49 protein-coding genes, 1 tRNA gene and 1 riboswitch are annotated in these 56,512 nt (G+C 72.9%); of the genes, 15 read left to right on the forward strand and 35 right to left on the reverse strand.

Translation table 11 applies throughout. The features are described 5' to 3' along the window. Positions 1-223: 223 nt before the first annotated feature. The gene (locus tag ABTY20_RS10720; RefSeq protein ID WP_351996622.1) at positions 224-730 is read right to left on the reverse strand and encodes a CGNR zinc finger domain-containing protein; all 507 of its coding nucleotides are present in this window, start codon (positions 728-730) and stop codon (positions 224-226) included. 109 nt (positions 731-839) lie between these two features. Between ABTY20_RS10720 and ABTY20_RS10725 the strand changes: the two genes are divergently transcribed. Both ABTY20_RS10725 and ABTY20_RS10730 read left to right on the forward strand, forming a co-directional pair. Then, positions 840-1,199: a VOC family protein gene (locus tag ABTY20_RS10725; protein ID WP_351996623.1), complete on the forward strand. Its 360-nt coding sequence runs from the start codon at positions 840-842 to the stop codon at positions 1,197-1,199. A 22-nt stretch (positions 1,200-1,221) separates the two neighbouring features. Further along, complete coding sequence (locus ABTY20_RS10730; protein WP_351996624.1) at positions 1,222-1,614, forward strand: VOC family protein; 393 nt, start codon at positions 1,222-1,224, stop codon at positions 1,612-1,614. Between the two features lie 322 nt (positions 1,615-1,936). On the opposite strand, the gene ABTY20_RS10735 is transcribed toward ABTY20_RS10730, so the two are convergent. Genes ABTY20_RS10735 through ABTY20_RS10745 form a run of 3 tightly spaced genes read right to left on the reverse strand, consistent with a single transcriptional unit; the run spans position 1,937 to position 4,790 of the window. Then, positions 1,937-3,115: a dipeptidase gene (locus ABTY20_RS10735; RefSeq protein WP_351996625.1), complete on the reverse strand. Its 1,179-nt coding sequence runs from the start codon at positions 3,113-3,115 to the stop codon at positions 1,937-1,939. Positions 3,116-3,129: 14 nt separating this feature from the next. Further along, a complete protein-coding gene (gene purE, locus ABTY20_RS10740; protein ID WP_351996626.1) occupies positions 3,130-3,654 on the reverse strand; it encodes a 5-(carboxyamino)imidazole ribonucleotide mutase in 525 nt (174 codons plus the stop codon). After that, complete coding sequence (locus tag ABTY20_RS10745) at positions 3,651-4,790, reverse strand: 5-(carboxyamino)imidazole ribonucleotide synthase (RefSeq protein ID WP_351996627.1); 1,140 nt, start codon at positions 4,788-4,790, stop codon at positions 3,651-3,653. The genes purE and ABTY20_RS10745 overlap by 4 nt, the downstream gene beginning before the upstream one ends. 153 nt (positions 4,791-4,943) lie before the next feature. On the opposite strand from ABTY20_RS10745, the gene ABTY20_RS10750 reads away from it, so the two are divergent. Further along, the gene (locus ABTY20_RS10750; protein WP_351996688.1) at positions 4,944-5,432 is read left to right on the forward strand and encodes a GtrA family protein; all 489 of its coding nucleotides are present in this window, start codon (positions 4,944-4,946) and stop codon (positions 5,430-5,432) included. A gap of 12 nt (positions 5,433-5,444) precedes the next feature. On the opposite strand, the gene ABTY20_RS10755 is transcribed toward ABTY20_RS10750, so the two are convergent. Beyond that, positions 5,445-6,719: a sensor histidine kinase gene (locus ABTY20_RS10755; protein ID WP_351996628.1), complete on the reverse strand. Its 1,275-nt coding sequence runs from the start codon at positions 6,717-6,719 to the stop codon at positions 5,445-5,447. 32 nt (positions 6,720-6,751) lie between these two features. Beyond that, positions 6,752-7,429, reverse strand: a complete 678-nt coding sequence (locus ABTY20_RS10760; protein ID WP_351996629.1) for a response regulator transcription factor — start codon at positions 7,427-7,429, stop codon at positions 6,752-6,754. A gap of 511 nt (positions 7,430-7,940) precedes the next feature. On the opposite strand from ABTY20_RS10760, the gene ABTY20_RS10765 reads away from it, so the two are divergent. Further along, positions 7,941-9,437 (forward strand): oligopeptide:H+ symporter, encoded by a 1,497-nt coding sequence (locus ABTY20_RS10765; RefSeq protein ID WP_351996630.1) that lies wholly within the window; start codon positions 7,941-7,943, stop codon positions 9,435-9,437. An 84-nt stretch (positions 9,438-9,521) separates the two neighbouring features. Here the strand turns inward: ABTY20_RS10765 and ABTY20_RS10770 are convergent, their stop codons facing one another. After that, positions 9,522-10,070, reverse strand: a complete 549-nt coding sequence (locus ABTY20_RS10770) for an ATP-binding protein (RefSeq protein WP_351996631.1) — start codon at positions 10,068-10,070, stop codon at positions 9,522-9,524. Positions 10,071-10,309: 239 nt separating this feature from the next. After that, a complete protein-coding gene (locus tag ABTY20_RS10775) occupies positions 10,310-10,687 on the reverse strand; it encodes an STAS domain-containing protein (RefSeq protein WP_030821652.1) in 378 nt (125 codons plus the stop codon). A gap of 251 nt (positions 10,688-10,938) precedes the next feature. On the opposite strand from ABTY20_RS10775, the gene ABTY20_RS10780 reads away from it, so the two are divergent. After that, complete coding sequence (locus ABTY20_RS10780; protein WP_351996689.1) at positions 10,939-11,853, forward strand: RNA polymerase sigma factor SigF; 915 nt, start codon at positions 10,939-10,941, stop codon at positions 11,851-11,853. A gap of 35 nt (positions 11,854-11,888) precedes the next feature. Here ABTY20_RS10780 and hutI read toward each other — a convergent pair whose 3' ends face one another. From hutI to hutU, 4 genes are all read right to left on the reverse strand, one after another. Then, positions 11,889-13,061 carry an imidazolonepropionase gene (hutI, locus tag ABTY20_RS10785; RefSeq protein ID WP_351996632.1) on the reverse strand — a complete coding sequence of 391 codons (1,173 nt, stop codon included), beginning with the start codon at positions 13,059-13,061 and terminating at the stop codon, positions 11,889-11,891. A 20-nt stretch (positions 13,062-13,081) separates the two neighbouring features. Next, entirely contained in the window at positions 13,082-14,464 is a 1,383-nt protein-coding gene (locus ABTY20_RS10790; protein WP_502991789.1) for a formimidoylglutamate deiminase, read from the reverse strand. Further along, entirely contained in the window at positions 14,461-15,663 is a 1,203-nt protein-coding gene (locus ABTY20_RS10795) for an allantoate amidohydrolase (RefSeq protein ID WP_351996633.1), read from the reverse strand. Before ABTY20_RS10795 ends, ABTY20_RS10790 begins: the two co-directional genes overlap by 4 nt. A gap of 137 nt (positions 15,664-15,800) precedes the next feature. Next, positions 15,801-17,465, reverse strand: a complete 1,665-nt coding sequence (gene hutU / locus ABTY20_RS10800; protein WP_351996634.1) for a urocanate hydratase — start codon at positions 17,463-17,465, stop codon at positions 15,801-15,803. A gap of 162 nt (positions 17,466-17,627) precedes the next feature. Between hutU and ABTY20_RS10805 the strand changes: the two genes are divergently transcribed. Further along, a complete protein-coding gene (locus ABTY20_RS10805) occupies positions 17,628-19,007 on the forward strand; it encodes a type III PLP-dependent enzyme domain-containing protein (RefSeq protein WP_351996635.1) in 1,380 nt (459 codons plus the stop codon). 93 nt (positions 19,008-19,100) lie between these two features. Here ABTY20_RS10805 and ABTY20_RS10810 read toward each other — a convergent pair whose 3' ends face one another. Then, entirely contained in the window at positions 19,101-19,685 is a 585-nt protein-coding gene (locus ABTY20_RS10810; protein ID WP_351996636.1) for a hypothetical protein, read from the reverse strand. A 131-nt stretch (positions 19,686-19,816) separates the two neighbouring features. Next, on the reverse strand, positions 19,817-20,659 hold the full coding sequence (locus ABTY20_RS10815; protein WP_351996637.1) for a MurR/RpiR family transcriptional regulator: 843 nt from the start codon (positions 20,657-20,659) through the stop codon (positions 19,817-19,819). Between the two features lie 367 nt (positions 20,660-21,026). On the opposite strand from ABTY20_RS10815, the gene ABTY20_RS10820 reads away from it, so the two are divergent. After that, positions 21,027-21,449, forward strand: coding sequence for a hypothetical protein (locus ABTY20_RS10820; protein WP_351996691.1), 423 nt, complete (start codon positions 21,027-21,029; stop codon positions 21,447-21,449). 369 nt (positions 21,450-21,818) lie between these two features. Here ABTY20_RS10820 and ABTY20_RS10825 read toward each other — a convergent pair whose 3' ends face one another. Beyond that, positions 21,819-23,207 carry a cystathionine beta-synthase gene (locus ABTY20_RS10825; protein ID WP_351996638.1) on the reverse strand — a complete coding sequence of 463 codons (1,389 nt, stop codon included), beginning with the start codon at positions 23,205-23,207 and terminating at the stop codon, positions 21,819-21,821. A gap of 163 nt (positions 23,208-23,370) precedes the next feature. Between ABTY20_RS10825 and ABTY20_RS10830 the strand changes: the two genes are divergently transcribed. From ABTY20_RS10830 to ABTY20_RS10840, 3 genes are all read left to right on the forward strand, one after another. Then, positions 23,371-24,396 (forward strand): SGNH/GDSL hydrolase family protein, encoded by a 1,026-nt coding sequence (locus ABTY20_RS10830; protein ID WP_351996639.1) that lies wholly within the window; start codon positions 23,371-23,373, stop codon positions 24,394-24,396. 262 nt (positions 24,397-24,658) lie between these two features. Further along, positions 24,659-25,879 carry an acetyl-CoA C-acetyltransferase gene (locus tag ABTY20_RS10835; protein WP_351996640.1) on the forward strand — a complete coding sequence of 407 codons (1,221 nt, stop codon included), beginning with the start codon at positions 24,659-24,661 and terminating at the stop codon, positions 25,877-25,879. Positions 25,880-26,175: 296 nt separating this feature from the next. Continuing rightward, the gene (locus ABTY20_RS10840; protein WP_351996641.1) at positions 26,176-26,955 is read left to right on the forward strand and encodes a hypothetical protein; all 780 of its coding nucleotides are present in this window, start codon (positions 26,176-26,178) and stop codon (positions 26,953-26,955) included. Between the two features lie 12 nt (positions 26,956-26,967). Here ABTY20_RS10840 and ABTY20_RS10845 read toward each other — a convergent pair whose 3' ends face one another. Then, positions 26,968-27,279, reverse strand: coding sequence for a hypothetical protein (locus ABTY20_RS10845; RefSeq protein WP_351996642.1), 312 nt, complete (start codon positions 27,277-27,279; stop codon positions 26,968-26,970). A 101-nt stretch (positions 27,280-27,380) separates the two neighbouring features. On the opposite strand from ABTY20_RS10845, the gene ABTY20_RS10850 reads away from it, so the two are divergent. Further along, positions 27,381-27,611, forward strand: a complete 231-nt coding sequence (locus ABTY20_RS10850; protein WP_030821685.1) for a DUF4287 domain-containing protein — start codon at positions 27,381-27,383, stop codon at positions 27,609-27,611. Positions 27,612-27,678: 67 nt separating this feature from the next. Here the strand turns inward: ABTY20_RS10850 and ABTY20_RS10855 are convergent, their stop codons facing one another. Together ABTY20_RS10855 and ABTY20_RS10860 are read right to left on the reverse strand one after the other, a co-directional pair. After that, positions 27,679-28,572: a Bax inhibitor-1/YccA family protein gene (locus tag ABTY20_RS10855; RefSeq protein WP_351996643.1), complete on the reverse strand. Its 894-nt coding sequence runs from the start codon at positions 28,570-28,572 to the stop codon at positions 27,679-27,681. 387 nt (positions 28,573-28,959) lie between these two features. Then, a tRNA-Leu gene (locus ABTY20_RS10860) sits at positions 28,960-29,043 on the reverse strand. Between the two features lie 391 nt (positions 29,044-29,434). On the opposite strand from ABTY20_RS10860, the gene ABTY20_RS10865 reads away from it, so the two are divergent. Further along, entirely contained in the window at positions 29,435-30,205 is a 771-nt protein-coding gene (locus tag ABTY20_RS10865) for an ABC transporter ATP-binding protein (protein WP_351996644.1), read from the forward strand. A 57-nt stretch (positions 30,206-30,262) separates the two neighbouring features. Further along, positions 30,263-32,791, forward strand: coding sequence for an ABC transporter permease (locus tag ABTY20_RS10870; RefSeq protein WP_351996645.1), 2,529 nt, complete (start codon positions 30,263-30,265; stop codon positions 32,789-32,791). A 63-nt stretch (positions 32,792-32,854) separates the two neighbouring features. Here ABTY20_RS10870 and ABTY20_RS10875 read toward each other — a convergent pair whose 3' ends face one another. The 14 genes from ABTY20_RS10875 to ABTY20_RS10940 form a co-directional block, all read right to left on the reverse strand. Next, positions 32,855-34,159, reverse strand: a complete 1,305-nt coding sequence (locus tag ABTY20_RS10875; RefSeq protein ID WP_351996646.1) for a class I SAM-dependent methyltransferase — start codon at positions 34,157-34,159, stop codon at positions 32,855-32,857. A gap of 239 nt (positions 34,160-34,398) precedes the next feature. After that, complete coding sequence (locus tag ABTY20_RS10880; RefSeq protein WP_351996647.1) at positions 34,399-35,790, reverse strand: NAD(P)/FAD-dependent oxidoreductase; 1,392 nt, start codon at positions 35,788-35,790, stop codon at positions 34,399-34,401. 442 nt (positions 35,791-36,232) lie between these two features. After that, positions 36,233-37,174 carry a Ppx/GppA phosphatase family protein gene (locus tag ABTY20_RS10885; RefSeq protein ID WP_351996648.1) on the reverse strand — a complete coding sequence of 314 codons (942 nt, stop codon included), beginning with the start codon at positions 37,172-37,174 and terminating at the stop codon, positions 36,233-36,235. Beyond that, entirely contained in the window at positions 37,171-37,716 is a 546-nt protein-coding gene (locus ABTY20_RS10890; protein ID WP_351996649.1) for a DUF501 domain-containing protein, read from the reverse strand. Before ABTY20_RS10890 ends, ABTY20_RS10885 begins: the two co-directional genes overlap by 4 nt. Before the next feature lie 30 nt (positions 37,717-37,746). Beyond that, complete coding sequence (locus ABTY20_RS10895) at positions 37,747-38,220, reverse strand: FtsB family cell division protein (protein WP_351996650.1); 474 nt, start codon at positions 38,218-38,220, stop codon at positions 37,747-37,749. Positions 38,221-38,413: 193 nt separating this feature from the next. Next, positions 38,414-39,703, reverse strand: a complete 1,290-nt coding sequence (gene eno / locus ABTY20_RS10900) for a phosphopyruvate hydratase (RefSeq protein ID WP_351996692.1) — start codon at positions 39,701-39,703, stop codon at positions 38,414-38,416. Between the two features lie 233 nt (positions 39,704-39,936). Continuing rightward, the gene (locus ABTY20_RS10905) at positions 39,937-40,659 is read right to left on the reverse strand and encodes a transglycosylase family protein (protein WP_351996651.1); all 723 of its coding nucleotides are present in this window, start codon (positions 40,657-40,659) and stop codon (positions 39,937-39,939) included. 4 nt (positions 40,660-40,663) lie between these two features. Next, a riboswitch (cyclic di-AMP (ydaO/yuaA leader) is annotated at positions 40,664-40,832 on the reverse strand. A 205-nt stretch (positions 40,833-41,037) separates the two neighbouring features. Beyond that, positions 41,038-42,069 carry a LysM peptidoglycan-binding domain-containing protein gene (locus tag ABTY20_RS10910; RefSeq protein ID WP_351996652.1) on the reverse strand — a complete coding sequence of 344 codons (1,032 nt, stop codon included), beginning with the start codon at positions 42,067-42,069 and terminating at the stop codon, positions 41,038-41,040. Between the two features lie 198 nt (positions 42,070-42,267). Next, the gene (locus ABTY20_RS10915) at positions 42,268-43,563 is read right to left on the reverse strand and encodes a cytochrome P450 family protein (protein WP_351996653.1); all 1,296 of its coding nucleotides are present in this window, start codon (positions 43,561-43,563) and stop codon (positions 42,268-42,270) included. Between the two features lie 131 nt (positions 43,564-43,694). Next, positions 43,695-44,693 (reverse strand): nucleoside triphosphate pyrophosphohydrolase, encoded by a 999-nt coding sequence (locus ABTY20_RS10920; RefSeq protein WP_351996654.1) that lies wholly within the window; start codon positions 44,691-44,693, stop codon positions 43,695-43,697. A gap of 103 nt (positions 44,694-44,796) precedes the next feature. Continuing rightward, positions 44,797-45,444 carry a SurA N-terminal domain-containing protein gene (locus ABTY20_RS10925; protein WP_351996655.1) on the reverse strand — a complete coding sequence of 216 codons (648 nt, stop codon included), beginning with the start codon at positions 45,442-45,444 and terminating at the stop codon, positions 44,797-44,799. A gap of 176 nt (positions 45,445-45,620) precedes the next feature. Beyond that, on the reverse strand, positions 45,621-47,117 hold the full coding sequence (locus ABTY20_RS10930; protein WP_351996693.1) for a protein kinase domain-containing protein: 1,497 nt from the start codon (positions 47,115-47,117) through the stop codon (positions 45,621-45,623). Between the two features lie 38 nt (positions 47,118-47,155). Continuing rightward, complete coding sequence (locus ABTY20_RS10935) at positions 47,156-47,782, reverse strand: hypothetical protein (protein ID WP_351996656.1); 627 nt, start codon at positions 47,780-47,782, stop codon at positions 47,156-47,158. Between the two features lie 141 nt (positions 47,783-47,923). Then, a complete protein-coding gene (locus ABTY20_RS10940; RefSeq protein ID WP_351996657.1) occupies positions 47,924-50,023 on the reverse strand; it encodes an N-6 DNA methylase in 2,100 nt (699 codons plus the stop codon). Positions 50,024-50,218: 195 nt separating this feature from the next. Here ABTY20_RS10940 and ABTY20_RS10945 point away from each other — a divergent pair, with 195 nt between their 5' ends. Beyond that, the gene (locus tag ABTY20_RS10945; protein ID WP_351996658.1) at positions 50,219-50,698 is read left to right on the forward strand and encodes a hypothetical protein; all 480 of its coding nucleotides are present in this window, start codon (positions 50,219-50,221) and stop codon (positions 50,696-50,698) included. A gap of 160 nt (positions 50,699-50,858) precedes the next feature. Here ABTY20_RS10945 and ABTY20_RS10950 read toward each other — a convergent pair whose 3' ends face one another. After that, entirely contained in the window at positions 50,859-51,602 is a 744-nt protein-coding gene (locus ABTY20_RS10950) for a GNAT family N-acetyltransferase (protein WP_351996659.1), read from the reverse strand. Positions 51,603-51,663: 61 nt separating this feature from the next. Then, the gene (locus tag ABTY20_RS10955) at positions 51,664-52,380 is read right to left on the reverse strand and encodes an HNH endonuclease family protein (RefSeq protein WP_351996694.1); all 717 of its coding nucleotides are present in this window, start codon (positions 52,378-52,380) and stop codon (positions 51,664-51,666) included. 226 nt (positions 52,381-52,606) lie between these two features. On the opposite strand from ABTY20_RS10955, the gene ABTY20_RS10960 reads away from it, so the two are divergent. Next, positions 52,607-52,792, forward strand: a complete 186-nt coding sequence (locus ABTY20_RS10960) for an antitoxin (RefSeq protein WP_351996660.1) — start codon at positions 52,607-52,609, stop codon at positions 52,790-52,792. Between the two features lie 72 nt (positions 52,793-52,864). On the opposite strand, the gene mfd is transcribed toward ABTY20_RS10960, so the two are convergent. Beyond that, positions 52,865-56,428 carry a transcription-repair coupling factor gene (gene mfd / locus ABTY20_RS10965; RefSeq protein ID WP_351996661.1) on the reverse strand — a complete coding sequence of 1,188 codons (3,564 nt, stop codon included), beginning with the start codon at positions 56,426-56,428 and terminating at the stop codon, positions 52,865-52,867. Positions 56,429-56,512: the final 84 nt, after the last annotated feature.

A 56,512-nucleotide genomic window follows, 5' to 3' on the forward strand; every position in this document is an offset into this window, starting at 1 on the left:
ACTCCCTATCACCCCGCCTAGCCGGTACGGGGGGCCGCGGGTTGGGCCGCGGCTCTGCCGGCCCACCCGGCGTCCCGCTGCATTCTGCCCCACCGGGCGCGGGCGCGGCACGGCTGTGCCCCGAAGGGGCGCGGGACCGTACCGGCGGGCGGCCGCCGCCGCGTGGGCGCGGCCGGCCACGACGGCGCGGCGGACGACCGGCGAGGTGCCTGCGGCGGAGCGCTCAGGCGCCCTTCGCCCGGTAGCGGCGCATCTTCGCGCGGGCCCCGCACACCTGCATGGAGCACCAGCGGCCGCGTCCGGCCGGGCTGCGGTCGTAGTACGCCCAGTGGCAGTCGGCGGCCTCGCAGGCCTTCAGCCGGTTCCAGGTGCCCGCCGTGACCGCTTCGGCGACGGCGGCGGCCGTGCGGGAGAGCAGGGAGCCCTCGTCGACGGGGGCGAGGGCGGCGGAGCCGTCCGCCGGGTCGACCGTCACCACCAGGGGCGCCCGGGCGAGCAGCTCGCCGAGCGGGGTGACCGCGCGGTGGGGCGGGTGCCCGGCGTGGGCGAGGAGCGTGGCGCGCAGGGACTCGCGCAGTTCGCGGGCGGGGGCGACGGCGTCCTCGGTGAGCCCGAAGGGCGCGCGGCCGTCCGCCGTGTCCAGCGCGTCGGCGCCCGACTCGAGGTCCAGCGTGTTGACCAGGTCCTGGACCAGGGCCAGCCGCCCGGGCGGGGCCGCTCTCTCGCTCATGCCTGGACCGTACCTCCTGATTTCCCCTTGCGAGGTTACCCCCTATGGGGAAGCATGCAGTAACGGATACCGGTTGAATCGATCTACCGGTAACGACGAGGAGGTAGTCATGCCGCTTGCCAAGGTGGGCGCCGTCGTCCTGGACTGTCCCGACCCCCGCGCGCTGGCCGGTTTCTACGCCGGGCTGGTGGGCGGCACGGTGGAGGGCGAGGGCGAGTGGGTCGACCTCGAGGTGCCCGGCGGCCCGGCCATCGCCTTCCAGGCGTCCCCCGGGTACGTGCCGCCGCGGTGGCCGTCGGACGACGGCTCGCAGCAGTTCCACCTGGACCTGACGGTCGAGGACCTGGACGCGGCCGAGAAGGAGGTGCTGGCGCTGGGCGCGCGGCCGCTGGACACCGGGGACCGCTCGCGGACCTTCCGGGTTTACGCCGATCCGGCCGGGCACCCGTTCTGCCTGTGTGCCTGCTGACCCGCTGACTCCGGGAGGACCCATGGCCCCTGCGGCCCGTTTCCGTTCCGTCGTTCTCGACTGCCCCGACCCGGGCGAACTGGCCGTCTTCTACGCGGCCGTGGCCGGCGGCACGCCCGTCGAGGAGGACCCGGACTGGGTGGTGCTGCAGCTCCCCTCCGGTCCCCGGCTCGCCTTCCAGCGGGCGCCGGGGCACACCCCGCCGAAGTGGCCGAGCGCCGACCACGACTCCCAGCAGTTCCACCTCGACTTCGACGCCGGGGGGACCTGGGAGGAGGTCGACGCGGCCGAGGAGAAGGTGCTGGCGCTGGGGGCGCGGGTGCTGGACCGGGAGGACGACGAGCGCAAGGACTTCCGGGTGTACGCCGATCCGGCGGGGCACCCGTTCTGCCTCTGCCGGATCGAACAGCCCTGACCGCCCGGCCGTCCGGGTCGGCGGCGGTCGCCGTCGACGGGGGACGGCGCTGCCGGGCCGCGTGGGCGGCGAGGACGGCCCGGGCGCGGGCCGGGGGCCCGGCGTCCGGGTCGCGGACGGGTGCGCACGCCTCCGGCGCGACCACGACCGCCTCCCGCGGGTACGGCTCGTCGACGCGGCCGGCCTCGGCGGCGGGGCGCAGGCCGTCCTGGTGACCGGCCGTCACGGGGTCCGTCCGCCGTGACCTCGGCGGTACGGTCACCGTCGCACGGAGCCCCGCCGGCTTCCTGGTGGACGCGGCGTCCGGGGGTACGGCCGCCCCTCAGCCGTCGAGCGCCTCCAGGGTGGCGTTGGACGGTCCCCGGGTGGCCCGCAGCCCCCGCGCCACGTCCTCCGCGGCGCCCAGCACCCGTACCGCGTTCTTCCAGGTGAGCTTGGCCAGGTCGGCCCTGGACCAGCCGCGGTCGAGGAGCTCGGCGATCAGGTTCGGGTAGCCGGAGACGTCGCCGAGGCCGTCGGGGGTGAAGGCCGTGCCGTCGTAGTCGCCGCCGATGCCGAGGTGGTCGATGCCGGCGGCCTCGCGCATGTGGTCCAGGTGGTCGGCCACCGTGGCGACGGTGGCGACCGGACGCGGGTGGGTCTGCTCGAAGGCGCGGTGGACCCTCATCGCCTCGGGGGTGGTGTCGAGGTGGTGGAAGCCGTGGGCGCGCATGTTCTCGTCGGCCGCCGCCGTCCAGTCGACGGCGGCCTGCAGCACGAACTTCGGCACGAACGTCACCATCGCGACGCCGCCGTTGGCGGGCAGCCGCTCCAGCACGTCGTCGGGGATGTTGCGCGGATGGTCGCAGACCGCGCGGGCGGAGGAGTGGGAGAAGATCACCGGCGCGGAGGTGGCGTCCAGCGCGTCCCGCATGGTCGTGGCGGCGACGTGGGAGAGGTCGACCAGCATGCCGAGCCGGTTCATCTCCCGCACCACCTCGCGGCCGAAGGCCGACAGACCGCCCACGCCGGGCTCGTCGGTCGCCGAGTCCGCCCACGGCACGTTGAAGTTGTGCGTGAGGGTCAGATAGCGCACCCCGAGGTCGTACAGCCCCCGCAGCGTGCCGAGGGAGCCGGCTATGGAGTGGCCGCCCTCCGCCCCCATGAGGGAGGCGATACGGCCCTGGGCGCGCGCCGCCTCCATGTCGGCGGCGGTCAGCGCGGGCGCCAGCTCCTCCGGGTGACGGGCCAGCAGCTGCCGTACGCAGTCGATCTGCTCCAGCGTGGCCGGCACCGGGTCGGGCCGGTCCGCGCGGACGTACACCGACCAGAACTGCGCCCCGACCCCGCCCGCGCGCAGCCGGGGTATGTCGGTGTGCAGGTGGGCGGACTGGTCGGCGGCGATGTCGCGGGCGCCGAGGTCGTAGCGGACCTGTTCGCGCAGTGCCCAGGGCAGGTCGTTGTGCCCGTCGACCACGGGGAACTCGGCCAGCAGCGCGCGGGCGTCGTCGAGGGACGTCATGGCACCCGCCCCGCTCACGCGCCGAAGCCGAAGCCGTTGCCGGACCCCTCGGCCTTGGCGCGCAGCCGCTTGCCCTTCTCGGTGGCCTGGTCGTTCAGCTCCTGCTGGAACTCCCGCATCCGGCCGAGGAGCTCCTCGTCGTGGGCGGCGAGGATCCGGGCCGCGAGCAGTCCCGCGTTGCGCGCGCCGGCCACCGAGACGGTGGCGACCGGGACACCGGCCGGCATCTGCACGATGGACAGCAGGGAGTCCATGCCGTCGAGGTACTTCAGCGGCACGGGCACGCCGATCACCGGCAGCGGGGTGACGGAGGCGAGCATGCCGGGCAGGTGGGCGGCGCCGCCCGCGCCCGCGATGATCACCTTCAGGCCCCGGTCCGCGGCCTGCTCGCCGTACGCGATCATCTCGCGGGGCATGCGGTGCGCGGAGACGACGTCGACCTCGTAGGCGACCTCGAACTCGCCGAGGGCCTTGGCGGCCGCCTCCATGACGGGCCAGTCGGAGTCCGACCCCATGACAATGCCTACGACCGGGCTCATTCGGTGATCGTGCCTCTCAGGTAGCCGGCTGCGTGACGGGCGCGCTCCAGCACGTCGTCCAGGTCGTCGCCGTAGGTGTTGACGTGGCCCACCTTGCGGCCGGGCTTCACGTCCTTGCCGTACATGTGGATCTTCAGCTGGGGGTCGCGGGCCATGCAGTGCAGGTACGCGGAGTACATGTCCGGGTAGTCGCCGCCGAGGACGTTGACCATGACCGTCCACGTCGCCCGCGGGCGGGGGTCGCCGAGCGGGAGGTCGAGGACGGCGCGGACGTGGTTGGCGAACTGCGAGGTGATCGCGCCGTCCATGGACCAGTGTCCGGAGTTGTGCGGGCGCATCGCGAGCTCGTTGACGAGGATGCGGCCGTCGCGGGTCTGGAACAGCTCGACCGCGAGGTGGCCGACGACACCGAGTTCCTTGGCGATGCTCAGCGCCATCTCCTCGGCCTTCAGCGCGAGGTCCTCGTCGAGGCCGGGCGCGGGCGCGATCACGGTGTCGCAGACGCCGTTCACCTGCCGGGACTCCACGACCGGGTAGGCGACGGCCTGACCGTGCGGGGAGCGGACCACGTTGGCGGCCAGCTCGCGCACGAAGTCGACCTTCTCCTCGGCGAGGACGGGGACGCCCGCCCTGAACGGCTCGGCCGCCTCCTCGACGGAGCCGACGACCCACACGCCCTTGCCGTCGTAGCCGCCGCGGACCGTCTTGAGGACGACGGGGAAACCCTCCCCCTCGGCCGCGAACGCGGCCACGTCCTCGGGATCGGTCACGATGCGGTGCCGCGGGCACGGCACGCCGATCGCGTCGAGCTTCGCGCGCATCACGCCCTTGTCCTGGGCGTGCACCAGCGCGTCGGGGCCGGGGCGGACGGGGATGCCGTCCGCCTCCAGGGCCCTGAGGTGCTCGGTGGGCACGTGCTCGTGGTCGAAGGTGATCACGTCGCAGCCGCGCGCGAACGCGCGCAGCGTCTCCAGGTCGCGGTAGTCGCCGACGACGACATCGCTCACCACCTGGGCCGCCGAGTCCTGCGGAGTGTCACTGAGGAGCTTGAACCTGATGCCGAGCGGGATGCCCGCCTCGTGTGTCATACGAGCGAGCTGGCCACCGCCGACCATGCCGACTACCGGGAACGTCACGTGCCCAGGGTATCGGCCCGCGCCACGGTGGCCGATTCCGCGTCCGTTCCGCGGGAGGGACCGCGGTCACGGCCCGCGTCCGCAGGAAGATCGCGCGGGCGGGTGGTTAGCATGGCTGGGTTGACGCATTCGACGGACGGGAGCCTGCAGGCGATGGAACGCGGTTCCCCGGGGCTTCGACGGCTCTTCCGGGAAGTGGCCAAGTTCGGCGCGGTGGGGGGAGCCGGCGTACTGGTCAACCTGGGTGTGTTCAACCTGGTCCGGCAGGTGACGGACCTGCAGGTGGTGCGGGCGAGCGTCATCGCGACCGTCGTCGCGATCGTCTTCAACTACGTCGGTTTCCGGTACTTCGCCTACCGGGACCGCGACAAGTCCGGGCGCACCCGTGAGATGTCCCTGTTCCTGCTGTTCAGCGCGGTCGGTCTGGTGATCGAGAACGGCGTGCTGTACACGGCGACGTACGGCTTCGGCTGGGACAGCCCGCTGCAGAGCAACGTCTTCAAGTTCCTCGGCATCGGCGTGGCGACCCTGTTCCGCTTCTGGTCGTACCGCACCTGGGTGTTCCGCGCGCTGCCGGCCCGGGAGCCGGTGGCCCGGGGCGCGTCCGCCGGCGGCTCCCGCGCGACGCAGCGCGTGCCGTAGTCCGCACGCGGCTCAGCGCACGGTCCGGCGGGGCTCGTCGTCCGAGGGCTTCGGGGGCGGTGTGCGGGACAGGAACAGGCCGAAGACGGCCGGACTGGCCTGGAGCATCTCCAGACGGCCGCCGTCCGCCTCCGCCAGGTCCCGGGCGACGGCGAGGCCGATGCCGGTGGAGTTGTGGCCGCTGATCGCCCGTTCGAAGATCCGCGAGCCCAGGTCGGCGGGGACGCCCGGCCCCTCGTCGGTGACCTCGACGACCACCTGGTTGCCGGTGACCCGGGTGCGCAGGGCGACCGTGCCGCCCCCGTGCATCAGCGAGTTCTCGATCAGCGCCGCCAGCACCTGGGCGACCGCGCCCGGCGTGCCCACCGCCCGCAGCTGCCGCTTGCCGGAGGTGACGATCGCACGGCCCGCGCTGCGGTAGGCGGGGCGCCACTCGGCGAGCTGCTGCTGGATCACCTCGTCGAGGTCGAAGGTGACCGCGGAGCCGGTGCGCGGGTCGCGGGAGTTGGTCAGCAGCCGCTGCACCACGTCCGTCAGCCGCTCCACCTGCGCCAGCGCGATCGTGGCCTCCTCCTTCACCGTGTCCAGGTCGTCGGTGAGGGTGATCTCCTCCAGGCGCATGGACAGGGCGGTGAGCGGGGTGCGCAGCTGGTGGGAGGCGTCGGCGGCCAGCCGCCGCTCGGCGGTCAGCATGCGGGCGATGCGTTCGGCGGAGTGGTCCAGCACGTCCGCGACCCGGTCCAGCTCCGGCACGCCGTAGCGGCGGTGGCGGGGGCGGGGGTCGCCGGAGCCGAGGCGTTCGGCGGTCTCCGCCAGGTCGGTCAGCGGGGAGGCGAGCCTGCTGGCCTGGCGGATCGCCAGCAGCACCGCCGCGATCACCGCGAGCAGCGCCACCAGGCCGATGATCAGCAGCGTACGGCCGACCTCCCGGGTCACCGAGGAGCGCGGCTCCTGGACGGTGACGGTCTCGCCCTCCTCGCCGGGTTCCGTGGCGCTGATGACGTCGCCGTCCGGTTTGTCGCCGACCTCGATGGGCGGCTTGCCGGGGATCCGGATGACGGCGTACCGGTCCTCGGCGACCTGGTCGCTGATGATGTCGGCGGTGACCTTGTCCTCGACGAGCAGCCGGCTGTCGACGATGCTGGCCAGCCGCACCGCCTCGGACTCCACCCGCTCCTTGGCGCTCTCGCTGATGGTGCGGGTCTCCACGATCACCAGGGAGACGCCGAAGACGGCGATCACGACGAGCACCACGGCGAGCGTGGACTGGATCAGACGGCGGCGCATGTCCTCTTACCCACTGGCGGACCCCGACGGGGTCAGCTCTTCTCGAACCGGAAGCCCACGCCGCGCACGGTCGCGATGTAGCGGGGGTTGGCCGCGTCGTCGCCCAGTTTCTTGCGCAGCCAGGAGATGTGCATGTCGAGGGTCTTGGTGGAGGACCACCAGGTGGTGTCCCAGACCTCGCGCATCAGCTGGTCGCGGGTGACGACCCGGCCCGCGTCCCGCACCAGGACCCGCAGCAGGTCGAACTCCTTCGCGGTGAGCTGGAGCTCCTCGTCGCCCATCCACGCCCGGTGCGACTCGACGTCGATGCGCACCCCGTGGGTGGCGGGCGGCTGCTGGGGCTCGACGGAACCGCGCCGCAGCAGGGCCCGGACCCGCGCCAGCAGCTCGGCGAGCCGGAACGGCTTGGTGACGTAGTCGTCGGCGCCCGCGTCCAGGCCGACGACCGTGTCCACCTCGTCGGCGCGCGCGGTCAGGATCAGCAGGGGGACCGTGTGCCCCTCGGAGCGGAGCCGGCGGGCGACCTCCAGGCCGTCCATGCCGGGCAGTCCGAGGTCCAGCACCACCAGGTCGACACCGCCCTGCATGCCGGCTTCGAGCGCGGCGGGTCCGTCCTCACGCACCTCGACCTCGTAGCCCTCCCGGCGCAGGGCGCGGGCCAGCGGCTCCGAGATGGACGCGTCGTCCTCGGCGAGCAGTACACGGGTCATGGAGTGATGGTAGTCCCGCCGCCGAGGGGCCCGGGGTGTGATCACGAACGTTGGTTCTTACCTCCGTCATACCCGTTTCTCACCCGGGGGCGCTCCGATTCGCACCTGCGGCTGTGGGGTGCGAACCTGGGAGAAACCTTCGAATGGGTGATCACGGTCCGGCAAAACCTGTGATCCGTGTCTCAAGTCCTTCCATATCCGGCACTGTCCTGCCGTATGGTGAATCAACGCCTGTTGCACCACGAGGACCTTTGGCGCAGTCGACGCCGAGGGTCCCCTTTGTGTGCGGGCCGGCTTCTTCGCCGGCCCCGGAAGGAATGACCTGTGGCCGGGCCTCACCGCGCACTGACGCGCGCAGAGGCGTGGATCCCGGTGGTCGCCGTCCGCCGTTCCGCGACCCGGAGCGGCCTCCCCCGGGCGTGGGGTGGACGTACGGACCCGCCGGTGCCGGCCGCCCCCCACCGGGCGCGTACACGCTCGCGCGACGCGTCCCGACCAGCAAGGATCGACCATGGCGTCCAGCCTGACGAAGGACTCGGTCACTCCGGGCACCCCCGGTTCCGAGAAGACCTTCTTCGGCCACCCCCGCGGACTGGCCACTCTCTTCATGACCGAGATGTGGGAGCGTTTCTCCTACTACGGCATGAGGGCTCTGCTCCCGCTGTACCTCGTCGCGCCGGGCGGCCTGGCCCTGAACGCCGGCACCGCGACGGCGATCTACTCGGTGTACGTGTCGTTGGTGTACCTGCTCGCCATGCCCGGCGGCTGGTTCGGCGACCGCGTCTGGGGCCCCCGCAAGACCGTCGCCGTCGCCGGCGGCGTCATCATGCTGGGCCACCTGACGCTGGCCCTGCCGTCCTCCGGCACCTTCTACGCGGGTCTCGGTCTGGTCGCCATCGGCTCCGGTCTGCTGAAGGCCAACATCTCCACCATGGTCGGCCACCTCTACAAGGGCCCGGACGACCCGCGCCGGGACGGTGGCTTCACCGTCTTCTACATGGGCATCAACCTGGGCGCCTTCGCCGCTCCGCTGATCATCGGCACCATCGGCGAGAGCGTCGACTGGCACCTGGGCTTCGCGCTCGCCGCGCTGGGCATGGGCCTGGGCCTGGTGCAGTTCCTGCTGGGCAGCCGCCACCTGGACGCGCACTCCAGCGTCGTCCCGAAGCCGCTGTCGGCCCAGGAGAAGTCCTCCACCCTGCGCAAGGCCGCCCTCTGGGCGGGCATCGCCGTCGTCGCCTACGCGGCCCTGGGCCTCTCCGGCCACTACACGCTGAACTGGGTCCTGGTCCCGCTGACGCTGCTCGGTGTGATCATCCCGGTGATGGTGCTGGCCCGCATCAAGCGCGACAGGGAGCTCGACCGCGCCGAGCAGTCGAAGATGTCCGCGTACATCTGGTTCTTCGTCGCCGCGGCCGTGTTCTGGATGATCTACGACCAGGGCGGCTCGACGCTGTCGATCTTCGCCGACTCGTCGGCCGACAACACCGTCCTCGGCTGGGAGTTCCCGGTCTCCTGGTACCAGTCGGTCAACCCGGTCCTGATCATGGCGCTGGCCCCGGTCTTCGCCTGGATCTGGCTGGCGCTGAACCGGCGCGGCAAGGAGCCCAGCACGATCGTGAAGTTCTCCTCCGGCCTGATGCTGGTCGGCGCGTCCTTCTTCCTCTTCCTGGCCCCGCTGTCGATCGCCGAGGGCGGTCACAAGGCCGCGGCGCTGTGGCTGGTGGCGATCTACTTCACGCAGACCGTCGGTGAGCTGCTGCTCTCCCCGGTCGGCCTGTCGGTCACCACGAAGATGGCGCCCGCGAAGTACGCCTCGCAGATGATGGGCGTCTGGTTCCTGGCCGTCACCGCCGGTGACGCCACGACCGGTCTGCTCTCCCTCGCCGGCGTCGACCTGAACAAGACGGGCATCGTCGCGCTGGAGGCGAGCCTCGCGGTGGTCGCCGGTGTCGCGGTGTGGATGTACCGCAACAAGGTCAAGGCCCTCATGGGCGACGTGCGCTGAGCCTTCCCCCCACGGCTCGGCGAAGGGCCCCGCATCCGGTGGATGCGGGGCCCTTCGTACGCGGTGGTGCCGTGCGGGGTGGGCTCACGCCGGTGCCCCGAGCTCCGCCCAGACCGTCTTGCCCGTGACGTCCGGGGCCCGCAGGACCCCCCAGTCCAGGCAGAGCCGCTGCACGATGAACATGCCGTGGCCGCCCGGACGGCCCGCCCGGTGCGGGGTGCGCGGGGCCGGCTGGCCCGTGCCCCGGTCGGTGACCTCGATGCGGATCACCTTCTTGTCGCAGGTGATGGCCAGGTGGTCCGGCCCCTCGGCGTGCAGACAGGCGTTGGTGACCAGCTCGGAGACGACGAGCAGGACGTCCTCGGCCGCGGCCCGCCGGTCGGCGGTGGCGGCGGGCAGCCAGCCCCACGCGTACAGCGCCTGGCGGGTGAAGTCACGGGCGAGCGGTACGACGCCGCTCTGGTCGTCGAAGCTCAGCCGGCGGACCTGGCCGCCGCCCGGGGAATCCGCGGAATCCGTCGGCGCGGTCGGCACGGCGGCACCCGCGTCGGGCGCGCCGCCCCCGGGCGTCCCGGAAGCGCCGCTGGGCTCCGGACCGCGGTCGCCCGGCGAGTAGGGCCGGGTGGTGCTCATCAGCGCTTCACCTCACCGTGTCACCAGTTCACGATTCAAAAGTCTCTGTACTAGATCCATCACGCGCGCACGGCCCATCCGGTTCTCGGCACTTCCGCGATCGCCGCGTCCGGCACGTTCAGGATGTCTCCTGCCCGGGCGGACCGGGGGGACACCCCCGTACGCGCACGAAAAGGCACGCCGGAGGCGGCCCTCCGGCGAGGACGACGGGAGGACCCGGCCGGGCCTGCCCGCGCGCGTCACGCGGAATCGTCGGCCAGCGCCGCCTCGAGAGTGTCGTGCACGGCGAACACCGCGTCCGCTCCCGTGATTTCGAAGACCCGCGCGACGACGGGCTGCATCCCCACGAGATGGACCCCACCCCCGGCGGCCTCGGCCTTCAGCCGGGCACCGAGCAGCACGTTCAGCCCCGTGGAGTCACAGAACTCCAGGCGCGAGCAGTCGATGACGAGCCGCTTGAATCCCTTGGCGAGGCAGTCCTCCAGTGGCTCACGCAACAGATCGGCGGTGTGGTGGTCCAACTCACCCGCCGGAGTCACGACGGCACTGGGGCCCTCTTCTCGCACCTCGACCAGAAGCCGGCCAGACTGTGCGCTGCCGACCGTCCCGCGGTCCATGCCGTCTCTCTCTCCCGACGTCGTGGCTGCCTGCTGACGTCCTCGAACATTACGCCTTCCGGCCACACTCCGACAGCCGAACAATTACACGCAAACGGACATATGCCAACAGACCGCACTTGCGGTCGGCTCCGGAAAGCGGGTAGGGCTAGTAAGAACACGTAACCGACACGGCCGGCTTTGGAGGCGCCGCACACCGCAGTGCACGTATCGGCTTCGGCAGCCATATGCCGAGAACGATGGAGGACATCATGTCACCCCGGCTCGACGGATCGCGTACCCCGAAAGCGACGTCGACACTCCTTCCGGAACATCTGGATCCCATCGATCGGGACGACCCGGGCGCCGTCCCGGACGGTCCCCTCGCCGGACTCCCCGAGATCCCCCCGTACGACGAGGTGGGGCCGGTCGACGCGCGAGCCCTGTCCAAGACCCTCTTCGAGCGCCTGGAGTCGCTGGAGGAAGGCACCCACGAGTACTCGTACGTACGCGACACGCTCGTCGAACTGAACCTCGCCCTGGTCAAGTTCGCCGCCTCCCGGTTCCGCTCGCGCAGCGAGCCGATGGAGGACATCATCCAGGTCGGCACCATCGGCCTGATCAAGGCGATCGACCGCTTCGAGATGTCGCGCGGCGTGGAGTTCCCCACCTTCGCGATGCCCACCATCATCGGCGAGATCAAGCGCTTCTTCCGTGACACCTCGTGGTCCGTGCGGGTGCCGCGCCGGCTGCAGGAGCTCCGGCTCGACCTGGCCAAGGCCGGCGACGAGCTGGCCCAGCAGCTGGACCGGGCGCCGACGGTGGCCGAGCTGGCGGAGCGTCTGGGCATCAGCGACGACGAGGTCGTCGAGGGCATGGCGGCGTCGAACGCCTACACCGCCTCCTCGCTGGACGCCCAGCCGGAGGAGGACGACACCGAGGGCGCGCTGGCGGACCGGATCGGCTACGAGGACCACGGGCTCGAGGGCATCGAGTACATCGAGTCGTTGAAGCCGCTGATCGCCGAACTGCCGCTGCGGGACCGGAAGATCCTCTCCCTCCGCTTCGTCGCGGGCCTGACCCAGTCGGAGATCGGCGAGGAACTGGGCATCTCCCAGATGCACGTCTCCCGCCTGCTGTCCCGGACACTGGTGAAGCTGCGCAAGGGGCTCACGGTCGAGGAGTGATCCTCACCGGGTGACGCGCTCGTCCTCCAGGGCGCTCACACCCTGCGTACGCCCCGCCGCCACACCCCCGCGACCAGCGGGACACCGGGCCGGTAGGCGAGGTGGACGTGGCTCGGGGCGTCGAGGAGGACGAGGTCGGCGTACGCGCCCGGGGCCAGCCGGCCGACGTCGGTGCGACGCAGGGCCGCGGCGCCGCCCGCGGTGGCCGACCAGACCGCCTCGTCCGGCGTCATCCCCATGTCCCGCACGGCGAGCGCGACGCAGAAGGGGACGGAGGACGTGAAGGACGAGCCCGGGTTGCAGTCGGTGGACAGGGCGACGGTGACGCCCGCGTCCAGCAGCCGCCGGGCGTCCGGCCACTCGGCGCGGGTGGAGAACTCGGCGCCGGGGAGCAGGGTGGCGACGGTGCGGCTGTTCGCGAGGGCGTCCACGTCGGCGTCGGTGAGGTGGGTGCAGTGGTCGGCGCTGGCCGCGTCGAGCTCGACGGCGAGCCGGACGCCGGGGCCGTAGGACAGCTGGTTGGCGTGGACGCGCGGGTGCAGGCCCTTCGCCTTCCCGGCGGTGAGGACCGCACGGGCCTGGTCGCCGTCGAAGGCGCCCTCCTCGCAGAAGACGTCGATCCAGCGGGCGTGCGGCGCGCAGGCGTCCAGCATCGCGCCGGTGACCAGGTCCACGTATCCGGCCGGGTCCTCGGCGTACTCGGGCGCGACGACGTGGGCGCCGAGGTAGGTGACCTCGTCGGTGTGGCGGGCGGCCAGCCGCAGGGCGCGGGCCTCGTCCCCGACGGTCAGGCCGTAGCCGGACTTGGTCTCGAAGGTCGTGGTGCCCTGGCGGAGCGCCTCGCCGAGGAGACGGACGAGGTTCGCCTCCAGTTCCGCGTCGCCGGCGGCCCGGGTGGCGGCGACGGTGGTGCGGATGCCGCCGGCGCCGTAGGCGCGGCCGGACATCCGGGCGTTGAACTCCTCGGTGCGGTCACCGGCGAAGACCAGGTGGGAGTGGGAGTCGACGAAGCCCGGCAGGACCGTCCGGCCCCCGGCGTCGACCCTGCTGTCGGTGGCGGGCGCCTTGCCCGACTCACCGGTCCACACGACGCGGTCGCCCTCGATGACGACGGCCGCGTCCCGGACCAGCCCGAGGGGGGACCCGTCCCCCAGGGAGGGGTCGTTGGTGACCAGCGTGGCGATGTCGCTGATGACGGTGCTGCTCATGGTGTCCTCACGGGTGGTCGTCAGGCGCGCAGTGCCCCGACGGCCTGCGCGAGGGCTCCGGGCACGTCGGGGACGAGCGTGTGCGCCCCGTCGCGCACGACGTGGCGGCCTCCCACGACCGTGTGCCGCACGTCCGCCGCGGTCGCCGCGAACACGGCCGTCTCGGCGCCGAGCCGGGGCGGTGTCCCCGCCGTCCTGACCGAGTCGAGGGCGAGGGTGGTGAGGTCGGCGCGGGCCCCGGCCTCGATGCGGCCGGTGTCGTCCCAGCCGAGGGCGGCGTGTCCGTCGGCGGTGGCGGCCCGCAGCAGTGCGGCGGCCGTCCAGTGGCCGCGGGTGCGGGTGCGCAGGCGCTCGTCGAGCTCCATCGCGCGGGCCTCCTCGAGCAGGTCGATCACGGCGTGGCTGTCGGAGCCGAGACAGAGCGGGGAGCCCTCGCCCTGCAGGGCGGCGGCGGGGCCGATGCCGTCGGCGAGGTCGCGTTCGGTGGTCGGGCACATGCAGGTGCCGGTGCCGCTGCCGCCGATGAGGGTGATGTCCTCGGCGGTGAGGTGGGTGTTGTGGACGCCGGTGGTGCGCGGTCCGAGGACGCCGTGCAGGGCCAGGAGCTGCGCCGGGGTGCACCCGTGGGCTTCGCGGCAGGCGTCGTTCTCGGCGGTCTGCTCGGACAGGTGCACGTGGAGCGGGGCCCGCCGCTCCTCGGCCCACCGGGCCACGGTCGCCAACTGCTCCGCCGGCACGGCCCGGACGGAGTGGATCGCCGCTCCGGTCCGTGCGTGGTCCCGCTCCTTCAGGAGGGAACAGCGCTGGGCCCAGGCGTCCGCGTCACCGTCGGAGAAGCGGAGCTGGTGGGCGGTGGGAGGCCGCCCGAAACCGGAGGAGAGGTAGGCGGTGTCGAGGAGGGTGATGCGGATGCCGGCCTCGGCGGCGGCCTCGACGAGCGCCTCCCCCATGGCGTTGGGGTCGGCGTAGGGCGTGCCGCCGGGGGCGTGGTGGACGTAGTGGAACTCGCCGACCGTCGTGATGCCGGCCAGCGCCATCTCGGCGTACACGGCCCGGGCGAGGGCGTGGTAGGTGTCCGGGGTGAGCCGGTCGGCCGTGGCGTACATGGCCTCGCGCCAGGTCCAGAAGGTGCCGGAGCCCACCTGGACGGTGGAGCGCAGGGCGCGGTGGAAGGCGTGGCTGTGCGCGTTCGCCAGTCCCGGCAGGGTCAGTCCGCGCAGGATCTCGGCGCCGGGCGGCGGGGCGGGGGTGTCCGGGCGGACGGCGGTGATGCGGCCGTCGCGGACCTCCAGGGCCACGCCCGACTCGACGGGGGTCCCCCCTGCTCGAGCGGAGCCGAGGGCTCGGGGGAGGGTGCCGGGCCAGGCGTGCTCCAGCCAGTACGTCCGTGGGGTGGCGGTCACGTGCAGGCCAGTCCTTCCAGTACGTCGGCGAGGGCGAGGACCCCGGCCACGCAGTCGTCCTCGTCGGCGGACTCGGCCGGGGAGTGCGAGACGCCGGTGGGGTTGCGCACGAACAGCATGGCGGTCGGGACGCGTCCGGAGAGGATTCCGGCGTCGTGTCCGGCGCCGGTGCCGAGGACGGGCACCCGGAGGCCGGTGCCGCGACCGAGGATGCGGGCGAGTTCGTCGCGCAGGGCGTGGTCGAACTCGACGACGGGGCTGAAGGACTCGCGTGCGACGTCGAGGGCGACGCCGTGCTCCCGCGCGTGGGCGCGCGCCGCCCGCCGCACGCCCTCGACGACGGCGTCCAGGCTCTCCTGGTCGGGGGCGCGGGAGTCGAGCCAGCCGCGCACCAGGGAGGGGACGGCGTTGACGCCGTTCGGCTCGACGGCGACCTTCCCGAAGGTGGCCACCCCACCGGCGAGTTCGGCCTCCCGGCGGGCGACGAGGACGGCCCGGGCGTACGACAGCATGGGGTCGCGCCGGTCGGCGAGCCGGGTGGTGCCGGCGTGGTTGGCCTCTCCCCGGAAGTCGAACCGCCAGCGGCCGTGCGGCCAGATGGCGGACGCGATGCCGACGCGGTCGCCGGACAGGTCCAGGGACCGGCCCTGCTCGACGTGGAGTTCGACGAAGGCGCCGATGCGGTCGAGCCGTTCGGGATCGGGTCCGATCGCGTCGGGGTCGTGCCCGGCGGCCTCCATGGCCCGCGGGAGCGTGACGCCGTCCCCGTCGGTGAGCCGGCGGGCCTGCCCGGCGGTGAGCACGCCGGCGGTGAGCCGGGAGCCGACGCAGGCGAGTCCGAACCGGGCGCCCTCCTCGTCCCCGAAGTTGACGATGCCGACGGGCCTGCCGAACCGCGCTCCCCTGCGGCGCAGTTCGTCGAGCGCGGCGAAGGCGGACACGACCCCCAGCGGCCCGTCGAAGGCCCCTCCGTCGGGCACGGAGTCGAGGTGCGACCCGGTGACGACGGCGTCCCCGTCGGCCGGGTCCCCGAGCCAGGCCCACTGGTTGCCGTTCCGGTCGACCTCGTAGGCCAGCCGCCGGCCACGGGCCTGCTCCTCGAACCACGCCCGGCAGTCGGAGTCGGCCCCGGTCCAGGCGAACCGCCGGTAGCCACCGGAGGCGGCGTCCCGCCCGACGGGCAGCAACTGCCGCCACATCTCGTGGAACGAGGGCGGTACGGGCCGCGGGGCGGTGGGGGCCCCTCCCGGGCCTGTTGTGCCACGGGGGAGGGCGGGCGCGGCCGAACCCGCGCGCGGCGACGACCCGTCCGCCCCCGCCGGGGAACCGCCGTCCCTCACGCCGGCCCGCCCTCACGCATCGGCACCCGCACACCCCGCGACTCCGCCACCGACTCCGCGATGTCGTACCCGGCGTCGACGTGCCGGATCACCCCCGTCCCGGGGTCGTTGGTGAGCACCCGCCGGATCTTCTCCCCCGCCAGCGCGGTCCCGTCGGCCACCGTGACCTGCCCCGCGTGGATCGACCGCCCCATGCCGACGCCCCCGCCGTGGTGGATCGACACCCACGACGCCCCGGAGGCCACGTTCACCATCGCGTTCAGCAGCGGCCAGTCGGCGACCGCGTCCGACCCGTCCAGCATCGCCTCGGTCTCCCGGTAGGGAGAGGCCACCGACCCGCAGTCGAGGTGGTCCCGCCCGATCACGATCGGCGCGGCCAGCTCCCCGCCGGCGACCATGTCGTTGAACCGCTCGCCCGCCTTGTCCCGCTCCCCGTACCCCAGCCAGCAGATGCGCGCGGGCAGCCCCTGGAAGCGCACCCGCTCCCCCGCCATCCTGATCCAGCGGGCCAGGGACGCGTTCTCCGGGAAGAGGTCGAGGACCGCCTTGTCGGTCTTGGCGATGTCCGCGGGGTCGCCCGACAGCGCGGCCCACCGGAAGGGCCCCTTGCCCTCGCAGAACAGCGGCCGGATGTACGCCGGCACGAAGCCCGGGAAGGCGAACGCGCGCTCGTACCCGGCGAGCCGCGCCTCACCGCGCAGGGAGTTGCCGTAGTCGAACACCTCGGCGCCGGCGTCCTGGAAGCCGACCATCGCCTCGACGTGCCGGGCCATGGACTCACGGGCCCGGGCGGTGAAGCCGGCCGGGTCCTTCGCGGCGGCGTCCGCCATGTCCTCGAGGGCGACGCCCACCGGCAGGTACGCCAGCGGGTCGTGGGCGGAGGTCTGGTCGGTGACGATGTCGACGGGGGCGCCCATGGCGAGCAGCTGCGGCACCAGCTCGGCGGCGTTGCCGAGGACGCCGACGGACAGCGGCTCGCGCCGGTCCCGGGCCTCGGTGGCCAGCTGGAGGGCGTGGTCGAGGGAGTCGGCCCTCACGTCGAGGTAGCGGTGCTCGATGCGGCGGTCGATCGCGCGCGGGTCGCAGTCGACGCAGAGGGCGACGCCGTCGTTCATGGTGACGGCCAGCGGCTGGGCGCCGCCCATGCCGCCGAGTCCGGCGGTGAGCGTGATGGTCCCGGCCAGCGTGCCGCCGAACCTCTTCGCGGCGACCGCTGCGAAGGTCTCGTAGGTGCCCTGGAGGATGCCCTGGGTGCCGATGTAGATCCAGGAGCCGGCGGTCATCTGCCCGTACATGGTGAGGCCGAGGGCCTCCAGGCGGCGGAACTCCTCCCAGGTGGCCCAGTCGCCGACGAGGTTGGAGTTGGCGATGAGGACCCGTGGCGCCCACTCGTGGGTCTGCATGACGCCGACGGGGCGACCGGACTGGACGAGCATCGTCTCGTCCTGCTTGAGGGTGCGCAGCGTGCGGACCATGGCGTCGAAGGATCGCCAGTCGCGGGCCGCCTTCCCCGTGCCGCCGTAGACGACGAGCTTGTCGGGGTGCTCGGCGACCTCCGGGTCGAGGTTGTTCTGCAGCATCCGCAGGGCGGCCTCCTGCTGCCATCCCAGGGCGCTCGGCCGCGTACCGCGCGGCGCTCGGACGGGCCGGGGTCCTGACATGTCTGCCTCCTCAGCTGCGGATGGTTACTGCGGATATTCACATACTCACCTCCTGAATAGACCTAGTCAATACGGGGGGCGGACCGGCGCGGCCGTGCGGGGGATGTTTGGCCGGGTCCCCGCGGGGCGAAGACGGAGAACACCGAGGGGACGGAGGACGCGGTGGTCCACGACGACGGTCGGACGGACGGGGCGGACCCGTACGCCGACGGGCGGGCGGCCCGGCGCGACGCGGCGGTGCGGGCCGCCGTGGAGCAGGGGCTGCTCGACACCGGCACCCCCCTGGTGGGACTGCTCGACGTCACCGGCATCCGGGAGTCGGCGGCCGGGCTGCGGGCGGCGTTCGACGCGGTGACGGCTCCCGGCACGCCCGTGCTGCACGCCTTCGCGGTGAAGGCGAGCCCGCTGGTGCCGGTGCTGCGGCTGCTGCGGGCGGAGGGCATCGGCGCGGAGGTGGCCGGCCCGGGTGAGCTGGCGCTGGCGCGGGCGGCGGGGGTGGAGCCGGAGCGCACGGTCCTCGACTCGCCGGCCAAGACGCCCGCCGAGCTGCGGGAGGCGCTCGCGCTGGGCATCGCCGTCAACGCGGACAACCCGCAGGAACTGGCCCGCATCGACGCCCTGAGGGCGGGGTCCGGCTCCCGCTCACCCCTCGGCATCCGGGTGAATCCGCAGGTCGGCGGCGGCTCCATCGAGGCGCTGTCCACCGCCACGGAGACCTCGAAGTTCGGGGTGGCGCTGCGCGACGAGGGCGCGCGGGAGTGGGTCGTGCGGGCGTACCTGGACCGGCCGTGGCTGACCCGGCTGCACGCGCACACCGGCTCCCAGGGCATCGCGCTGACGACGATGGCGCAGGGGGTCGCCCGGACGTACGCGCTGGCGGAGGAGATCAACCGGCGCGCCGGACGACGGCAGGTCGACACCGTGGACATCGGCGGCGGGCTGCCGGTGAACTTCGCCTCCGAGGCGAGCACCCCGACGTACGGGCGGTACGCGCGGCTGCTGCGCGAGACGGTGCCGGGGCTGTTCGACGGGCGGTACGGGCTGGTCACCGAGTTCGGCCGGTCGCTGCTGGCCAAGCACGGCACGGTGGTCGCGCGCGTGGAGTACGCCAAGAGCGCGGGCGGGCGCCCGGTCGCGGTGACGCACGCGGGCGTACAGGTGGCGACGCGGACGGTGTACGCGCCCGCGTCGTGGCCGCTGCGGATCGCCGCGTACGACGCCGGGGGGCGGCCCAAGGCCGGCCCGGCGGTCGTGCAGGACGTGGCGGGCCCGGCCTGCTTCGCGGGCGACCTGCTCGCCCGCGCACGGTCCCTGCCCCTGCTGGAACAGGGCGACCACGTGGCGGCGCTGGACACGGGCGCGTACTACTTCGCCCACCACTACGCCTACAACGCGCTCCCCCGCCCCGGCGTCCACGGCTTCACCCCGGACGGCGCGGGGGGCACCGCCTTCGCGACGGTGCGCACCCCCCAGACGATCGAGGAGATCGTGACGGAGTCGGGCGCCGCCCACGCCGACGCCCTGACCGGGCCGATCCCCTGAACTCCGGCTCCCGGCTCCCGGGGCGCGGGGCCGGGTCGGCGTGCGGCTCCGCGGGCGCGGCGCGTACGGCCGCGCCCGCGGGGGACCCGCGCCTCAGACCAGTGCCGCGCTCCTCCGGCGGGAGCCGCCCGGCGCCGCGTCGCCCGCCGCGATGCCGGTCGTCCGGTAGCCCTTGACCGCCTTGCCGGCCGGCCGGCCCGCCCCCGCGCGCAGCCAGTCGACGCGCACCCACAGCAGCACCTCGTCGGCCTGTTCCAGGCGTCCGATCCAGGCCGCCTTCAGCCACAGGCCCGCCCCGCACCCGGCGAGCAGCAGCCCGCCCGCGGCGGGCGCCGCGAACGCCGTGCCCAGCGCGGCGAGGAAGGCGAGCAGCAGCCACCAGCGGTGCCCGCGGCGCCAGTTGCGCGCGCTCACCGCGCGGTCCTGGAGCACGTCGTGCCGGCCCGCCCGGGCCGCCGAACGGGCCAGCGCGCGGTACCGCCCCCGCCGACCGCAGGCCACGACGGCCGCCGCCACGAGGAACAGCGCGGCGCCCGCCAGTACCCCGATCCGGCGCCCGGTCAGTCCCGGCACCAGCACCCCGGCACCCGCCGCGACCACTCCGAGCCACCACAGTGGCGCGGCCCCGGCCCGCACGACGACGGCCACCCTGGCCAGCCCCTGTCCTCCGTGTGTCACGTCCAGCCTCCCGTCCTCCGGTACCTGTGCATGTCCTGGGGGACCGACGCTAGCGACGCAAGGTGAGACGAATCTGAGAACGCGGGAACACGGGAACACGGCGGGCCGCCCCCGCCGTCACTCCCGTACCGTCAGTCCACGAACAGCCCGCGCGCCGCCGCCCGCGCGTCGAACTCCTCCAGCCGGGCCTGCGCGTCGGGCAGCCCGTCGCACATCGCCTCCAGCAGCACCCGGCCCAGCAGCATCGGCGCGCACGCCGTGTCGAAGGCCAGCCCGGTACCGACGGCGGCGGGCAGCAGCAGGTCGGACACCTTGGCGACCGGGGCGAACGGGGAGTCGGCGACGGTGACCACGGTCAGCCCCGTCTCCTTGGCGTGGACGAGGGCGTCGAGGACCTCGCGGGGATGCCGGGGCAGCGCGAAGCACAGCAGGGCGCTCGCCCCGGCCCGCGCGGCGGCGTCGATCCGGTCGTGGAGCATCGTGCCGCCCTCGTCGAGCAGCCGTACGTCCGGATGGACCTTGGCGGCGAAGTAGGCGAACCCGTGCGCCTGGGCCGCCGCCGCCCGCAGCCCCAGCACGGGCAGCGGCCGGCTCCCCGCCAGCACCTCGCCCGCCCGTCGCACCGGCCGGGGGTCGGCCAGCGCCTCCGCCAGATGCCGCAGGTTCTCGATCTCGGCCTCGACGGCCTGCTGGTACGCGTTGTACGAGCCGGCCTCCGGCGCCGGCCCGGCGGGCGCGACCTCGCGCAGGTGCCGCCGCAGGGCGGGGTAACCGTCGAAGCCGAGGGCGACGGCGAACCGGGTCACAGAGGGCTGGCTGACCCCGGCCAGCTCGGCCAGCTCCACGCTGGACAGGAACGGCGCGTCGGCGGCGCGCCGCACCATGCTGTGCGCGATGCGCCGCTGGGTCGGCGTCAGCCGGTGCCTCTCGAAGAGCTCCTGGAGGCGCGCGGCAGGGCTCTCGGCGCCGCTCATGTCCTGACTCCCCCTCGAGGCCTCGGCCCATTCACCCGTCATCACTCCTGCATACCGTTATACAGGGGGGTGGGACCGCACCGCCCGGCCGTCACGACGGGCGGGGGCACGCGCCGCGCCCGCCCGGGCGGCGGATCCGGAACCCGGCGATCGCGCCGCGGCGGCACCACGCCCCGAACGGGCCGGACAGCGTGACCCGTCGAACAGCGGGGCGCCTCGAGGCGCGGGCGGCCCGTGCGGCGCCCGACGCGGACGTGGACGCGCGGCGGACGCCCGCCCCCGCGGCGCGGCGTACCCGAGTCCGAGAGGGGGGTTACCCCCAGTGTCATCGGCCTCCCGCCTGCCTAGCGTGGAGCGCATGACCGGAATGGACGCGCGGGACACCGAGCTGAAGAAGGAACTCGACGCCTCCCTGCAGGCCCGCAGGGAGCTGGGCGAGGAGTACGAGTCCGCGCTGGTCGACTCGTTCCTGGAGAAGGTCGACCAGCGCATCGACGGCGCGGTGGAGCGCCGGGTGCGCCGGCAGTTCGCCGAGCGGCAGATGACGGCGGCCCGGGACTCACGGTCGCCGAGGGCCACGGACACCTGGGGCGAGCGTTTCGGCTTCGGCATCGTCTCGCTGGTCCTGGCGGTGCCGCTGTCCGCGATCGGCGGGGGCGTGGGCAAGCTGCCCGGTCTGCTGGTCGCCTGGCTGGGCATCGTCGGTGTCAACATCGTCCAGGCCGTCCGGACCAACCCGGGCCTGTTCGGCCGCCGCGGGCCGGCCCGGGACGGCGACTGGGACGACTGAGGCCGATTGCGCGGGGACCGCCGCACCCCCGTTGCCGGGGGGGCGGGACGACGGCGGTCCCCGCGAGGGACGCGCGCCCGTTGAGGCAGGCTGCGCGTCCAGGGCGTCCATGGAGGTCCGGGAGCCGCTCCGGAGGTCCTTCGACGCCGCTCGGCCGCCGGCCGGGACGGGGAGCCTCCCCCGTGCTCAACGCCCGGGTGGTGCTCCCGCCGTCCCTGCCGACACCCACCACTGTGCCGGACCCGTGTTAAGCGAGTGCTGCGCGGACGTGACGCCCTCGTACCGCTTCCGCGAAGTCCACGAAGATCGTCGGCGGGCCGGCGCCCGGCCGTTCACGCCGGGTTCGCCCGCGGTTCGCCCGGCGCTCCGTCACTTCCCGGTCTTGGCGAGGAAGGACAGCAGGTCCTGGCGGCTGATCACGCCGGTCGGCTTGCCCTCGACGAGGACGATCGCCGCGTCCGCCCGGCCCAGGACGGCCATCAGGTCCGCGACGGGCTCACCGGAGCCGACCTGCGGCAGCGGCGCGGACATGTGCTTCTCCAGCGGGTCGTCGAGCGAGGCGCTCTTGCTGAACAGCGCGTCCAGCAGCTCCCGCTCCACCACCGAGCCGACGACCTCGGCGGCCATCACGTCCGGGTGGCCGGCGCCCGGCTTGACCACCGGCATCTGCGAGACGCCGTACTCGCGCAGCACCTCGATGGCCTGGCCGACCGTCTCGTCGGGGTGCATGTGGACGAGGGAGGGGATGTGGCCGCCCTCCTTGTCGTCCAGGACGTCGGCGACGCGGGCGCTGGGGCCGGCGTCCTCCAGGAAGCCGTAGTCGGCCATCCACTCGTCGTTGAAGATCTTGCTGAGGTAGCCGCGGCCGCTGTCCGGCAGCAGGACGACGACCACGTCGTCCTCCTCGAGCCGCGAGGCGACCTCCAGGGCCGCCACGACCGCCATGCCGCAGGAGCCGCCGACCAGCAGGCCCTCCTCCTTGGCGAGCCGGCGGGTCATCTGGAAGGAGTCCTTGTCGGAGACGGCGACGATCTCGTCCGCCACGTCACGGTCGTAGGCGGTCGGCCAGAAGTCCTCGCCGACGCCCTCCACCAGGTACGGCCGCCCGGAGCCGCCGGAGTACACGGAGCCCTCGGGGTCGGCGCCGATCACCTTCACGCGGCCGTCGCTGGCCTCCTTCAGGTAGCGGCCGGTCCCGGAGATGGTGCCGCCGGTGCCGACGCCGGCCACGAAGTGGGTGATCCTCCCCCCGGTCTGCTCCCACAGCTCGGGACCGGTGGAGTGGTAGTGCGAGAGGGGGTTGTGGGGGTTGGAGTACTGGTCCGGCTTCCAGGCCCCCGGCGTCTCGCGCACCAGCCGGTCGGAGACGTTGTAGTAGGAGTCGGGGTGCTCGGGGGCCACGGCGGTCGGGCAGACGACGACCTCGGCGCCGTAGGCCCGCAGCACGTTGATCTTGTCCGTGGAGACCTTGTCCGGGCAGACGAAGATGCACTTGTAGCCCTTCTGCTGGGCCACGATGGCGAGTCCGACGCCGGTGTTGCCGCTGGTCGGCTCGACGATCGTGCCGCCGGGCCGCAGCTCGCCGCTCCGCTCCGCCGCCTCGATCATGCGCAGGGCGATGCGGTCCTTCACGGAGCCGCCCGGGTTGAAGTACTCCACCTTGGCCAGGACGGTCGCCCTGATGCCCTTGGTCACGTTGTTGAGCCGCACCAGCGGGGTGTTGCCGACGAGGCTGATCATCGAGTCGTGGAATTGCACCGTTGTCTCCGGATGCTGCAAAAGATGTGGTCGTGGTGGTGATGCCAGCCTAGGCCCTCACCGGTCCGAACCCGGCCGGGTCGTTCACCGACGGTGTGGATTGGACCACGGTCCGTACGGGGCAAGCACTGGGTGTACGGGTTCGAGGAGGTGGCGGCGAGGCATGACGGGCTTGTCGAGGGCGAGGGTGGCCCGGCGGATCGCGGCCGGCGCGGCGTACGGCGGCGGGGGGATCGGTCTGGCCGGGGCGGCCGCCGTGGGACTCCTGATGGCCGAGGCCCAGCTGGCGCGGCGCCGGGTGGGCAACGGCACGACACCTCACGTACCGAACGCGGACGGACTGTACGGCGCCGCGTACACGGTGCCGGGCGAGCCGGCGCTGCGGCTGACGATGCTGGGCGACTCCACGGCCGCGGGGCAGGGCGTGCGCCGGTCCGGTCAGACGCCGGGCGCGCTGCTGGCGTCGGGGGTGGCGGCGGTCGCGGAACGTCCGGTGGGGCTGAGCACGGTGGCGGTGCCCGGGGCCTGTTCCGACGACCTGGACCGGCAGGTGACGCAGGCGCTGGCGGACCCGGCCCGGGTGCCGGACGTCTGCGTGATCATGATCGGCGCCAACGACGTCACCCACCGCATGCCGCCCACCCGTTCCGTGCGCCATCTGTCCTCGGCGGTGCGGCGGCTGCGGACCGCCGGCGCGGAGGTGGTCGTCGGCACCTGTCCCGACCTCGGCACGATCGAACCGGTGTGGCAGCCGCTGCGCTGGCTGGCCCGCCGGGCCTCGCGGCAGCTGGCGGCGGCGCAGACGATCGGGGCGGTCGAGCAGGGCGGGCGCACGGTGTCGCTGGGCGATCTGCTGGGGCCCGAGTTCGCGGCGAACCCGCGCGAGCTGTTCGGGCCGGACAGCTACCACCCCTCGGCGGAGGGGTACGCCACGGCGGCGATGGCGGTGCTGCCGACGGTGTGCGCGGCGCTGGGGCTGTGGCCGGCGGAGGAGGAGCGGCCGGACGCCGCCCGCCGCGAGGGGTTCCTGCCGGTGGCCCAGGCGGCGGCGGAGGCCGCGGCGGAGGCGGGCACGGAGGTCACCGCGGCGATGCCGACGGGTTCGCGGGGGCCGTGGGCCCTCCTGAAACGCCGCCGGCGCCGGCGGGTCGCGGAGGCGGAGCCGGAGCCCTCGGCCCAGCCGTCGTAGCGGGGGCGGCCGTGCCCCCTCCCGTGCCCGGAAGGCCCCGGGCGGCGCCCTCGGGACGGCACGGCCGCCCGCGAGGGCGACTCGGCCAAGCAAGCGCTTAGAAAGTTGCGGCCCATGTCACATCGCGCCACCCGTGACCCCGCTCATACGTCCGGGTAACTTCCCAGGAGGCCCCACACCAACCACCCGGTACGCCCTCTCGACGCCCGACCACCATCCCTTGACGAGGCGCTGTGCGCCGCCCCTCACCTCTGGAGCCGTGATGCCCGAAGCCGTGATCGTCTCTGCCGCCCGCTCCCCCATCGGCCGCGCCTTCAAGGGCTCCCTGAAGGACCTGCGCCCGGACGACCTGACCGCCACGATCATCCAGGCCGCCCTCGCCAAGGTCCCCGAGCTGGACCCGAGGGACATCGACGACCTGATGCTCGGCTGCGGCCTCCCCGGCGGCGAGCAGGGCAACAACCTCGGCCGCGTGGTCGCCGTGCAGATGGGCATGGACCACCTGCCCGGCTGCACCATCACCCGGTACTGCTCGTCCTCCCTGCAGACCTCCCGCATGGCCCTGCACGCCATCAAGGCCGGCGAGGGCGACGTCTTCATCTCGGCCGGCGTCGAGACGGTCTCCCGTTTCACCAAGGGCAACTCCGACAGCCTCCCGGACACCCGCAACCCGCTGTTCGCCGAGGCCGAGGCCCGTACCGCCGCCGTCGCCGAGTCGGAGGGCTCGACCTGGCACGACCCGCGCGAGGACGGCCTGCTGCCCGACCCGTACATCGCGATGGGCCAGACCGCGGAGAACCTGGCCCGGCTCAAGGGCGTCACCCGCCAGGACATGGACGAGTTCGGCGTCCGCTCGCAGAACCTCGCCGAGGAAGCCATCAAGAACGGCTTCTGGGAGCGCGAGATCACCCCGGTGACGCTGCCCGACGGCACGGTGGTCTCCAAGGACGACGGCCCCCGCGCGGGCGTCACCATGGAGGGCGTGGCGGGCCTCAAGCCGGTCTTCCGCCCGGACGGGCTGGTCACCGCCGGCAACTGCTGCCCGCTCAACGACGGCGCCGCCGCGCTCGTCGTCATGAGCGACACCAAGGCCCGCGAGCTCGGCCTCACCCCGCTCGCCCGGATCGTCTCCACCGGCGTCTCCGGCCTCTCCCCCGAGATCATGGGCCTCGGCCCGGTCGAGGCGAGCAAGCAGGCGCTGTCCCGGGCCGGCCTGGCCATCGACGACATCGACCTGGTCGAGATCAACGAGGCGTTCGCCGCGCAGGTCATCCCCTCCTACCGCGACCTCGGCATCCCGCTGGAGAAGCTGAACGTCAACGGCGGCGCCATCGCCGTCGGCCACCCCTTCGGCATGACCGGCGCCCGCATCACCGGCACGCTCATCAACTCCCTCCAGTTCCACGACAAGCAGTTCGGTCTGGAGACGATGTGCGTCGGCGGCGGCCAGGGCATGGCGATGGTCATCGAGCGCCTCAGCTGAACCCCGCACGGCGTGCCCGCGTCGCGGGCGCGCCGTAGCCGCGCGGACGCGGCGCGTGAGCGCGGGGCCCGGGCTCCCGGGACCTCCGGGGCCCGGTCCTGTTCGTAATCCAATCTCCCCCAGGATGTGACCTATCTCCCTCGCACCGGGGATCCGCGCAGGTCACGGCCTAACCCCTCCCGGGTGCACCTCCAAAGAACCGTCCGTTTCGTGACGTTACGCACTGACAGACGGTTAGTCCGCCCTTCAAGCTGATGTAGGAAGTCGAGGGTCGACTTTGAACCGGGAGTACGTCAGTGAGCGCCATGCCGATCGCCCTGCTGATCACCACGGCCGCCACCGCCGGCGTGGGCGTCGCCGTCCTGCGCAGCATCATGGTGCTGCGCCGTCAGGTCGCGGCCCTGCACACCGCGCTGGACGAGCACCGTGCCGCGAGCACACGCGCGCGCGTCCCCTCCGCCCGCACGGCCGGCGCCGACGAGATACGCGCCGCCGTGGCGGAGGCGCTCGCCGAGGAGCGGGAGCGCGAGCTCGCCGAGGCGCGGGCCTTCTGGGCCGCGCAGGAGGTGCGTGACGCCTCCGACGCGCCGTCCCTGCTGGGTCTGGCCGACAGTGAGCTGTTCCTGCCCCGGCAGGCCGATTTCGTGGGTCTGGAGCCGGTGACCGAGCCGGGCACGGACACCGAGGAGCACTCCGGGGACTCCCCGGAGCTGGCCGCGGCCCGTCGCCGTCACCCCTCGCACCCGGACTTCGTGCCGAACCCCTCTCCGGCCGTGAACGACCACGAGCGCACGGTGACCGCCCTGGAGGAGCTGGCCGCCGCCCGCACCGGGCTGACCGACGTCCGTCCGGGCCCGCTGGGCACCCTCGACGTCTACGTCTTCGCCGACGGGACGACGCTGTGCATGACACCGGGCCACCGCGAGACCGCCGAGCGGCTGGCCGCGGCCCTGCGCGCGGGCGAGACCCCGTTCCTGCTGGGCGGCTCCGGCGTCTCGGGGGCGTACACGCTGACGTTCGCCTGCGGCGAGGAGAACGTCTACATCCTGGCGGACCGCGTCATCGCGTCCTTCTAGCCCCCGGACCGCCTACACCCCGGCGCGCTCGCGCGCCTCCTCCACCAGTCGTACGGCTTCCCGCACCTCGTCCTCGCTCCGCAGGACGAGCGCCAGGTCGTGGCCGGCGACGGTGATCTGGTCGGCGGCGGCGAACATGCCCGCGTCGGGCATGTCGCGGGGCTCGGTGCCCGGCTCCTCGACGAGCTGGGTGCGCCGCGCCAGCTCCCTGGCCAGGGCGAGCGCCTCGGCGGCCCCGCCCCGCTGCAGCCTGCTCTGCGGCGCGGCCCGCAGGCGGTCGGCGAAATGATCCACGGCACGGATGAGGGGCGTCGTATCAACCACGCGGTGAGCGTACGCGGCGCGGCGGGACTGTTGCCAACGGACGGACGCTCGGGCACGGTGACCTGAAGGACCGGCTCACACCCCAGCGTCCGGAGGCGCCGATGTCCCACGTCTTCTCCGCGGAGACCCACCGCAACATGCTCGCCCGCATCCCCCACTGCACCGGCCGTGAGATCTCCGACTGGCTGCGCACCGTCGAAGAGGGCCCGGCGCTCTTCCGCTTCGAGGAGAAGGTCAGCTGGCTCCGGCACGAGTACGACCTGGCGTACGGCCACGCCAAGGCGATCGTCCACGAGTACGACCTGAGGAGGGCCGCGCGCAAACTGCTCTGACGCGCGCGGACACGACGAAGGGCCCCGGGTGGGAACCCGGGGCCCTTGTCCGTACCGTGCTCGGGTACTAGTCGCTGCTGTTGAGGATCGAGATGAGCCGCAGGAACTCCATGTAGATCCACACCAGCGTCAGCGTGAGGCCGAAGGCGGCGAGCCAGGCCTCCTCGCGCGGGGCGCCGTAGGCGATGCCGTCCTCGACCTGCTTGAAGTCCAGGGCGAGGAAGCAGGCGCCGAGGATGATGCCGACGACGCCGAAGACGACGCCGAGCGCACCGCTGCGGAAGCCGAGGCCGTCACCGCCGCCGAACACCGCGAACAGCAGGTTCACGGCCATCAGCAGGATGAAGCCGAGCGCCGCCGCCATCACGAAGCCGTAGAAGCGGCGGTTGACGCGGATCCAGCCGGCCTTGTAGGCCACCAGCACACCGGCGAAGACCGCCATGGTGCCGATCACGGCCTGCATGGCCGCGCCGTCGGCGATGCGGTTGTCGACGATGTTGGAGACGACGCCGAGGAAGACGCCCTCGAACGCGGCGTACGTCAGGATCAGCGCGGGCGACGCCTTGCGCTTGAAGGACTGCACGAACGCCAGGACCATGCCGATCAGCGCGGCGCCGATGCCGATGCCGTAGGACCGGCTGATGTTGGCGTCGTCCACCGGCAGCAGCGCCCAGGAGAGCGCGGCGGTGACGATGAGCACACCGAGCGTGGTGCCCGTGCGCATGACGACGTCGTCGATGGTCATCCGGCCGGTGGTGGCCGGTGCCTGCGGCGGCGCGCCGTACTGCAGGTCCTGCTGCGCGTAGGGGTTCTGGGCGTACGGGTTGCCCGTCGGCTGCGCGTACGGGTTGGCCTGCGTGGCGACAGCGGGACCCCCGGCCTGCGGCGCGGTGTTGAAGCCCGCGTAGCCGTTGTCGCGGCCGAACCCCCGTCGCGAGAAGACCGGGTTACTGCTCCTCATTTCACTCCTCCATGGCCGCACGGCGCGGCCTTGGCTCAAGAGTAATAGGTAGGCAAAGGAATGACCCTAATGCTTGGGGAGGATCTTTCCCTCGTTGTGCTGCACAACACGCTACGCGGTCGGGGGATTCCCCTCACCGCCGGTCACCGAACCATGACCGACCCGGTACCTCGCCGGAACCGGCCGGAGATCATCCGTTCACCCGTTCGGGTGGTGTGCGCTCCCGCTCGGCCTCCCCGCCGCGACCGGGCACGCGCACGCGCGCTCGCCCGGGAGGGTCCGGGGCGGGACGTCGCGCGCGGCCGGCCGCCTCCGCCCGGAGGTCCTCGCACGGGGTGCGCGCGCACCGGGGAGGCCGTGCGCGGGGAGGAACGGCACACGTGGAAGTGCCCGGAGCCGGACTCGAACCGGCACGCCCGCTCAGGGGCAGCGAGGTTTAAGCTCGCCGTGTCTGCATTCCACCATCCGGGCAGGCCATGGGCTCCGCTTCGCGGTTCCGAGCCTATCGGTGACCCTCCCCGCGCACAGCGGCCGGAGAGGCCGATCTTGTCTTATTTTATTGACACCTGAGGGTGCATCAGGACCACGAACCCGCTGTCAGCACGTGCCGACAGCCTTGCGTGTGACGCTTCGTCATGTAGGGGGAATGACGGAATTTCACCGTACGAACAAGGGCGCTCCACCTGTTCCGCGCACCTCCGGCTCGGGGAGCGCCCTCATCCCCAGGTATGACGCGGCGCCCGCCCGTCCCTCCCGAGTCGCCCCCCGGAACCGGAGCAGCGGGTGACTACACGGCGGCGAAGCGGCGGAACGATGGACGACGTCCCCGCACACACGCCGTCCCGACAGGAGCGTCCATCCCGTGACCACCGCACCCCTCGCCGACCGGACCACCGCCGTGGCCGCGCGCGCCACGGAGCTGTCGAAGATCTACGGCCAGGGCGAGACCCGGGTGGTCGCCCTGGACCGGGTCTCCGTCGACTTCCGGCAGGCCGAGTTCACCGCGATCATGGGCCCGTCCGGGTCCGGCAAGTCCACGCTGATGCACTGCGTGGCCGGCCTCGACACCTTCTCCTCCGGTTCCGTGCGCATCGGCGAGACCGAGCTGGGCTCCCTGAAGGACAAGCAGCTCACCAAGTTGCGCCGGGACAAGATCGGCTTCATCTTCCAGGCCTTCAACCTGCTGCCGACGCTGTCCGCGCTGGAGAACATCACCCTCCCGATGGACATCGCGGGCCGCAAGCCGGACAAGGAGTGGCTGGACACCGTGATCCGGATGGTCGGCCTCGCGGACCGGCTGAGCCACCGGCCCTCGCAGCTGTCCGGCGGGCAGCAGCAGCGGGTCGCGGTGGCGCGGGCGCTGGCGTCCAAGCCGGACATCATCTTCGGCGACGAGCCCACCGGGAACCTCGACTCCCGCTCCGGCGCCGAGGTGCTGGGCTTCCTGCGCAACTCCGTGCGCGAGCTGGGACAGACGGTGGTCATGGTGACGCACGACCCGGTCGCCGCCGCCTACGCGGACCGGGTGGTCTTCCTCGCGGACGGCCGGATCGTCGACGAGATGCACGGGCCGACGGCCGACTCGGTGCTCGACCGGATGAAGCGGTTCGACGCCAAGGGCCGCACCAGCTGACGCCCCCGCCCGCTCTCCCGCCCACTCCTCCGTACGTCTGGACTCGAGAAGACTTCCATGTTCCGTACCGCCTTGCGCAATGTGCTCGCGCACAAGGCCCGGCTCCTGATGACCGTGCTCGCCGTGATGCTCGGCGTGGCCTTCGTGTCGGGGACCCTGGTCTTCACCAACAGCCTCTCCCAGGCCCTGCAGAAGCAGTCCGCCAAGGGCTTCGACCACATCGACGTCGCCGTCACCGGCCAGTGGAAGGAGGGCGAGGGTGACGAGGAGGGCGAGTACCAGGAACTGACCCGCGAACTGGTCGACGACAGTGCCGCCGTGCCCGGCGCCGCGCGGGCCATCGGCACCGTCCAGGGCTTCACCGCGCTCGCCGACAAGGACGGCAAGCTGATCGGCAACGGCTTCCAGTCCCAGGGCGGCAACTACTGGGGGGCCGAGGACCCCCGGTATCCGCTGGTCAGCGGGCGCGCGCCGAAGGGCGAGGGCGAGATCCTCATCGACTCTGAGACCGCGAAGCGGACCGGCTACGAGGTCGGTGACACCGTACGGATGTCGATCGACGGTCCCGTCCTGGAGCCGGAGATCACCGGTGTCTTCACCACCGACGACGGCAACGTCGCGGCGGGCGGCAGCCTCACCCTGTTCGACACGCCGACCGCGCAGAAGCTGCTCGGCAAGCCGGGCGTCTTCGACGAGATCGCCGTCAAGGCCAAGGACGGTGTCAGCGACACCGAGCTGCGGGCCCAGCTGGAGAAGGCGCTGCCCTCCGACGCCGTGGAGACCACGACGGGCACGAAGCTCGCCGAGGACCAGGCGAAGGCGATCGCCGCCTCGATGAGCGGTCTGAAGCAGGGCCTGCTGGTGTTCGCCGGCATCTCGCTGTTCGTCGGTACGTTCATCATCGCCAACACCTTCACCATGCTGGTCGCCCAGCGCACCAGGGAACTGGCCCTGATGCGCGCGGTCGGCGCCTCCCGGCGCCAGGTCACGCGGTCGGTGCTGATCGAGGCGTTCGTGGTCGGCGCGGTCGCCGCCGTCGTCGGGCTCGTCGCGGGCGTCGGCATCGGCGCGGGTCTGCGCTCCCTGATGGGGACGCTGGACGCGCCCATGCCCGAGGGGCCCCTGGTGATCACTCCCGGCACGGTGGCCTCCGCGTTCGCGGTCGGCGTCCTGGTGACCATGCTCGCCGCGTGGCTGCCCGGCCGCCGGGCCGCGAAGATCCCGCCGGTGGCGGCGATGAGCGCGCTGCACGCCCAGGCGACCACCAAGTCGCTGGTGCTGCGCAACACGCTGGGCGCGCTGTTCTCGGCGGCCGGTGTCGCGGTGGTCCTCGTGGCCACGACGATGGAGGGCGCCGACGGGCAGGCCCCGATGGGTCTCGGCGCGGTCCTGCTGATCATCGGCGTCTTCGTCCTGACCCCGCTGCTGTCCCGCCCGCTGATCGCCGCCGCGGCGCCGGTGCTGCGCGTCTTCGGGGTCTCCGGGAAGCTGGCCCGGCAGAACTCGGTGCGCAACCCGCGCCGTACCGCCGCCACCGCCTCCGCGCTGATGATCGGGCTCACCCTGATCACCGGGATGACGGTGATGGCCGGCAGCCTGCAGAAGTCCATCGACAAGATGGCGGCCTCCGCGATCGAGGCGGACTACATGGTGTCCATGGCGAACGGGCACCCCCTGTCGCAGGACGTCGAGAAGCAGCTGAGGACGTCCGGCGACGTGACCGCCGTCAGCCCGATGCGCAACGCGTACGCCCGCATCGACGGCGAGTACGAGTACCTGACCGGCGTGAACGGCGCCACGATCGAGGAGCTGACCGAGTTCCCGGTCACGCAGGGCTCCTTCGAGGTCGGCGGCACGCGGGCCGTCGTGGACGAGGACACCGCGAAGTCGTACGGCTGGAAGGCCGGTTCGGACTTCACCGTCACCTACGACGACGGCGACAAGCGCAAGCTCACGATCGCCGGTGTCTACCAGGCCAACGAGATGATGCGCGGCATCATGGTCGACACCGCGGCCCTCGACCCGCACGAGTCGGAACCGGCCGACATGATGGTCATGGTGAAGACCGCCGACGGTGCGTCCGACACGGCGAAGGACGCGCTGGAGAAGGCCCTCGGCAGCAACCCGGCGATCAAGGTCCAGGACAAGCAGGACCTCTCCAACGAGATCGCGAAGATGTTCACCCTGATCCTGAACATGGTCTACGGCCTGCTGGCGATGGCGGTGATCGTGGCGGTCCTCGGCGTCGTCAACACCCTGGCGATGTCGGTGTTCGAACGCTCCCAGGAGATCGGCATGCTGCGGGCGATCGGCCTGGACCGCACGGGCATCAAGCGGATGGTCCGGCTGGAGTCCCTGGTGATCTCGCTGTTCGGCGCGGTGCTCGGCCTCGGCCTCGGCGTGTTCTTCGGCTGGGCGGCCGGTGAGCTGGTGGGGTCGCGGATGGCGACGTACGAACTGGTCCTGCCGTGGGCCCGGATGGGGGTCTTCCTGCTGCTGGCCGCGGTGGTCGGCGTGCTGGCGTCGCTGTGGCCGGCGCGGCGGGCGGCCCGGCTGAACATGCTGCAGGCGATCAAGGCCGAGTAGGGGCGACGGCTGCGGCGACGGGCCCCGTTCCGGGTGGAGCGGGGCCCGTCGCCGTGCGCGGGGTCAGTTCCAGGTGCGGGCGCGCAGGGGGAGGCCGGAGGTGCCGGATCCGGGGGTCCGGACGGCGAGGACCTGGTTGACGCCGATGCGGTTGCGCTCGAAGGCGAGGGCGGACGCGGCCATGTAGAGCAGCCAGACGCGGGCCCGCCCGGGGCCGGCGAGCGACACCGCGCGGCTCCAGTCGGCCTCCAGGTTCGCCACCCAGCGGCGCAGGGTGAGCGCGTAGTGCTCGCGGATCGACTCGACGTCGCGCACCTCGAAACCGGAACGTTCCAGCAGGGACACCGTGGTGCCCAGCGGGGCGAGTTCGCCGTCGGGGAAGACGTAGGCGTCGATGAACTCGTCCACCTCGTACGAGGTCTCGTCCCGCTGCGGGCGGCGGGCGATCTGGTGGTTGAGCAGCCGTCCGCCCGGCTTGAGGAGCCGGTGCAGGGCGGTGGCGTACTCCAGGTAGCGCTCGGATCCGACGTGTTCGGCCATGCCGATGGAGGAGATGGCGTCGTACGGGCCGTCCGTGACGTCCCGGTAGTCCTGTAAGCGGATCTCGACGCGGTCGGTCAGGCCCTCGTCGGCGACGCGCTTGCGGGCGTAGGCGGCCTGTTCCCGGGAGAGGGTGATGCCGACGACCTCCGCACCGTGGTCGCGGGCGGCGTGGACGGCCATGGAACCCCAGCCGCAGCCGACGTCCAGCAGGCGCCGGCCGGGTTCCAGGGCGAGCTTGCGGGCGACGAGTCCGAGTTTGTCGCGCTGGGCCTGCTCGAGGGTGCCCCGCGGGGGCGGGGCGGGCCAGTAGGCGCAGGAGTACACCATGGACGGGCCGAGGACGATCTCGTAGAAGTCGTTGCCGACGTCGTAGTGGTGGCTGATGGCGTGCCGGTCGCTGTGCCTGGTGTGCAGGCCGCGGCGGGGGCGGCGGGCCTCCTCGGGGGGCGGGGCGGGCGGCAGCGGGAGGCCCGCGAGGGCGATCAGTCCGCGGACGGCGGAGCGGAAGGCGGGATCGCGCAGGGCCCGGGTGCGGACGCGGGTGCGGGCGCCCTCGTCGCGCTCCCAGAGGAGGCCGGCGAGCCGGTCGAGGGCGGCGTAGAGGTCGCCCTCGACGGCGAGGTCGCCGGCCACCCAGGCGCGGGCGAGACCGAGTTCGCCCGGCTTGCGGAGCAGGTGGCGCAGAGCCCGGCGGTTGCGTACGACCAGGGTCGGGGCGTCCGGGGGGCCGGCCTGCGATCCGTCCCAGGCGCGGACGCGGACCGGGAGGGGAGTGCCGATGAGCTGTTCGACGTGGCTTTTCAGCCGCGAGGCGGCGTCTGGCATGGTGTACACCTCCGTGACGGGAATCCCGGAATGTCGGCACCACGTAAACACCTGGGGGCGGGCCGGCACTCCCCGGCACGCGTCGTCCTCGGGCAAAATGCTGGATCGCACGCGCGCGGAGGGCTGTTCCAGGCCTCGCCGGGATCTCCGGGCGGTCCCCGGTCCCCCTCCCCCGGGCAACGCCGAAGGGGCCGCCCGCACCACGGATGGCGGGCGGCCCCTTCGGGGGTGACCGGGGGTCAGGAGGCCTTGGCCTCGGTCTTCTTCGGTTCCTGCGGGGCGGCCGCCGGCGCGGGCGTCGGCTTCGCGGCCTCGTAGAACTCCTCGCGCGGCGACTCGATCGCGCCCAGGGACACGACCTCGCGCTTGAGGAACATGCCGAGGGTCCAGTCGGCGAAGACGCGGATCTTGCGGTTGAAGGTCGGCATCGCCATGCCGTGGTACGCGCGGTGCATGTACCAGGCGAGACGGCCCTTCAGCTTGATCTTCATCTTGCCGACGACGATCATCGCGACGCCCTTGTGCAGGCCGAGGCCCGCCACCGCGCCCTTGTTGGCGTGGCTGTACTCCTTCTGCGGGAAGCCCCGCATGCCGGAGATCACGTTGTCGCCGAGGACCTTGGCCTGGCGCAGCGCGTGCTGGGCGTTCGGCGGGCACCAGGCGTTCTCGTTGCCGGCCTTGCGGCCCACGAGGTCCGGGACCTGGGCGTTGTCGCCCGCGGCCCAGATGTAGTCGGTGCCCTTGACCTGGAGGGTCGGTTCGGTGTCGACGTGGCCGCGCGGGCCGAGCGGCAGGCCGAAGCGGGACAGCGCCGGGTTGGGCTTGACGCCCGCCGTCCACACGATGGTGCCGGCGTCGACCTCGAGGCCGTTCTTCAGGACCACGTGGCCGTCGACGCAGGAGTCCATCGACGTGGACAGGTAGACCTCGACGCCGCGGCTCTCCAGGTGCTCCTTGCCGTACGTGCCGAGCTTGGGACCCACCTCGGGGAGGATCCGGTCGGCGGCGTCGACCAGGATGAAGCGCATGTCCTCGCGGGACACCGTCTTGTAGTACTTGGCCGCGTCCCGGGCCATGTCCTCGACCTCACCGATGGTCTCCGCACCGGCGAAGCCGCCGCCCACGAAGACGAAGGTGAGCGCCTTGCGCCGGATCTCCTCGTCCGTGGTGGAGTCGGCCTTGTCGAGCTGCTCGAGGACGTGGTTGCGCAGGCCGATGGCCTCCTCGACGCCCTTCATGCCGATGCCCTGCTCCGCGAGACCGGGGATCGGGAAGGTGCGGGAGACCGCGCCGAGCGCGATCACCAGGTAGTCGAAGGGCAGCTCGTACGCCTCGCCGACCAGCGGGGCGATCGTGGCGACCTTGCGGTCCTGGTCGATGGTGGTGACCCGGCCGGTGAGGACCTCCGCCTTGGGCAGCACGCGTCGCAGCGGGACGACGACGTGACGCGGGGAGATGTTGCCGGCGGCGGTTTCGGGGAGGAAGGGCTGGTAGGTCATGTACGACCGCGGGTCGACGACGGTGACGGTCGCCTCGCCGTAACGCATCTTCTTCTGGATGCGCCGAGCTGCGTACAGGCCTACGTACCCACCGCCTACTACGAGGATCCTGGGACGCTCCGTGGTGCTCATGCCATCGAGTATCCACCCGCCTCAGGGGGGTATATCGTGCGCCCCTTCACAAGCTTCGCCAAGGCCTGTGCTACCATCCCGCACTTCTTGATCCAGATCACAGCGCGAAACGGGAACCGGCGCCCCGCACGGGACGTTGTCAATGCCGCGTGAGCTGCCTCTCTGTCGGCCGGAGGGTGCTGTGAGGGGTCCCGGCCGCTCCGCGCACCACTCTCCACCAGACCGCCCGCCGCTCCCTTCTGAACGTGTTCAAAGGGGCGTTGAGGGCCCGAACGGGTCAACCGGACCCCTTTCTTCGTCCTCCCGGGGCCAATTCCTTGTGAAGAACTTCACGAACTTTCCCGGCAGGGCGTTCCCGGGGGGCCCGGAAGGCCCCCCGGGCGCCGCTCAAACGCTATCCCGGCTGCTCAGCGGAGTGCTACTGACCGGTAGCGAAGGAGAGCTAGGCCACGGACCAGGCGATGCCGTCGAGGATGTCGTGCTCCGACACCACGACCTCCTCCGCGCCGATCCGCTCCATGACCGCCAGGAGGACCAGGGCCCCGGCGCCGATCACGTCGACCCGGCCGGGATGCAGGGAGGGCACCGCGGCGCGCTCGGCGTGGGTGGAGCGCAGCAGCCACCCGGTGATCTCCCGGACGCGGTCGCGGGAGACCCGGGAGTGGTGGATGGCCACGGAGTCGTACTCGGGCAGGTCCTGGGCGATCGCCGACACGGTCGTCACCGAGCCGGCCAGGCCGACCAGGGTGTGCGCCTCGCGCAACGGGACCGTCTCCTCGGCGTGGTCGAGGGCGGCCTCGATGTCGGCGCGCATGGCCGCGATCAGCTCCTCGGCCGGCGGGTCCGTCACGGCCCCGTCCCGCACCAGGTGCCGCTCGGTCATCCGCACGCAGCCGACGTCCACCGAGCGGGCGGCACGGACGCGGTCGTCGCCGACGACGAACTCGGTCGAGCCGCCGCCGATGTCCACGACCAGGAACGGGCGGCGCAGGTCGGTCCGGCCGGTCAGCTCCCTGGTGGCGCCGGTGAAGGAGAACTCGGCCTCCTGGTCGCCGGTGATGACCTCGGGCTCCACGCCCAGGATGCCCAGCACCCCGCGCACGAACTCGTCGCGGTTCTCGGCGTCCCGGGAGGCGGAGGTGGCGACGAAGCGGAGGCGCTCCGCGCCGTGCTCCTTGATGATCTCCGCGTACTCCCGGCAGGCGGCGAACGTCCGCTCCAGCGCCTCGGGCGCCAGCCGGCCCGTGCGGTCGACCCCCTGGCCGAGCCGCACGATCGTCATCCGCCGGTCCAGGTCGGTCAGTTCGCCCGTCACGGGGTCCGCGTCGGCCACCAGCAGCCGGATGGAGTTCGTACCGCAGTCGATGGCGGCGACCCGGGTCACCTGCCGTCCTCCTTCACCGTGCCGGCCTCGGGAAGCGTCACGCAGGCGCCCTTGCGCCACCACTCGGGCAGCATCGCCAACGCCTCGTCCCCCAGCGGGTTGACCCCCGGACCCGCGGCCAGCGAGTGGGCGACCAGCACGTGCAGGCACTTCACCCGGTCCGGCATGCCGCCCGCACTGGGGAAGCCCTTGAGCTCCTCGATCTCGTCACGGCGCCGGACGTAGTCCTCGTGCGCCGCGCGGTACGCGGCCGCCAGCTCGGGGTCGGTGGCCAGCCGCTCCGTCATCTCCTTCATCACGCCGTTCGCCTCCAGCGTGCCGATCGCGGAGTTCGCCTTCGGGCAGGTGAGGTAGTACAGCGTCGGGAAGGGGGTGCCGTCGGGCAGCCTCGGCGCGGTCTCCACGACGTCCGGCTGCCCGCAGGGGCAGCGGTGCGCGATGGCGCGCAGCCCGCGCGGGGGCCGCCCGAGCTGCTGCTTGAAGGCCTCGACGTCCGCGTCGGTGGGTTCGGTGCGCGGGGTCGTGGGCGGGGGCGTTTCCATACGTGTCTCTCTGCGGCTCTCGATAAGGGGTCAGTGGGCGGCGTCGGCCTGGTCGACGCCGTCCCAGACGTTCGCGTACCAGGGGCGGTCGGCGGCGTCGAGATCCGTACGGGACTGCTTCGCCGCGCCCGGGTCGATGACGATGTAGCCGGTCTCGCCGGGCAGGACGTAGTGCAGCCGCCGGCGGATCTCCTGCTCGGCGTACGCGTCGTCCTGCCAGCGGGCCTTCAGGTCGCGCAGCCGTTCGACCCGTTGGCGGGCCTCGTCCTGTTCCTGCTGGAGGTCGGCGATGTCCGCGCGCTGGGAGACGTACTGCCGCATGGGATAGGCGAGGGCCACGATCAGGGAGCAGACCACCAGGGCGAGCAGCGCCGCGCGCCCGGTCAGCCGGGAACGGCGGGCCTGGCGCTTGGTCTGCGAGCGGTAGACCCGGGCCGCGGTCTGCTCGCCGATCAGCCGGATCCTGGTCGCGGTGGAGAAGCGGTCCCGGTCCTTCACCGCCATGTTCCCGCCTCTCGTTCGGCCTCATACGTGCGTACGTCCCCGCACACGGTACGGGACCGGGTGCGGGGACGTACGTACGACGCCGCCCGCGGGAGCGGCGCCGCTCAGCCCTTGCTGCGCCTACTGGTTCGCAGGGGCGCTGCGCCTACTGGTTCGCGGAGCGCCGTGCCTACTGGTTCGCGGAGCGCCGTGCCTACTGGTTCGCGGAGCGAAACCGCGGGAAGGCGCTGCGGCCGGCGTACACCGCGGCGTCGTCGAGGATCTCCTCGATGCGCAGCAGCTGGTTGTACTTGGCGACGCGCTCGGAGCGGGCCGGGGCACCGGTCTTGATCTGGCCGCAGTTGGTGGCGACGGCCAGGTCGGCGATGGTGACGTCCTCGGTCTCGCCGGAGCGGTGGGACATCATGCACTTGAAGCCGTTGCGCTGGGCCAGCTCGACGGCGTCCAGGGTCTCGGTCAGCGAGCCGATCTGGTTGACCTTGACCAGCAGGGCGTTGGCGGCGCCCTCCTCGATGCCGCGGGCCAGGCGCTCGGGGTTGGTGACGAACAGGTCGTCGCCGACGAGCTGGACCTTGTCACCGAGCTTGGCGGTGATGGTCTTCCAGCCCTCCCAGTCGTCCTCGAACAGCGGGTCCTCGATGGAGACGAGCGGGTACGCGTCGACGAGCTCGGCGTAGTACTCGGTCATCTCGGCGGCGGAGCGCTCCTTGCCCTCGAAGGTGTAGGAGCCGTCCTTGTAGAACTCGGACGCGGCGACGTCGAGCGCCAGGGCGATCTGCTCGCCGGGGGTGTAGCCGGCCTCCTTGATCGCCTCGAGGATGAGGTCGAGGGCCTCGCGGTTGGAGCCGAGGTTCGGTGCGAAACCGCCCTCGTCGCCGAGGCCGGTGGCCAGGCCCTTGCCCTTCAGGACCTTCTTCAGGGTGTGGTAGACCTCGGCGCCCCAGCGCAGGGCCTCGGAGAAGGACTCCGCGCCGATCGGAGCGATCATGAACTCCTGGATGTCCACGTTGGAGTCGGCGTGCGAGCCGCCGTTCAGGATGTTCATCATCGGCACCGGCAGCAGGTGCGCGTTGGGGCCGCCCAGGTAGCGGAAGAGCGGGAGGTCGCTGGCCTCGGAGGCGGCGTGGGCGACGGCGAGCGAGACGCCGAGGATGGCGTTGGCGCCGAGCGAGCCCTTGTTGTCGGTGGCGTCCAGGTCGAACATCGCCTGGTCGATCAGGCGCTGCTCGGTGGCGTCGTAACCGACGAGCTCCGGGCCGATCTGCTCGATGACGGCCAGCACGGCCTTCTCGACACCCTTGCCCAGGTAACGGCCTGCATCGCCGTCACGGAGTTCGACGGCCTCGAAGGCGCCGGTGGAGGCACCGGACGGGACGGCGGCACGACCGGTGCTGCCGTCGTCGAGGCCGACCTCGACCTCGACCGTGGGGTTGCCTCGGGAGTCCAGGATTTCCCGGGCTACGACGACGTCGATGGACGGCACGAGCATCTCCTTCATGGATGTGACGCGGGTGAGCAGGGCCACGGTGGGTCCTGCGAGACCGAGCCTAACCGGCTCCGGGCGATCGGCCAGCCGGTCGCCCGCCCCGTGGACAGAACCGAGAGTAAATTGTTTCCGAACGGAACAAAATAGTTTCCGGAAACCCGGACGTGAAAACCCCGCCCCGGTGCGTACGGGGGAGGACGCACCGGGGCGGGGAGCAGGGGGGCCGCCGCTTACTTGAGGTGCAGCTGCTGGCCCGGGTAGATGAGGTCGGCGTCGTCGACGATGTCGTCGTTCAGCTCGAACAGCTCGGCCCAGCCGCCCTCGACGTCCCGCTCGGCGGCGATGGAGCTGAGCGTGTCGCCCTTGACGACCTTGTACTCGCCGTCGCCCTTCTCGACCTTCTTGCCGGTCGGGGTGGTGACGGTCTCCTTCTCGGCCGGCTCGGCGGCCTTCTGCTCGGTCTGCCGCTCGGCGGCCGGGCGCTCGGCGGAGCGGGAGGCCTTCTGCCCGGTCTCGCGGGTCTCGGCGGAACCGGCGCCCTGCGAGGAGCCGGAGCCGTTCGAGGAGGAGCCGCCGTAGGCGGCGTTGGACAGGCCCGTGCCGCAGACCGGCCAGGCGCCCTTGCCCTGGCCCGCGAGGACCTTCTCGGCGATCTCGATCTGCTGCGCCTTGCTGGCCCGGTCGGCGGTGGAGGCGTACTGCGTGCCGCCGTACGCGGCCCAGGTGGAGGCGGAGAACTGCAGACCGCCGTAGTAGCCGTTGCCGGTGTTGATGGACCAGTTGCCGCCGGACTCGCACTGGGCGACGGTGTCCCACTCGGAGGCGGTGGCGGCGGAGGCGCTGCCGGCCGCCATCAGCGGGGCGGCGACGGCGGCGGAGGCGACGCCGGCCACGGCGATCGCTCGGGTGGCCTTGGACGGACGACGGTGCTTGCCCTTGCCGGAAAACAGCATGGATGGATCCCCTCACCGACGCCTGCGAGGTGAGCTGTCGGGTTCGGGCCGGTTGAGTTGCCCGGCCGCGCCCCTCACGGGACGCGGCTTCACCCCAAGCCCGACCCGGTGTCAACCACCGGACCGAGCGCCTACCTTGGGTCCCCCGCTCCTGCCTACGGCGCATGACGCGACGACTGTTCCCGTGCTTCCGCCGGCAGGATTAGGCGTGGCGGAAGCCGGTGCCCGCGGTGGCGAGCAGTCACGACCGTAAGCACGCGATCCACGGAATTTCAAAGACGATCAAGGCTTCTGAGACCTATCTCTCACACCCTTTAAAAGGGACATTCACCGCGAATCATGACGTCAACTGCCGCCGCGCGCAGACGTCTTCGGGCGTCACTCCTCGCCCGGCTCGACCCCGACCTCGAGCTCCTGACCGGGCAGGATGAGGTCCGGGTCGGCACCGACGACCTGCTCGTTCTCGACGTAGAGCGACCGCCAACCGCCCTCCACGGCGAGGGAGTCGGCGATGGACGAGAGGCTGTCCCCGGTGCGCACGGTGTACGAGCCGTCGGCGGCGTCGCGGGGGGCGTCGGTGCCGCGCGAGGCGTGCCGGCCGGACGAGTCCGACCTGCGGTCCGCCACCTCGCCCTCCTCGGCGCTGACGCCGCGGTGGCGACCGGTGCCGGTCCCTTCGGCGTCGGTGAGCTCGGAAGAGCCGGTGGTCTGCCCGGACTTGTCCGACTCGTCGCTCTTGGGGGTGGCCGAGGCGGAGGGGGAGGTGCCGGATCCGGCGCCGGATCCGGTGTCCGAATCCGCGTCCGAGTCGTCCGACGTGTCGGATGTGGCCGATTCACCGGCCGGACCCTCACCGCCCTCCGTCCGCTCGGCGCCGGACGACGAGGCGGAGGAAGCGGACGAATCGCCGGAGTCCGACGATCCGGACGACTCCGACGAGTCCGATGAATCGGAGGAACCAGAGGAACCAGAGGAACCGGACGCACCCGACGCCGAGTCCTCCGCCACACCCGTGTCGATGTCGGCCGACGCCGCGTCCTGGTCGAGACCCGCCGTCAGCCCGCAGGTGCGCCACGCGCCGACCCCCTGGTCGGCGAGGATTCTCTCGGCCACGGCTATCTGCTGGCCGCGGCTGGCCTGGTCGGCGCTGGGCGCGTAGTCCAGGCCGCCGTGCCTCTCCCAGTCGTCCTGGGTCAACTGCAGGCCGCCGTAATAGCCGTTGCCGGTGTTCTGGCTCCACGAGCCGCCGCTCTCGCATTCGGCGACCCGGTCCCAGGTCGCACCGTCGGCCGCACTGGCGCTGCCGGCCCCGAGGAGCGGGATCGCGATGGCGGAGCCGGTCACTCCGGCCGCGACGAGGAGAGCCGGAGCCTGGCGGGGGCGACGGTGTCGACCGTTCCCGGAGAGCATGCGGAAACCTTTCGCAAGACAGCAATGACCGGCGCGGCAAATGGAAACCCATCCGCTGCACTTGATGGGTGAACGTATAGGCAGACGATCACTTGTCACAAGTTCATGCCGCGCAGATCACGTGAAGATCACAGAGTTGAACGCGTGTCATGTTTGCGCTGGTCCCCCCGGGGGCACTGCGGACGGCGGCCCGCTCCGTCACTCCCGCGGACCGTTCCGCGACGGGGTGAACTCCACCGGGAGGGTGCGCAGTCCGCGCATGATGAGCCCGCCCCGCCAGCGCAGCTCGGCGGGTTCCACCGCGAGCCGCACGTCCGGCAGACGCGTCAGCAGGGTGGCGAGCGCGGTCCGGCCCTCCAGGCGGGCCAGCGGGGCCCCCAGGCAGTAGTGGATGCCGTGGCCGTACCCCAGGTGCTGGTTGTCGCGCCGGCCGAGGTCGAGCACGTCCGGGTCGGCGAACCGCTCCGGGTCCCGGTCCGCGGCGGCGAGGACGACGAGGACGGGGTCGCCGGCCGCGATGCGCTGCCCGCCGATGGTGACCGGCTCGGTGGCGAACCGCCAGGTGGCGAGCTCCACGGGACCGTCGTAGCGCAGGAGCTCCTCGACGCCGGTCTCCAGCAGTCCGTGTTCCCCGGCGGCGAGGGCCTTCTGCAGACGGTCCCGCTGACCGGGGTGGGTGAGCAGGGCGTAGGTGCCGTTGCCGATGAGGTTGACGGTGGTCTCGAAACCGGCGAACAGCAGGATGAACGCCATGGCGGCGACCTCGTTCCCGGTGAGGTGCTCACCGTGGTCGGAGGCGCGGATGAGGCCGGAGACGAGGTCCTCGCCGGGGACGGGCCCGGTGGGGAGCGCCTCGCGCTTGCGGTGGATCAGCTCGGTGAGGTAGCCGCGCATCTTCTTCACCGACCGGGCGACCCCGCCGCGCGGCCCTCCTCCGTGGCGGATCATCATGCCCGCCCAGTCCCGGAAGTCGTCCTGGTCCTCGCGGGGGACGCCGAGCAGGTCGCAGATGGCGTAGATGGGGAGCGGGAAGGCGAAGTCGTGGATGAGGTCGGCGGAGCCGTCGGCCGCGAACCGGTCGATGAGTCCGTCGGTGAGCTCCTGCACGCGGGGCGCGAACTCGGCGACCCGGCGCGGGGTGAACGCCTTGCTGACCAGCCGGCGCAGCCGGGTGTGGTCCGGCGGGTCGATGTTCAGCAGGTGTGTCATCAGCTCCGCCTGGCGCTCCCCGGGGATACCGGTCCTGCCCTTGGCGTGCGCGGGCTCGTCGTGGTGCGCCGGGTTCTTGGACAGCCGGTTGTCGGCGAGGGTCTGCTTGGCGTCGGCGTACCGCGTGACCAGCCACGCCTCCACCCCGCTGGGCAGCCGGGTCCTGCGCACGGGCTCGTGCTCGCGCAGCCAGGCGTAGGCGGGGTAGGGATCGGCGGCGAACTCCCAGCTGAACAGCTCGGGAACAGGGCCCCGCGGGGCGGGGGCGGCAGGCTGGTCATCCATGCGGCGACCCTAACGGGCCGCCCGCGCCCCTCAGGGGCGCGGGGAACCGCCCGAACGGGGGCCCCGGGGGCGCCCCCGGTGTCGGGACGGGAAGGGGGGCGGCGGGGGTCCCGCCGCCCCGCGACCCTCGCTCAGCCCTCGCGCCGGCCGCCGCCCTCCGCGTCCCGTATCGCGTCGCGGTACACCCGCGCGGCGGCCCGCAGCGCCGCTTCCGGATCGACCCCCGCCGCCTCCGCCCGCACCGCGAGCGCCAGCAGCTCGTAACCGACCCCCTCCCCCACCGGCAGCGGCACGTCCAGCCCCGCGGTCCGCGCCCGCGACCCCAGCTTCGCCGCCAGTGCCAGCCCGGGCTGTCCGAGCGGCACCCCCTCCGTCACCGAGCTGCGCCGCTTCTCCTCGGCCTTGGTCCGCAGCCAGTGCGCCCTGACGTCCTCCGGCGTGTCCGCCGTCTCCTCGCCGAAGACGTGCGGGTGCCGGTGGATCAGCTTGGCCACGATGCCCCCCGCCACGTCGTCGACGGAGAACGGCTCCCGAGGGTGCTCCTCGGCGATCCGGGCGTGGAAGACGACCTGGAGCAGCACGTCCCCCAGCTCCTCGCGCAGCTCGTCCCGGTCGCCCTCCTCGATGGCCTCGACGAGCTCGTACGCCTCCTCGATGCCGTACTTCGCCAGGCCCTCGTGGGTCTGCCGGGACGACCACGGGCACTCCGCGCGGATGCGGTCCATCACCTGCACGAGGTCGAGCAGCCGGGCGCCCGGCAGGTCGTAGGAGGCGGGCAGCAGCTCCAGCTCGGGCATCCGCACCCGGCCGGTCCCGGCCAGCCGGGCCAGACCGTCGGTCAGCGCGGGCTCGCCCTCGCCCGTCGCCACGACCACCACCGTCCGCCCGCCGGCACAGGCTCCGACGATCTCCTCGGCGGTCGGTGACGCCTCCTCGACCGGTATCCCGGCCTCCCGCAGGTACGGCAGCTGCGGGTGGGCGCCGTCCGCGCACAGCACCCGGTCGGCCGCGTGCAGGGCCTGCCAGGCCGGCCAGGACAGCAGGCCGGGCGCGACACGGTGGCTGGTGGTGAGCAGGACGACACGGCCGGGGGCGGCCTCGGGGCTCGGTGCGGGACTGATTGCGTTCACGCTTCGAAACTAGCCCACCCCGCCGACAGCTCCCGGGTCGTCCACAGGCCGGGTCGTCCACAGGCCGGGTCGTCCACAGGCCGGGTCGTCCGCGGGCGACCGGTCAGAGCGTCTGCGGCACCCCGGCCGCCGTGACGTCCCGCACCCACGGCGTCCCGGCGTCGACCCGGCTGCTCTTCTTCACGTCCCACGCGCCGTAGCGCGGGTTGAGGTCGACGTCGAGTTCCTCGCCCGCCTCGGACAGCGCCTGCCAGAACTCGGGCCTGCTGGTGTCGGTGCCGAGCCGCTGGGCGAGCTTCTGGGCCTGGGCCTGGAGGCGGAGGTTGTCGTCGAGGCGCTGCGGCGGGATGCCGTACTGCTGCAGCCAGGCCGCCTCCAACGCCTCGGCGCCGCCGGCCTGCTGCTCCAGCCCGGACCGCATCTTCTGGACCTCGCGGTCCGTGACCGTCACGCCGGCGTCCCGCGCGGCACGCTCCAGCACCCGGTCCAGGACCATGCTGTGCAGGGTGTCGCGGGTGAGGCTGCCGGTGCGGGCGATGGCCTGCTGGTACTGGGCGTCGTCCGGTACGGCCGCCCGCTGGGCCGCGCGGACCTCGTCGACCCGGTTCTCCAGCTGCGACACGGTGATCCGCTCGCCGCCGACGACGGCCGCCGCGCCGGGGTGCGCGTCGTTCCCGCAGGCGGTGAGCAGGGGGGCCGCCGCGGCGATCGCGGCGGTGAGGAGGAGCGCGGTGCGACGGCGGCGGTGCAAGGAGACCTCCTGAGGAGAGCTTGTGCGGCGGTGCACAAAGTCTTGCGGTGATCGATGGTAGGCATCGGCCAAGCTCTGGCCAACCCATTCGACCAACGATTCACGAGGACTTCCGGCACCGGCGTCCGCCCCGTCCGGCCGTACGGCCCCTCGCGGTCCGCCGTCCGGCCGTACGGCTATCCGTGCACCTGCCCCAGCCACTGCAGCGTCCGCCGGATGTCGGCGGCCAGCGGGTGCCCCGGTCCCTGCACGCGCTCCACGTCGTGCAGCAGCCGCACCAGCGTGTCGTGCGCGGCGGCCCGGTCGCCCAGGGCGAGCAGCAGGTGGCCGATGCGGCGGCGGACGTCATGGGCGAGCTGCGGGTCGCCGGCGGCCACGTACTGGTTCTCGTAGTACGCCAGCAGCGCCCGGTACTCGGCGAGCGCCGCCGCCGGTTCGCCGAGCTGCTCCAGGCACTGGGCGGCCTCGTAGCGGTGGCGCAGGGACTGCGGGTCGGCCTGGCCGGCCTCGGCGGCGCGTTCGTCGGCGAGGCGGCGCAGTTCGGGCAGGGCGCGCCGGTACTGGCCGTCGTCCAGGAGCGTGGCCGCGTAGTGCTTGCGCAGGGTGCGCACGACCGGCGAGTGCTCGCCGTGCTGCTCGGCGGCGACGGGCAGGATCGCGCCGAGGATGTCGACGGCCTGGGTGATGCGGCCCTCGCCGAGCAGCCGCTTCACCTCGTCCACGGCGGCGGCGACATCGGCCTTCTCCGCGGCGGGCGCGGGCGGCGCGGCGGGGGCCGGCCGGGGCGAGGGGATGCGGGCGCGGTCCGGCCAGGGGGCGTGCGGGCGCAGGAAGGGGCGGGTGGGGTCCAGGGGCGCGCCGGTGGGCGTTCCCCGCGCGGGGAGCAGCCCCGCCAGCTCCTCGTAGACCTCCTGCGCGGAGTCCGGGCGGTGCTGCGGGTCCTTGGCGAGCAGCCGCAGCACCAGGGTCTCCAGGGCCTCGGGGACCTCCGGGCGGATCCGGCGCACCGGCACCGGCGGCTCGTACAGGTGCCGGTGCAGCACCCCGAGCGCCGTGGAGCCGGCGAACGGCACGTCGCCGCTGAGCAGCTCGTGCATCAGCACCCCGAGCGCGTACAGGTCCGTGTACGGGCCGACCGCGCCGCCCATCGCCTGCTCGGGGGCCATGTAGGCGGGCGACCCGATGGGCGTGCCGGTGTGGGTCAGACGGGTGGTGTCGGCGTCCATGACGGAGGCGACGCCGAGGTCGAGCACGGTGACCGTGCCGTCCTGCTTCACCATCACGTTGCGCGGCTTGAGGTCGCGGTGGACGATCGGCACGGCGTGCACCGCGCTCAGCACGGCGCACAGCTGCGCGGCCACCGCCACCGTCCACTGCCACGGGTACGGGTCGTGTTCGGCGAGGTGGTCGCCGAGGTCGGCGCCGTCGACGTACTGCATGACGAGGAACAGCTCCTCGCCCTCGCTGCCCGCGTCGTGCACGGTGACCAGGCCGGGGTGGTCGACCTGTGCGGTCACCCGGCACTCGCGCACGAAGCGGCGGCGCAGTTCGTCGGCCTCCTGGCCGGCCACCTTGTCCGGGCGCAGCAGCTTCACCGCCACGCGCCGGTCCAGCCGTTTGTCGTAGGCCGTCCAGACCTGGCCCATGCCGCCCTGTCCGATGAGCGTGGACAGTTCGTAGCGGCCGGCGACGACACGTCCCGTCGTCACGCTCACCTTCCGCCCCCGTGGTCGCCCTGCTGCCCGTCCTGCCGGCGCAGGTAGTCGCTGAGTTCGTCGAGCTCGGCGCGCACCTGGTCGATCCGGGCCGGCGCGGGGGGCTGCGCCGACTGCGGCGGTACGGGGGTGTGGGGCACCGGGGTGTGGGGGGCGGGGATGTGGGGCACCGGGGGCTGCGGCACCGGCGTGGGCGCGTACGGCGAGCCCTGCTGCGGGTAGCCGTAGGGGGTGTGGCCGCCCGGGCCGTGCACCGTCGTGGCGTGGGGCGACGGCGGCATCCGGCCCGCGTAGGGGCGCGGTCGCCGGTGGAAGCGGATGTCCACGATCAGGTAGTACGCGGCCGAGAGCGCGCCGAGGATCAGGACGGTGGCCAGGGCCACGTCGGTCCGGCGGTCCGTCTCCGGCAGCGCGCCGACCACCGCGAGGCAGGCTATCGACAGCGGGATGCTCACCCAGGCCGCCGCCCAGTCGAGCAGCCGCCCCCGCAGGAACGCCACCCGGAACAGCGGCACGCACGCCAGCAGTCCGCAGCACAGGACGCCGGCGGCGGCGTACAGCACGCGCTGCGTGATGACCGATGCCGCGCTGGGGGTGGGCGGCGCCGCGCCGTGGCCGTACATGACTGCTCCTGGACAGGTGGTGTAGCCGGTGGGAACTCGGAGTCCGAGCGTATAGGCCGACGGCGACAACCGGTCCCGGGATGTACCGAACCGTTGCCGTACCGGGGCGTTTCGGAGGTGCGCCGCGGGCGTTGCGCGGGCTCAGCCGGGGGCGATCGTCCCGTCGGCCAGGCCGTCGTACATCCCGCGGACGAGCCGCTCGCCGAGCCGGGCCGCCTGTCCGAGCGCCCGCTCGAATTCGTCCAGGGCCCGGAAGCGCGCCCCGTAGCGCCGCTGTTCGGCCGGGGCGAGCCGGGGCAGGCGCAGCCGGCGCACGTCGAGCCGGGCGGCGGTGGACGCGTGGCCGCCGGCCTGGCGGTGGTGGGCGGTGCCGCGCAGGAACCCGGCGAGGAACCACGCGTCGAGCACCTCCGGATCGGGGCGCAGCAGGACGAGGTCGCGGCCCAGGACGGCCCCGGCGGTGGCGTCGTCGATCACCCGTGCCACGGCGCTCCCGCCGAGCACGGGCACCACGACGTCGCCGGGTTCGGTGAGCACCGCCTCCCCGTCGCCCTCCGGGAGCGTGCCGGAGGGGCCGGTCCCGGAGAGGACGTCGTGGTCGGTGAGGACGGGCAGGCGCCCGCGGCCGCCGTTTCCGCCCGTCCGCAGCACCAGGACGCCACCGCGCGCGAGTTCGCCGACGGTGGTGAGGGGCGGCCGCCCGGCGGCGGGCGGCGCGGGGTCGACGGGCGGCGGGGTGAGGCCGGCGGCCAGGCGCAGGGTCTCGCCGAGCCGTTCGCGCACGCCGGTGAGCCGGTCGGCGCCGTCCGCGGCGGCCGGGGGCGGGAGGTGGCGGGCCGGGGTGAGGTCGACGTCGTCGTCGAGGAGCTCGATGACCGGCACGGAGCGGGCCGGCCCGGGCCGTTCGCCGAGCCGGCCGGCCCGCTCGAAGGCGCGCCAGGCGTCGAGGACCGCCTCCCGCAGCCCCGGCCAGTCGGGGTCGCCGCGCCCTTCGCCGGCGAACCGCCCGGCGTCGGCGAACAGCACCTCCGGCTGGGGCGGCGCCTGTTCGGGCCGGCGCAGCACCCACAGGTGCAGCGGGACGCCGTACGGGGGCGCCGCGCCGGGCGGCAGCGCGACGACGGCGCGCAGCGCGCCCCGGCGCAGCAGGTCGGCCCTGATCCGGCGTCCGGAGCGGCGGGACGCGGCGGCGGACGGCATCAGCAGCACGGCGGTGCCGCCGTCCCGCAGCCGGGCGAGGGCGTGCTGCACCCAGGCCAGCTCGGACTCGGAGCGGGCCGGGAAGCCGTACTCCCAGCGCGGGTCGTAGGCGAGTTCGTCGTGCCCCCAGTCGCGCTCGTTGAACGGCGGGTGGCACAGGACGACGTCGGCCCGCAGCTCCGGGTGGGCGTCGGCGCGCAGGGTGTCGCCGACGGCGGCGTGCACGGGGGCGCGGGTGTGCAGGGCGAGGCGGAGCACGGTGAGGGCGGCGAGTTCGCCGGCGCTGTCCTGGGCGTAGAGCCGCCGGTCCGGACGGGAGGCGACGGAGCGCAGCAGGGCGCCGGTGCCGCAGGCCGGGTCGAGGACGGTGCGGGCGGTGCCGGCCAGGTCGGCCATCAGGCCGGCGAGGCCGGCGGGGGTGGGCGGGCACGGGCGCGGATGGGCGCCGAGGTGCCGGTCGAGCAGGAACTCGAAGGTGCGCCGGGCGCCGAGCTCGGCGGCGAGCCCGGCGACGGCGCGGAGCAGGGGGACGGAGGGGAGCAGCCGGGGGGCGGTGGGCGGTTCGAGGGGCCGGCGCGTGGCGGAGGCGGCGGAAGTGTGAACAGCGCCGGCGGTGTTCACACGTGGGCCGTACGCGTCGCCGAACCGTGCGGTGAACACCTGCTCCAGCGCCCCGGGCAGCAGCGCGGCGAGTCGTTCGTCGGAGCCGGAGCTCACCTCGAGCCAGACCGGGGAGCGGTCGTGGACCAGCAGCAGGACGCAGCCGGCGTGGGTGAGCGCGGTGAGCGGCCCGGCGGGGTGGCCGACGAGCTGTTGCCGGACGCGTTCCCTCGGCGGGACCTCGGTGGGCTTGCGGTGCCGGCGCAGCCACTCCTCCACTTCGGCCAGCGCGAACGAGGGGCTGGTCCCGGTGCCGCCGACGGGCCCGGGGAAGTCGGTGTGCCGTCGGCGCCAGTTGCTGACGGCGGCGCGGCCGACCCCGGCCAGTCGTGCGATCCCGGCGACGGTCACTTCCGTCGCGTCGTCCTGCGTGTCCGGCACCCCGCCCCGCCTTCCCTTTGCTGTCCCACGGGGCGATGAGCATACCGAGGGATGCAAGTCCCCTGTATTCACGGGTGTGCATCACGGGATTGATGTGAACTGCGTTGACGGAGTTCACAGAGTGTGTTCTTGTTGTTTCCCATGAACGAGCGACCGTCACGGAGGGCGGTGGCTGCGCCGGGAGGAGACACAGTCATGGGCATGAAGAGCAAGATCGCGCTGGGCGCCGTCGTGGGGATCGTCGTCCTCGGCGCCGTCTCGGCGAACTCCGCAGACCCGGACGGCGGCTCCGGGGGCAAGGGCACCTCGGCCTCCGCGGAGCGGAAGTCCGGCGGTGCGACGTCGGACAGCGGGCCGGACGCGAAGGCCGCCGGGGACGGGGCAGCCGAGAAGGCGTCCCAGGCCGAGCGGTTCAAGGCGTTCGTGCGGAAGAACGGGACGCCGCAGGAGAAGGACGCCGTCTCGCACGTCACCAAGGTCCAGGGCGCGGACGAGCAGAACGACATCCTCGACGCCGCCGACGTCCACACCGACTTCACCGGCGGGATCATGGGCGAGGGCATGGGCCCCGCCAAGCTCATCTCCTCCGCGTTCGCCGACTGGAAGCAGAGCGACAACGGTCTCGTCACCGTGTACGGCGCCGACGGCGAGATCATCGGCAACGGCAACTTCTAGGACTCCGGGTGCCCCACCGCGCTCGCCGGCCTCACCGGCTGCGGCGGCGGGGACGGGGCGGACACCGCTCCGTCACGCGACCCGGCCGGGCCGGGCACGGCGGAGGAACCCGCCGGGAAGGTCCCGGACCCCGGCTCCCCGGACCGGCCCGTCCGGCGGCTCACAGCGGGTGCCGCATCCACACGTTGGGCTCGACGTACACGGCGTACCCGTGCTCCGTCTCGCACCGCACCGGCACCAGCGCGCCGGGCACCTCGACCTCGCCGTCGGTGTCGAAGGGCAGCCCGGTCCAGCGGCGCCAGTCCGCCAGCGGGGCGGAGACGGTCATGGACACCGGTGCCACCGACTCGATCACGGCACCGGCCCGGGCGTGGACGCGCAGCCACGGGTCCTGCGGCAGGCCGTCGGGGCGCACGCGGCGGACGTACTCCTCGACGGGGGTGCGCGGCTCGAGGTGCTTGGCGCTCGGCCGGACGGGGGCGACGACCTCACGGAAGCCGCGGTCCCGGGCGTTGTCGCGCATGGCGGACAGCATCAGCGCGGACAGTCCGCGGCCCTGCGCCCGCGGGGCGACGCTGACCGAGATGGCGCTGACGGTGTCCGGGCGGACGCCGCGGTGCAGATCGGAGAAGGCCCACACCAGGATCTGGTCCCAGCCGCGGGCGGGCAGTTCGCCACGGCCCCCGGCGCCGAGCGCGAACGGCACGCTGTGCGCGGTGGCGACCACCTCGCCCCGTCCGTCCTCGGCGAACAGCACGTACTCGGGCAGGTCCACGGCGATGCGCGGGAAGTACGCGTTGCCCACCATGTCCTCGATCACGAACGGGGGCCAGGTGTCCGCCATCTCGCGCACCGCCCGTTCCCTGTCGGGACGGTCCGCGAGCCTCGATACCGTGAAGTCCATGGCGGTCACCGTAAGCAGGGGCCCCAACTCCGGAGAAACGATTTACCGCCGTCCGCCCCGCTCAGCCGCCGCACTGCTCCAGCATCATCCGCTTGTCGGCCGCCGTCACCGGCATCTCGTACTTGACGGCGACCTGGGCGAAGCGGACCGCGTACGCGCACCGGATCCGCTTGTCCGGCGGCAGCCAGGTCGCGGGCCCGGAGTCCCCCTTGGCCGAGTTGGCCCGCCCCTGGACCGGGATCAGGTTGAGCGTGTCGTTCGCCAGCCGCTCCCGCTTGGCCTCGGGCCAGCGGGAGGCACCCATCTGCCAGCTGTAGGAGAGCGGCACCACGTGGTCGATCTGCACCTCGGCGGCCTCCTGCTTGCGCCACTCGATGGTCGTCCCGGTGTACGGGTCGTCCAGTGTCATGGCGACCACCACGCAGTCGGAACCGGACCGGAACCGCACCTCCTGGCCGTCGCGCCGCAGGACGTCGTTGCGGGTGTCGCAGCCGTTGCGCGCCAGCGGGACCCCGTCGGCCGTGTCCATCCAGGCGTAGCCGAACTCGTCGCGGTCGTAGCCCGTCCTCGGCCCGCGGCCCTTGGTCGCCACCTCCGCGATGAGGTCGACGGACTCGGCCCGGTCCGACTCGCCGGTCACGGGCGCGAGTCCCGGTCCGGTGCCGTCGGGGTTGTCCAGCGGGCTGACGGCGCGTCCGCCGGAGGCGGCGTCGCCGCCTCCGGTGTCGGTCGGGGACCCCGTGTCCTGGACCGCCTCGCACCCGGCGAGCAGGGCCATCGTGGCGATCACCGCCGGTCCCGCGCCGCGGGCCCGCGCGTTCCACCCCTTGTTCCGTGTCACCGCGCTCCTCCCTCGTCCACCTGTCTCCTGCCCCGGTGGGGGCGGGTCGACCCGTATCCCACCACAACGAGTGAGAGACCGGCACCGGTCCGGAACCACACGGGCACATACCGCGAAGCGCGCGTATCGTCGGTTCCGAGTCACCTCGGGAAGGAGTTCCCGCATGGGCATCCTCGACAAGTTCAAGAGCAGCAGGACGGCGCGCGACAAGGCCGGCAAGGCCTCGGACGCCGTGGCGAAGAAGATGAACGAGAGGACCGGCGGCAAGCACAGGCAGCGGATCGACACCGGGCAGCAGCACGCCGAACACCGGTTCGGCGTGCACCGCGGCCGTCCCGGCCGGCCGTAGGGCCGCACGCACCCGCCGGGGCCGTCCACGGCGACCGCACGCCGTGGACGGCCCCTCGTGCGCGTACGCGGGTCAGGACCCCAGGACCGACGTCAGGAACTCCCCGACCCAGCCCAGCAGGTCCCGCCCGACCAGCGGCTTGCCGCCCACCTTCGCGGTCTTCGGGCGCGGCACCAGCACCTGGTGGGCGGCCGCCTTGATGACCGTGCCGGGGTAGAGGCGCTTGAGGCGCAGTTCCTGGGACTCGCGCAACTCCACCGGCGCGAAGCGGACGTTGTTGCCCTGGAGGACGACCTCGCCGACCCCGCACGCGCGGGCCAGCATCCGCAGGCCCGCCACCAGCAGCAGGTTCTCCACCGGCTCCGGCAACTTGCCGTAGCGGTCGACGAGTTCCTCGCGCACGGCCTTGACGTCCTCCTCCGAGTTCGCGGAGGCGATCGCCCGGTACGCCTGGAGGCGCAGCCGCTCGCCGGGCGCGTAGTCGTGCGGGACGTGCGCGTCGACGGGCAGCTCGATCTTCACCTCGAGCGGCGGCTCCTCCACTCCTCCCGCCCCGGGCTCCCCTGCCTCCAGCTGGCGCCGGTAGTCCGCGACCGCCTCGCCCACCATCCGCACGTACAGGTCGAAGCCGACGCCCGCGATGTGCCCGGACTGCTCGCCGCCGAGGAGGTTCCCGGCGCCGCGGATCTCCAGGTCCTTCATCGCCACGTACATGCCCGCGCCCATCTCGGTGTGCTGGGCGATGGTGGCGAGCCGCTCGTGCGCGGTCTCCGTCAGCGGCTTCTCCGGCGGGTACAGGAAGTACGCGTACCCGCGCTCCCGGCCCCGGCCCACCCGGCCGCGCAGCTGGTGCAGCTGGCTGAGGCCGAAGTTGTCGCCGCGCTCGACGATCAGGGTGTTGGCGTTGGAGATGTCGATGCCGGACTCGACGATCGTCGTCGACACCAGCACGTCGAACTTCTTCTCCCAGAAGTCGACGACGACCTTCTCCAGGGCCGCCTCCGACATCTGGCCGTGGGCGGTGGCGATCCGCGCCTCGGGCACGATCTCCCGCAGCCGGGCCGCCGCCCGGTCGATCGACTCGACCCGGTTGTGGATGTAGAAGACCTGGCCCTCGCGCAGCAGCTCGCGGCGGATCGCGGCGCCGATCTGCTTCTGCTCGTACGGTCCGACGAAGGTGAGCACCGGGTGACGCTCCTCCGGCGGGGTGGTGATCGTCGACATCTCGCGGATGCCGGTGACCGCCATCTCCAGGGTGCGCGGGATCGGCGTGGCGGACATGGTCAGCACGTCGACGTTGGCGCGCAGCTTCTTCAGCTGCTCCTTGTGCTCCACGCCGAAGCGCTGCTCCTCGTCGACGATGACCAGGCCGAGGTCCTTGAACCTGGTCTCCGAGGAGAACAGGCGGTGGGTGCCGATGACGACGTCCACCGAGCCCTCGCGCAGCCCCTCCAGGACCGCCTTGGCCTCGGTGTCGGTCTGGAAGCGGGACAGCGCCTTCACGACGACGGGGAACTGCGCGTACCGCTCGCTGAACGTCCCGAAGTGCTGCTGCACCAGCAGCGTCGTCGGGACGAGGACGGCGACCTGCTTGCCGTCCTGCACGGCCTTGAAGGCGGCCCTGACCGCGATCTCGGTCTTGCCGTAGCCGACGTCGCCGCAGACCAGGCGGTCCATGGGGACCGACTTCTCCATGTCCTCCTTGACCTCGGCGATGGTGGTGAGCTGGTCGGGCGTCTCCGCGTAGGGGAAGGCGTCCTCCAGCTCGCGCTGCCAGGGGGTGTCACCGCCGAAGGCGTGGCCGGGGGCGGCCATGCGGGCGCTGTAGAGCTTGATCAGGTCGGCGGCGATCTCCTTGACGGCCTTCTTGGCGCGCGCCTTGGTCTTGGTCCAGTCGGCGCCGCCCAGGCGGTGCAGGGTGGGCGCCTCGCCGCCGACGTACTTGGTGATCTGCTCCAGCTGGTCGGTGGGGATGTAGAGGCGGTCGCCGGGCTGGCCGCGCTTGGCGGGGGCGTACTCCACCACCAGGTACTCACGGGTGGCGCCCTGCACGGTGCGCTGCACCATCTCGATGTAGCGGCCCACGCCGTGCTGCTCGTGGACGATGTGGTCGCCCGCCTCCAGGGTGAGCGGGTCGATGGTCTTGCGCCGCCGGGCCGGCATCCGGGCGCCCTCGCGGCCGGAGGCCTTCTGGCCGGTCAGGTCGGTCTCGGTGAGCACGGCGAGCCTGAGCACCGGGTCGACGAAGCCGTGGTCGATGCAGCCGCAGGCGACGTGCACGACGGACGGGGCGATCTCGCCGAGGTCGCCCGTCCTGCCGTCGGAGACGGCGAGGCGGGCGGCGATGCCCTCGCCGCCGAGCACCTCGACCGTGCGGGCGGCCGGGCCGTGGCCCTCGGTGACGAAGACCGTGCGCCAGCCGTCGGCGAGCCAGCCCTTGGTGTCGGCGAGGGCCCGCGCGGTGTCGCCGCGGTAGCTCTCGGGGGCGTGCATGCCGAGCTTGAGGGTGTCGGCGTCGAGCTCCTCGTCGGCGGCGAACGGCGACACCGACCACCACATCATGCCCAGCTCGCGGGCCCGGTCGCGGACGTCCGCGAGGGACCACAGGGAGGCCGCGCCGACGTCGATGGGCGCCTCCCCGCCGCCGGCGGTGGCCGCCCAGGACGCCTGCAGGAACTCCTGGCTGGTGGCCACCAGGTCGGAGGCGCGCGTGCGCACCCGCTCGGGGTCGCAGACGACGGCCATGGCGCCCTCGGGCAGCACGTCCAGCAGCAGCTCCATGTCGTCGACGAGGACGGGGGCCAGGGACTCCATGCCCTCCACCGCGATCCCCTCGGCGATCTTGCCGAGCAGTTCGCCCAGCTCCGGGTGGGCCTCGGCGAGGGCCCGCGCGCGTTCCCGCACGTCCTCGGTGAGCAGCAGCTCGCGGCACGGCGGGGCCCACAGGCCGTGCTCGGCGACCTCCAGGGAGCGCTGGTCGGCGACCTTGAAGTAACGGATCTCCTCGACGTCGTCGCCCCAGAACTCCACCCGCAGGGGGTGTTCCTCGGTGGGCGGGAACACGTCGAGGATGCCGCCGCGCACGGCGAACTCGCCACGCTTCTCGACCAGCTCCACGCGCGCGTACGCGGCGGCGGCGAGCGCTTCGACGACCTCGTTCAGATCGGCGTTCCGTCCGGTGCGCAGGGACACGGGTTCCAGCTCGCCCAGGCCCTTGACCTGCGGCTGGAGCACGGAGCGCACGGGCGCGACGACGACGGAGACCGGACCGGTCTCCGGGTCGTCCCGGCGGGGGTGGGCCAGGCGGCGCAGTACGGCGAGGCGGCGGCCGACGGTGTCGCTGCGGGGGCTGAGCCGCTCGTGCGGCAGCGTCTCCCAGGAGGGGTACTCCACGACTCCCTCGGGCGGGAGCAGGGAGCGCAGGGCCGCCGCCAGGTCCTCCGCCTCGCGGCCGGTCGCCGTGACCGCCAGGACCGGGCGGCCGGTGTCGCGGGCCAGGGCGGCGATCGCGAGGGGGCGGGCCGCGGGCGGGCCGACCAGGTCGACGTGCGTGCGGTTGCCGTCCGCGGCGGCCGCGATCGCTTCCGCGAGGGCGGTGTCCTTGACTACGGCGTCGAGCAGACCGTGCAGGCTCATGCGGGGCGCTTTCCCTCCGGGGGTGTGCAACACGACGGGCCCGACACGCGCGGCGGGCCGGGGTGTCCAGCGTACGTCGCTGCG

It is taken from the genome of Streptomyces sp. NPDC126497, assembly GCF_040302425.1.
Lineage (GTDB): Bacteria > Actinomycetota > Actinomycetes > Streptomycetales > Streptomycetaceae > Streptomyces.

What these genes read in the sequence shown, in the direction of transcription:
- ABTY20_RS10720 (WP_351996622.1), bottom strand. Translation starts at nt 730, where the DNA reads ATGAGCGAGAGAGCGGCCCCGCCCGGGCGGCTGGCCCTGGTCCAGGAC.
- ABTY20_RS10725 (WP_351996623.1), top strand. Translation starts at nt 840, where the DNA reads ATGCCGCTTGCCAAGGTGGGCGCCGTCGTCCTGGACTGTCCCGACCCC.
- ABTY20_RS10730 (WP_351996624.1), top strand. Translation starts at nt 1,222, where the DNA reads ATGGCCCCTGCGGCCCGTTTCCGTTCCGTCGTTCTCGACTGCCCCGAC.
- ABTY20_RS10735 (WP_351996625.1), bottom strand. Translation starts at nt 3,115, where the DNA reads ATGACGTCCCTCGACGACGCCCGCGCGCTGCTGGCCGAGTTCCCCGTG.
- purE (WP_351996626.1), bottom strand. Translation starts at nt 3,654, where the DNA reads ATGAGCCCGGTCGTAGGCATTGTCATGGGGTCGGACTCCGACTGGCCC.
- ABTY20_RS10750 (WP_351996688.1), top strand. Translation starts at nt 4,944, where the DNA reads ATGGAACGCGGTTCCCCGGGGCTTCGACGGCTCTTCCGGGAAGTGGCC.
- ABTY20_RS10755 (WP_351996628.1), bottom strand. Translation starts at nt 6,719, where the DNA reads ATGCGCCGCCGTCTGATCCAGTCCACGCTCGCCGTGGTGCTCGTCGTG.
- ABTY20_RS10760 (WP_351996629.1), bottom strand. Translation starts at nt 7,429, where the DNA reads ATGACCCGTGTACTGCTCGCCGAGGACGACGCGTCCATCTCGGAGCCG.
- ABTY20_RS10765 (WP_351996630.1), top strand. Translation starts at nt 7,941, where the DNA reads ATGGCGTCCAGCCTGACGAAGGACTCGGTCACTCCGGGCACCCCCGGT.
- ABTY20_RS10770 (WP_351996631.1), bottom strand. Translation starts at nt 10,070, where the DNA reads ATGAGCACCACCCGGCCCTACTCGCCGGGCGACCGCGGTCCGGAGCCC.
- ABTY20_RS10775 (WP_030821652.1), bottom strand. Translation starts at nt 10,687, where the DNA reads ATGGACCGCGGGACGGTCGGCAGCGCACAGTCTGGCCGGCTTCTGGTC.
- ABTY20_RS10780 (WP_351996689.1), top strand. Translation starts at nt 10,939, where the DNA reads ATGTCACCCCGGCTCGACGGATCGCGTACCCCGAAAGCGACGTCGACA.
- hutI (WP_351996632.1), bottom strand. Translation starts at nt 13,061, where the DNA reads ATGAGCAGCACCGTCATCAGCGACATCGCCACGCTGGTCACCAACGAC.
- ABTY20_RS10795 (WP_351996633.1), bottom strand. Translation starts at nt 15,663, where the DNA reads ATGTGGCGGCAGTTGCTGCCCGTCGGGCGGGACGCCGCCTCCGGTGGC.
- hutU (WP_351996634.1), bottom strand. Translation starts at nt 17,465, where the DNA reads ATGTCAGGACCCCGGCCCGTCCGAGCGCCGCGCGGTACGCGGCCGAGC.
- ABTY20_RS10815 (WP_351996637.1), bottom strand. Translation starts at nt 20,659, where the DNA reads ATGAGCGGCGCCGAGAGCCCTGCCGCGCGCCTCCAGGAGCTCTTCGAG.
- ABTY20_RS10820 (WP_351996691.1), top strand. Translation starts at nt 21,027, where the DNA reads ATGGACGCGCGGGACACCGAGCTGAAGAAGGAACTCGACGCCTCCCTG.
- ABTY20_RS10830 (WP_351996639.1), top strand. Translation starts at nt 23,371, where the DNA reads ATGACGGGCTTGTCGAGGGCGAGGGTGGCCCGGCGGATCGCGGCCGGC.
- ABTY20_RS10835 (WP_351996640.1), top strand. Translation starts at nt 24,659, where the DNA reads ATGCCCGAAGCCGTGATCGTCTCTGCCGCCCGCTCCCCCATCGGCCGC.
- ABTY20_RS10850 (WP_030821685.1), top strand. Translation starts at nt 27,381, where the DNA reads ATGTCCCACGTCTTCTCCGCGGAGACCCACCGCAACATGCTCGCCCGC.
- ABTY20_RS10855 (WP_351996643.1), bottom strand. Translation starts at nt 28,572, where the DNA reads ATGAGGAGCAGTAACCCGGTCTTCTCGCGACGGGGGTTCGGCCGCGAC.
- ABTY20_RS10870 (WP_351996645.1), top strand. Translation starts at nt 30,263, where the DNA reads ATGTTCCGTACCGCCTTGCGCAATGTGCTCGCGCACAAGGCCCGGCTC.
- ABTY20_RS10875 (WP_351996646.1), bottom strand. Translation starts at nt 34,159, where the DNA reads ATGCCAGACGCCGCCTCGCGGCTGAAAAGCCACGTCGAACAGCTCATC.
- ABTY20_RS10880 (WP_351996647.1), bottom strand. Translation starts at nt 35,790, where the DNA reads ATGAGCACCACGGAGCGTCCCAGGATCCTCGTAGTAGGCGGTGGGTAC.
- ABTY20_RS10890 (WP_351996649.1), bottom strand. Translation starts at nt 37,716, where the DNA reads ATGGAAACGCCCCCGCCCACGACCCCGCGCACCGAACCCACCGACGCG.
- ABTY20_RS10895 (WP_351996650.1), bottom strand. Translation starts at nt 38,220, where the DNA reads ATGGCGGTGAAGGACCGGGACCGCTTCTCCACCGCGACCAGGATCCGG.
- ABTY20_RS10905 (WP_351996651.1), bottom strand. Translation starts at nt 40,659, where the DNA reads ATGCTGTTTTCCGGCAAGGGCAAGCACCGTCGTCCGTCCAAGGCCACC.
- ABTY20_RS10910 (WP_351996652.1), bottom strand. Translation starts at nt 42,069, where the DNA reads ATGCTCTCCGGGAACGGTCGACACCGTCGCCCCCGCCAGGCTCCGGCT.
- ABTY20_RS10915 (WP_351996653.1), bottom strand. Translation starts at nt 43,563, where the DNA reads ATGGATGACCAGCCTGCCGCCCCCGCCCCGCGGGGCCCTGTTCCCGAG.
- ABTY20_RS10935 (WP_351996656.1), bottom strand. Translation starts at nt 47,782, where the DNA reads ATGTACGGCCACGGCGCGGCGCCGCCCACCCCCAGCGCGGCATCGGTC.
- ABTY20_RS10945 (WP_351996658.1), top strand. Translation starts at nt 50,219, where the DNA reads ATGGGCATGAAGAGCAAGATCGCGCTGGGCGCCGTCGTGGGGATCGTC.
- ABTY20_RS10950 (WP_351996659.1), bottom strand. Translation starts at nt 51,602, where the DNA reads ATGGACTTCACGGTATCGAGGCTCGCGGACCGTCCCGACAGGGAACGG.
- ABTY20_RS10955 (WP_351996694.1), bottom strand. Translation starts at nt 52,380, where the DNA reads ATGGCCCTGCTCGCCGGGTGCGAGGCGGTCCAGGACACGGGGTCCCCG.
- ABTY20_RS10960 (WP_351996660.1), top strand. Translation starts at nt 52,607, where the DNA reads ATGGGCATCCTCGACAAGTTCAAGAGCAGCAGGACGGCGCGCGACAAG.
- mfd (WP_351996661.1), bottom strand. Translation starts at nt 56,428, where the DNA reads ATGAGCCTGCACGGTCTGCTCGACGCCGTAGTCAAGGACACCGCCCTC.